Annotated in this window: 58 protein-coding genes, 1 rRNA gene and 3 pseudogenes; 44 read left to right on the forward strand and 18 right to left on the reverse strand. The window is 51.3% G+C overall.

All coding sequences use genetic code 11. The features are described 5' to 3' along the window. The 4 genes and pseudogenes from tuf (B9P82_RS28595) to bfr form a co-directional block, all read left to right on the forward strand. A pseudogene (gene tuf / locus B9P82_RS28595) lies at positions 1 to 1173 on the forward strand (elongation factor Tu); the annotation flags it as partial. A 24-nt stretch (positions 1174 to 1197) separates the two neighbouring features. Continuing rightward, positions 1198 to 1425 (forward strand): annotated as a pseudogene (tuf, locus tag B9P82_RS29545) (elongation factor Tu); the annotation flags it as partial. Between the two features lie 185 nt (positions 1426 to 1610). Next, positions 1611 to 1805, forward strand: a complete 195-nt coding sequence (bfd, locus tag B9P82_RS25790; RefSeq protein ID WP_003031111.1) for a bacterioferritin-associated ferredoxin — start codon at positions 1611 to 1613, stop codon at positions 1803 to 1805. A 71-nt stretch (positions 1806 to 1876) separates the two neighbouring features. Then, entirely contained in the window at positions 1877 to 2350 is a 474-nt protein-coding gene (bfr, locus tag B9P82_RS25795) for a bacterioferritin (RefSeq protein ID WP_016154761.1), read from the forward strand. Between the two features lie 37 nt (positions 2351 to 2387). Here bfr and B9P82_RS25800 read toward each other — a convergent pair whose 3' ends face one another. The 12 genes from B9P82_RS25800 to gspC are packed head-to-tail and all read right to left on the reverse strand — an operon-like array spanning position 2388 to position 13155. Further along, on the reverse strand, positions 2388 to 3167 hold the full coding sequence (locus B9P82_RS25800; RefSeq protein ID WP_101701247.1) for a prepilin peptidase: 780 nt from the start codon (positions 3165 to 3167) through the stop codon (positions 2388 to 2390). Then, complete coding sequence (gene gspM, locus B9P82_RS25805) at positions 3164 to 3631, reverse strand: type II secretion system protein GspM (protein WP_046274617.1); 468 nt, start codon at positions 3629 to 3631, stop codon at positions 3164 to 3166. The genes B9P82_RS25800 and gspM overlap by 4 nt, the downstream gene beginning before the upstream one ends. Continuing rightward, the gene (gspL, locus tag B9P82_RS25810) at positions 3628 to 4773 is read right to left on the reverse strand and encodes a type II secretion system protein GspL (protein ID WP_101701248.1); all 1146 of its coding nucleotides are present in this window, start codon (positions 4771 to 4773) and stop codon (positions 3628 to 3630) included. The genes gspM and gspL overlap by 4 nt, the downstream gene beginning before the upstream one ends. 10 nt (positions 4774 to 4783) lie before the next feature. Then, positions 4784 to 5770, reverse strand: a complete 987-nt coding sequence (gspK, locus tag B9P82_RS25815) for a type II secretion system minor pseudopilin GspK (protein ID WP_101701249.1) — start codon at positions 5768 to 5770, stop codon at positions 4784 to 4786. Next, positions 5767 to 6339: a type II secretion system protein GspJ gene (locus B9P82_RS25820; protein ID WP_101701250.1), complete on the reverse strand. Its 573-nt coding sequence runs from the start codon at positions 6337 to 6339 to the stop codon at positions 5767 to 5769. The genes gspK and B9P82_RS25820 overlap by 4 nt, the downstream gene beginning before the upstream one ends. Next, a complete protein-coding gene (gspI, locus tag B9P82_RS25825; protein ID WP_101701251.1) occupies positions 6323 to 6709 on the reverse strand; it encodes a type II secretion system minor pseudopilin GspI in 387 nt (128 codons plus the stop codon). Before gspI ends, B9P82_RS25820 begins: the two co-directional genes overlap by 17 nt. Next, a complete protein-coding gene (gene gspH / locus B9P82_RS25830) occupies positions 6706 to 7197 on the reverse strand; it encodes a type II secretion system minor pseudopilin GspH (RefSeq protein ID WP_101701252.1) in 492 nt (163 codons plus the stop codon). Before gspH ends, gspI begins: the two co-directional genes overlap by 4 nt. A gap of 5 nt (positions 7198 to 7202) precedes the next feature. Next, complete coding sequence (gene gspG, locus B9P82_RS25835) at positions 7203 to 7640, reverse strand: type II secretion system major pseudopilin GspG (RefSeq protein WP_019078173.1); 438 nt, start codon at positions 7638 to 7640, stop codon at positions 7203 to 7205. A 9-nt stretch (positions 7641 to 7649) separates the two neighbouring features. After that, positions 7650 to 8861 carry a type II secretion system inner membrane protein GspF gene (gene gspF, locus B9P82_RS25840; RefSeq protein ID WP_101701253.1) on the reverse strand — a complete coding sequence of 404 codons (1212 nt, stop codon included), beginning with the start codon at positions 8859 to 8861 and terminating at the stop codon, positions 7650 to 7652. Further along, positions 8858 to 10348, reverse strand: coding sequence for a type II secretion system ATPase GspE (gspE, locus tag B9P82_RS25845; RefSeq protein ID WP_101701254.1), 1491 nt, complete (start codon positions 10346 to 10348; stop codon positions 8858 to 8860). The genes gspF and gspE overlap by 4 nt, the downstream gene beginning before the upstream one ends. Before the next feature lie 6 nt (positions 10349 to 10354). Next, complete coding sequence (gene gspD, locus B9P82_RS25850; RefSeq protein WP_101701255.1) at positions 10355 to 12340, reverse strand: type II secretion system secretin GspD; 1986 nt, start codon at positions 12338 to 12340, stop codon at positions 10355 to 10357. 17 nt (positions 12341 to 12357) lie between these two features. Next, a complete protein-coding gene (gene gspC, locus B9P82_RS25855) occupies positions 12358 to 13155 on the reverse strand; it encodes a type II secretion system protein GspC (protein WP_101701256.1) in 798 nt (265 codons plus the stop codon). A 166-nt stretch (positions 13156 to 13321) separates the two neighbouring features. On the opposite strand from gspC, the gene B9P82_RS25860 reads away from it, so the two are divergent. From B9P82_RS25860 to arfA, 33 genes are all read left to right on the forward strand, one after another. Beyond that, entirely contained in the window at positions 13322 to 14836 is a 1515-nt protein-coding gene (locus tag B9P82_RS25860; RefSeq protein WP_101701257.1) for a peptidoglycan-binding protein, read from the forward strand. Further along, entirely contained in the window at positions 14836 to 15219 is a 384-nt protein-coding gene (locus B9P82_RS25865) for a hypothetical protein (protein WP_053388935.1), read from the forward strand. Before B9P82_RS25860 ends, B9P82_RS25865 begins: the two co-directional genes overlap by 1 nt. Positions 15220 to 15425: 206 nt before the next feature. Continuing rightward, entirely contained in the window at positions 15426 to 15737 is a 312-nt protein-coding gene (gene rpsJ / locus B9P82_RS25870; RefSeq protein ID WP_001181005.1) for a 30S ribosomal protein S10, read from the forward strand. Between the two features lie 32 nt (positions 15738 to 15769). Beyond that, the gene (gene rplC, locus B9P82_RS25875; protein WP_003031117.1) at positions 15770 to 16399 is read left to right on the forward strand and encodes a 50S ribosomal protein L3; all 630 of its coding nucleotides are present in this window, start codon (positions 15770 to 15772) and stop codon (positions 16397 to 16399) included. Positions 16400 to 16409: 10 nt separating this feature from the next. Then, entirely contained in the window at positions 16410 to 17015 is a 606-nt protein-coding gene (rplD, locus tag B9P82_RS25880) for a 50S ribosomal protein L4 (RefSeq protein ID WP_003031119.1), read from the forward strand. Further along, positions 17012 to 17314 (forward strand): 50S ribosomal protein L23, encoded by a 303-nt coding sequence (rplW, locus tag B9P82_RS25885; RefSeq protein ID WP_000617546.1) that lies wholly within the window; start codon positions 17012 to 17014, stop codon positions 17312 to 17314. The genes rplD and rplW overlap by 4 nt, the downstream gene beginning before the upstream one ends. Positions 17315 to 17331: 17 nt before the next feature. Then, on the forward strand, positions 17332 to 18153 hold the full coding sequence (gene rplB / locus B9P82_RS25890) for a 50S ribosomal protein L2 (RefSeq protein ID WP_016154746.1): 822 nt from the start codon (positions 17332 to 17334) through the stop codon (positions 18151 to 18153). Between the two features lie 16 nt (positions 18154 to 18169). Then, positions 18170 to 18448: a 30S ribosomal protein S19 gene (rpsS, locus tag B9P82_RS25895; RefSeq protein ID WP_001138115.1), complete on the forward strand. Its 279-nt coding sequence runs from the start codon at positions 18170 to 18172 to the stop codon at positions 18446 to 18448. A gap of 14 nt (positions 18449 to 18462) precedes the next feature. Then, positions 18463 to 18795, forward strand: a complete 333-nt coding sequence (gene rplV / locus B9P82_RS25900; protein ID WP_000448832.1) for a 50S ribosomal protein L22 — start codon at positions 18463 to 18465, stop codon at positions 18793 to 18795. Between the two features lie 17 nt (positions 18796 to 18812). Further along, positions 18813 to 19514 carry a 30S ribosomal protein S3 gene (gene rpsC / locus B9P82_RS25905; RefSeq protein WP_000529945.1) on the forward strand — a complete coding sequence of 234 codons (702 nt, stop codon included), beginning with the start codon at positions 18813 to 18815 and terminating at the stop codon, positions 19512 to 19514. A 12-nt stretch (positions 19515 to 19526) separates the two neighbouring features. Further along, the gene (gene rplP, locus B9P82_RS25910; protein ID WP_000941212.1) at positions 19527 to 19937 is read left to right on the forward strand and encodes a 50S ribosomal protein L16; all 411 of its coding nucleotides are present in this window, start codon (positions 19527 to 19529) and stop codon (positions 19935 to 19937) included. Further along, a complete protein-coding gene (rpmC, locus tag B9P82_RS25915) occupies positions 19937 to 20128 on the forward strand; it encodes a 50S ribosomal protein L29 (protein ID WP_000644742.1) in 192 nt (63 codons plus the stop codon). The genes rplP and rpmC overlap by 1 nt, the downstream gene beginning before the upstream one ends. Beyond that, positions 20128 to 20382 carry a 30S ribosomal protein S17 gene (gene rpsQ / locus B9P82_RS25920; protein ID WP_003031120.1) on the forward strand — a complete coding sequence of 85 codons (255 nt, stop codon included), beginning with the start codon at positions 20128 to 20130 and terminating at the stop codon, positions 20380 to 20382. The genes rpmC and rpsQ overlap by 1 nt, the downstream gene beginning before the upstream one ends. Positions 20383 to 20545: 163 nt before the next feature. Next, a complete protein-coding gene (gene rplN, locus B9P82_RS25925) occupies positions 20546 to 20917 on the forward strand; it encodes a 50S ribosomal protein L14 (RefSeq protein WP_000613954.1) in 372 nt (123 codons plus the stop codon). Between the two features lie 10 nt (positions 20918 to 20927). Beyond that, entirely contained in the window at positions 20928 to 21242 is a 315-nt protein-coding gene (gene rplX / locus B9P82_RS25930) for a 50S ribosomal protein L24 (protein WP_003031122.1), read from the forward strand. A gap of 14 nt (positions 21243 to 21256) precedes the next feature. Beyond that, positions 21257 to 21796 (forward strand): 50S ribosomal protein L5, encoded by a 540-nt coding sequence (gene rplE, locus B9P82_RS25935; RefSeq protein WP_003031123.1) that lies wholly within the window; start codon positions 21257 to 21259, stop codon positions 21794 to 21796. 14 nt (positions 21797 to 21810) lie between these two features. Then, a complete protein-coding gene (gene rpsN, locus B9P82_RS25940) occupies positions 21811 to 22116 on the forward strand; it encodes a 30S ribosomal protein S14 (protein ID WP_003031125.1) in 306 nt (101 codons plus the stop codon). 30 nt (positions 22117 to 22146) lie between these two features. Beyond that, positions 22147 to 22539, forward strand: a complete 393-nt coding sequence (gene rpsH, locus B9P82_RS25945; RefSeq protein ID WP_003031127.1) for a 30S ribosomal protein S8 — start codon at positions 22147 to 22149, stop codon at positions 22537 to 22539. 12 nt (positions 22540 to 22551) lie between these two features. Continuing rightward, a complete protein-coding gene (rplF, locus tag B9P82_RS25950) occupies positions 22552 to 23085 on the forward strand; it encodes a 50S ribosomal protein L6 (RefSeq protein ID WP_003031129.1) in 534 nt (177 codons plus the stop codon). A gap of 9 nt (positions 23086 to 23094) precedes the next feature. Then, on the forward strand, positions 23095 to 23448 hold the full coding sequence (rplR, locus tag B9P82_RS25955; RefSeq protein ID WP_000358960.1) for a 50S ribosomal protein L18: 354 nt from the start codon (positions 23095 to 23097) through the stop codon (positions 23446 to 23448). A 14-nt stretch (positions 23449 to 23462) separates the two neighbouring features. After that, positions 23463 to 23966, forward strand: coding sequence for a 30S ribosomal protein S5 (rpsE, locus tag B9P82_RS25960; RefSeq protein WP_003031131.1), 504 nt, complete (start codon positions 23463 to 23465; stop codon positions 23964 to 23966). A 3-nt stretch (positions 23967 to 23969) separates the two neighbouring features. Further along, positions 23970 to 24149 carry a 50S ribosomal protein L30 gene (rpmD, locus tag B9P82_RS25965; RefSeq protein WP_001140434.1) on the forward strand — a complete coding sequence of 60 codons (180 nt, stop codon included), beginning with the start codon at positions 23970 to 23972 and terminating at the stop codon, positions 24147 to 24149. A gap of 3 nt (positions 24150 to 24152) precedes the next feature. Further along, entirely contained in the window at positions 24153 to 24587 is a 435-nt protein-coding gene (gene rplO / locus B9P82_RS25970) for a 50S ribosomal protein L15 (protein WP_003031132.1), read from the forward strand. A gap of 7 nt (positions 24588 to 24594) precedes the next feature. Then, positions 24595 to 25926: a preprotein translocase subunit SecY gene (secY, locus tag B9P82_RS25975; protein WP_001118864.1), complete on the forward strand. Its 1332-nt coding sequence runs from the start codon at positions 24595 to 24597 to the stop codon at positions 25924 to 25926. Between the two features lie 30 nt (positions 25927 to 25956). Next, positions 25957 to 26073 (forward strand): 50S ribosomal protein L36, encoded by a 117-nt coding sequence (gene rpmJ / locus B9P82_RS25980; protein ID WP_000868187.1) that lies wholly within the window; start codon positions 25957 to 25959, stop codon positions 26071 to 26073. Positions 26074 to 26219: 146 nt separating this feature from the next. Further along, entirely contained in the window at positions 26220 to 26576 is a 357-nt protein-coding gene (gene rpsM / locus B9P82_RS25985) for a 30S ribosomal protein S13 (protein WP_003031135.1), read from the forward strand. A 16-nt stretch (positions 26577 to 26592) separates the two neighbouring features. Next, positions 26593 to 26982 carry a 30S ribosomal protein S11 gene (rpsK, locus tag B9P82_RS25990; protein ID WP_003031137.1) on the forward strand — a complete coding sequence of 130 codons (390 nt, stop codon included), beginning with the start codon at positions 26593 to 26595 and terminating at the stop codon, positions 26980 to 26982. 33 nt (positions 26983 to 27015) lie between these two features. Continuing rightward, positions 27016 to 27636 (forward strand): 30S ribosomal protein S4, encoded by a 621-nt coding sequence (gene rpsD, locus B9P82_RS25995; protein WP_003031138.1) that lies wholly within the window; start codon positions 27016 to 27018, stop codon positions 27634 to 27636. Positions 27637 to 27661: 25 nt separating this feature from the next. Then, entirely contained in the window at positions 27662 to 28651 is a 990-nt protein-coding gene (rpoA, locus tag B9P82_RS26000) for a DNA-directed RNA polymerase subunit alpha (RefSeq protein ID WP_003031139.1), read from the forward strand. Positions 28652 to 28691: 40 nt separating this feature from the next. Then, positions 28692 to 29075, forward strand: a complete 384-nt coding sequence (gene rplQ, locus B9P82_RS26005) for a 50S ribosomal protein L17 (protein ID WP_001216370.1) — start codon at positions 28692 to 28694, stop codon at positions 29073 to 29075. Positions 29076 to 29181: 106 nt separating this feature from the next. Further along, on the forward strand, positions 29182 to 29550 hold the full coding sequence (locus B9P82_RS26010; protein ID WP_047358917.1) for a DnaJ family domain-containing protein: 369 nt from the start codon (positions 29182 to 29184) through the stop codon (positions 29548 to 29550). A 10-nt stretch (positions 29551 to 29560) separates the two neighbouring features. Next, a complete protein-coding gene (gene zntR, locus B9P82_RS26015) occupies positions 29561 to 29986 on the forward strand; it encodes a Zn(2+)-responsive transcriptional regulator (protein ID WP_016154744.1) in 426 nt (141 codons plus the stop codon). A gap of 56 nt (positions 29987 to 30042) precedes the next feature. Further along, positions 30043 to 30261 carry an alternative ribosome-rescue factor ArfA gene (gene arfA, locus B9P82_RS26020; RefSeq protein WP_016157605.1) on the forward strand — a complete coding sequence of 73 codons (219 nt, stop codon included), beginning with the start codon at positions 30043 to 30045 and terminating at the stop codon, positions 30259 to 30261. Here the strand turns inward: arfA and mscL are convergent. The 5 genes and pseudogenes from mscL to def form a co-directional block, all read right to left on the reverse strand. Then, positions 30258 to 30671, reverse strand: a complete 414-nt coding sequence (mscL, locus tag B9P82_RS26025) for a large-conductance mechanosensitive channel protein MscL (RefSeq protein ID WP_016154742.1) — start codon at positions 30669 to 30671, stop codon at positions 30258 to 30260. The genes arfA and mscL overlap by 4 nt on opposite strands. A 141-nt stretch (positions 30672 to 30812) precedes the next feature. Next, a complete protein-coding gene (trkA, locus tag B9P82_RS26030; protein WP_003031153.1) occupies positions 30813 to 32189 on the reverse strand; it encodes a Trk system potassium transporter TrkA in 1377 nt (458 codons plus the stop codon). 21 nt (positions 32190 to 32210) lie between these two features. Beyond that, a pseudogene (gene rsmB / locus B9P82_RS26035) lies at positions 32211 to 33499 on the reverse strand (16S rRNA (cytosine(967)-C(5))-methyltransferase RsmB). A 51-nt stretch (positions 33500 to 33550) separates the two neighbouring features. After that, positions 33551 to 34498, reverse strand: a complete 948-nt coding sequence (fmt, locus tag B9P82_RS26040) for a methionyl-tRNA formyltransferase (RefSeq protein WP_047501513.1) — start codon at positions 34496 to 34498, stop codon at positions 33551 to 33553. Between the two features lie 14 nt (positions 34499 to 34512). After that, positions 34513 to 35022 (reverse strand): peptide deformylase, encoded by a 510-nt coding sequence (def, locus tag B9P82_RS26045; RefSeq protein WP_003031159.1) that lies wholly within the window; start codon positions 35020 to 35022, stop codon positions 34513 to 34515. A 129-nt stretch (positions 35023 to 35151) separates the two neighbouring features. Here def and dprA point away from each other — a divergent pair, with 129 nt between their 5' ends. The 6 genes from dprA to B9P82_RS26075 are packed head-to-tail and all read left to right on the forward strand — an operon-like array spanning position 35152 to position 38944. Continuing rightward, positions 35152 to 36276, forward strand: coding sequence for a DNA-protecting protein DprA (gene dprA, locus B9P82_RS26050; protein ID WP_019078182.1), 1125 nt, complete (start codon positions 35152 to 35154; stop codon positions 36274 to 36276). After that, positions 36248 to 36721 (forward strand): DUF494 family protein Smg, encoded by a 474-nt coding sequence (gene smg / locus B9P82_RS26055; RefSeq protein WP_003031162.1) that lies wholly within the window; start codon positions 36248 to 36250, stop codon positions 36719 to 36721. The genes dprA and smg overlap by 29 nt, the downstream gene beginning before the upstream one ends. A gap of 26 nt (positions 36722 to 36747) precedes the next feature. Then, positions 36748 to 37290: a DNA topoisomerase family protein gene (locus tag B9P82_RS26060; RefSeq protein WP_101701258.1), complete on the forward strand. Its 543-nt coding sequence runs from the start codon at positions 36748 to 36750 to the stop codon at positions 37288 to 37290. Between the two features lie 4 nt (positions 37291 to 37294). Beyond that, positions 37295 to 37867, forward strand: a complete 573-nt coding sequence (tsaC, locus tag B9P82_RS26065) for an L-threonylcarbamoyladenylate synthase type 1 TsaC (protein WP_016154736.1) — start codon at positions 37295 to 37297, stop codon at positions 37865 to 37867. Position 37868: 1 nt separating this feature from the next. Continuing rightward, positions 37869 to 38690, forward strand: coding sequence for a shikimate dehydrogenase (gene aroE, locus B9P82_RS26070; protein ID WP_016154735.1), 822 nt, complete (start codon positions 37869 to 37871; stop codon positions 38688 to 38690). Beyond that, positions 38687 to 38944, forward strand: coding sequence for a DUF1488 family protein (locus B9P82_RS26075; protein WP_101701259.1), 258 nt, complete (start codon positions 38687 to 38689; stop codon positions 38942 to 38944). The genes aroE and B9P82_RS26075 overlap by 4 nt, the downstream gene beginning before the upstream one ends. On the opposite strand, the gene B9P82_RS26080 is transcribed toward B9P82_RS26075, so the two are convergent. Next, positions 38920 to 39474, reverse strand: coding sequence for a gamma carbonic anhydrase family protein (locus tag B9P82_RS26080; protein ID WP_101701260.1), 555 nt, complete (start codon positions 39472 to 39474; stop codon positions 38920 to 38922). The two genes, B9P82_RS26075 and B9P82_RS26080, sit on opposite strands and share 25 nt — an antisense overlap. 469 nt (positions 39475 to 39943) lie before the next feature. Between B9P82_RS26080 and B9P82_RS26090 the strand changes: the two genes are divergently transcribed. Beyond that, a 16S ribosomal RNA gene (locus B9P82_RS26090) occupies positions 39944 to 40764 on the forward strand; the annotation flags it as partial.

A 40764-nucleotide genomic window follows, 5' to 3' on the forward strand; every position in this document is an offset into this window, starting at 1 on the left:
ACCGTACTGGCTAAAACCTACGGCGGTGCTGCTCGTGCATTCGACCAGATCGATAACGCGCCGGAAGAAAAAGCTCGTGGTATCACCATCAACACCTCTCACGTTGAATATGACACCCCGACTCGCCACTACGCACACGTAGACTGCCCGGGCCACGCCGACTATGTTAAAAACATGATCACCGGTGCTGCGCAGATGGACGGCGCGATCCTGGTTGTTGCTGCGACTGACGGCCCGATGCCGCAGACTCGTGAGCACATCCTGCTGGGTCGTCAGGTAGGCGTTCCGTACATCATCGTGTTCCTGAACAAATGCGACATGGTTGATGACGAAGAGCTGCTGGAACTGGTAGAAATGGAAGTTCGTGAACTTCTGTCTCAGTACGATTTCCCGGGCGACGACACTCCGATCGTTCGTGGTTCTGCTCTGAAAGCGCTGGAAGGCGAAGCAGAGTGGGAAGCGAAAATCATCGAACTGGCTGGCTTCCTGGATTCTTACATCCCAGAACCAGAGCGTGCGATTGACAAGCCGTTCCTGCTGCCTATCGAAGACGTATTCTCCATCTCCGGTCGTGGTACCGTTGTTACCGGTCGTGTAGAGCGCGGTATCATCAAAGTTGGTGAAGAAGTTGAAATCGTTGGTATCAAAGAGACTGCTAAGTCTACCTGTACTGGCGTTGAAATGTTCCGCAAACTGCTGGACGAAGGCCGTGCTGGTGAGAACGTTGGTGTTCTGCTGCGTGGTATCAAACGTGAAGAAATCGAACGTGGTCAGGTACTGGCTAAGCCGGGCTCTATCAAGCCGCACACCAAGTTCGAATCTGAAGTGTACATTCTGTCCAAAGANGAAATGTTCCGCAAACTGCTGGACGAAGGCCGTGCTGGTGAGAACGTTGGTGTTCTGCTGCGTGGTATCAAACGTGAAGAAATCGAACGTGGTCAGGTACTGGCTAAGCCGGGCTCTATCAAGCCGCACACCAAGTTCGAATCTGAAGTGTACATTCTGTCCAAAGATGAAGGCGGCCGTCATACTCCGTTCTTCAAAGGCTACCGTCCGCAGTTCTACTTCCGTACTACTGACGTGACTGGTACCATCGAACTGCCGGAAGGCGTTGAGATGGTAATGCCGGGCGACAACATCAAAATGGTTGTTACCCTGATCCACCCAATCGCGATGGACGACGGNGAAGGCGGCCGTCATACTCCGTTCTTCAAAGGCTACCGTCCGCAGTTCTACTTCCGTACTACTGACGTGACTGGTACCATCGAACTGCCGGAAGGCGTTGAGATGGTAATGCCGGGCGACAACATCAAAATGGTTGTTACCCTGATCCACCCAATCGCGATGGACGACGGTCTGCGTTTCGCAATCCGTGAAGGCGGCCGTACTGTTGGTGCGGGCGTTGTTGCTAAAGTAATGAGCTAATTATTGATTAATTAGCTTTGAGCTTAAAAAGGGCGCTTCGGCGCCCTTTTTGCTGTCCGCTATTTAGCAGTTGTCATATTTATTCGCATTTTTCATTCATTCTCCCGCTGCGTAAATAGCGTTGTGCTATTGTAATCATAACTATTCTCATTTACACTTTGCGCAGAAATTGAACGGGAGCGATCATGTACGTTTGTTTGTGTAATGCGATAAGTGATAAAAAAATACGTCAGGCTGTTCGCCAGTTTCATCCTCAGTCCTTTCAGCAATTGCGTAAATTTATTCCTGTTGGAAATCAATGCGGTAAGTGCATTCGTGCTGCCCGCGAAGTCATGCAGGATGAATTAACGCAAATGCCAGAATTTAAAGAGATCGCCTAAGTCACACTCTTTTTTTTGACATCCCTGTAGCCCCATCTACGCTCTAAGAGTGGAAGCGGAGGGACTATAAAATGAAAGGTGATGTTAAAATCATAAATTATCTCAATAAACTATTGGGAAATGAGCTTGTCGCAATCAACCAGTATTTTCTCCATGCTCGTATGTTCAAAAACTGGGGACTGACTCGCCTCAATGATGTTGAGTACCATGAATCTATCGATGAGATGAAACACGCTGATAAATATATCGAGCGTATTTTATTCTTAGAAGGGCTCCCAAACTTACAGGATCTTGGTAAGTTGGGTATAGGCGAAGATGTTGAAGAGATGCTGCAATCCGATCTTCGACTCGAACTCGATGGGGCTAAAGATTTACGTGAAGCCATTGCCTATGCCGACAGCGTCCATGACTACGTTAGCCGGGATATGATGATCGAAATCCTTGCTGATGAAGAAGGTCACATTGACTGGCTGGAAACGGAGCTGGATCTGCTCCAGAAGATGGGACTTCAGAACTATCTTCAGGCACAGATTCGCGAAGCGTAGACGCAAACTTTGCAGAGCGGCAGGCCTGCCGCTCCTTTCAGTACCCGATAACACCTGAGCTTTGCGCGCTGAAAATCAACCAGCCTGCCAGTCCAAGCCACGGACCGAACGCAATAAGCGGTATCGACGTCCTTCGGGTAAGGCGTAGGATCAGCCACCAGACAATGCCCAGCAATGATGCAGCGAGTAAAATGGGCGGTAGCGCTGGCCATCCACACCAGGCACCCATCGCCGCCAGTAGCTTAGCGTCACCCAGGCCGATGCCCTCTTTTCCCGCGAGAATTTTGCATCCCCACCAGACCAGCCATAGCGTCAGATAGCCAGCGACAGCGCCGTACAGCGCGTCGGGTAACATCTCTCTGTCGTAAACGCTGTGATATAGCAGACCGAGCCAGAGCAGCGGCTGCGTCAGCACATCCGGCAGCAGGTACGTCCGGAGATCAATTTGCGCCAGGGCGAAAATAAACCAGAACAGCGTCATGATGGCAATCGCATCTGATATTGAAGAGACAAACGCGGCGCTAAGCGCAAAAACACAAGAACACGCCAGTTCAGTCAGTAGGTAACGCCATGAAATGGGCTGCGCGCAGTCCTGGCAACGCCCCCGCTGCCACAGCCAACTGAATAGTGGAATAGTGTTACGCACCGATAGCCTGTGCTGGCAGTGCGGACAGTGCGACGGAGGCCAGGCGATATTCCATGTTTCGCTGTGCCGATGCTCAATCATGATCGGCAGTCGATAAACCACTACATTCATAAAGCTGCCGACTATCAGCCCGACAAGCGCCATTGCTGCAATATTAATGAGTTCCGTCATTTCCCCACCGGATAGAGTTCAAGGGCTTCCACCGCAATCTCCCCGGCGACCGGGCGGGCGCTAAACGTGAGTTGCGAAACCTGTATTCCCTCATTTTGTAGGGTATTAAGCCACGCAAATAATGGTTCGGTTTTGACAACGGGAAGCGAGATCGCAAAATGATCGGGAGTGGATGTCACAACGCTGATATTCAGACCTGCCTGCTGCGCGCTATGTTGTATCAGTGCCGGATCGGTCTTTGTGCCCGGTCTACTGGCAACTAATCCGCGACGCTGAATCGCCTCATTTACCCACAGGATCTCACTCCTGAGACGATCATTTTCCTGCCTCTGCTGTGCAATAGCGTTATCCAGGGGCTGAACCACGCCGTACCAGAATCCCGCCAGCAGACAGAAAACGGCGAGGAATATCAGACTGCGTTGCTCTCTGCCGTTTTTTTCGCTCCACCAGCTATTCATATTCATTTGCGCTCCTTCAGGGTCAGCCGGACGCTATCTGTCGTCCCTTCTGGCGGTTGAGTCAGGATAAATTCGTCGTTTGTCTGCACCATAAAGCGGCGAAGATGTTCCGGATCGCGAACGTTGAGCGTCAGGGTAAAAAGGCGTTGTTCGAGCCGGTAGTTGACCTCGCGGATGGTAAGCCCCGGCAATGTGCTTAATCGGGTCTGAAGCTGAGTCAGTAACGTCAGCACATCCGGATAGCGATCCCTCGCGGACGATTCGAAGAAATATTTAAAATTGCTGTTGCGGTTATCACCTGGGAAATAGCGGTTCCACAGGGTGGCACCTTCCGCTGAGAGTGCCTGTTTCTGTTGATGAAGCTGCCAGAGCATCACCCCTTTCAGCCCTGAGAAGAGCGCTATTGCCAGGGCAAATGTTGCTATGGCGGCATATTTCAGCAGACGCGGGGTCGGTTGTGTCGGAGGCAAAGGGCGGAAGCTGCCGTGTAATACGTTAATGTCCTGAATATTATCGCTATTGCAGGCACACGCCAGCGGTGGCTGCCAGTCAAGGTATTCGACATGAGCGTGAGGCACAGGAAGCGGGCTGGCGCTGATGATTTTTTGCTCTGTATGGCTGGCGAGTAAATGCGTGAGCAGTGTTTCACTCAGCACGCCTGTTTTCCACGCGTCGTAACGGATTAACCATCGCTCATCTTGTTTTAGCAGACTCCAGCTATCCGTGACATACGGCAGCCAGAAACCATCCGGAACGATATACGTCAACGTCACGCCAGCTGTGCGGAAAGTCGTCAATAGCTCGTTCAGCGTGGTCCTGGCGATCCCGGCGAGATGGAGCGTGTTTTCCTCTCTGGCGAGAACCGTCCAGTGCAGGCTGTCCGTATCACCGACAACGGCGTCCTCCACCAGCCAGCCCAGCGTTTGTTCACTGATTTTGTAGTTTTCCGTCGGTAATTCGACGCGGCGAAAACAGAAATAATCAGGTGACAGGAACAGGCAGGCGTTACCGGCATCCGGCAGGTCGGCCAGCGCGTTCGGCTGGAGGTAATCCGCCTGTTCAACAATAACCGGAGGCTGTGTCCCTATGGGGGCGCACCATTCCAGTTTTCCCGGCAGCGGACGTAGCAGTAATGTGTCTGGCGTCATTTAGTTCCCTTTAATGGTCGCGCGCCACGCTTTTGCGGGCTGTAATAAACAGAGCCTTTCTTTTGGGATCGTATTCCAGCTGGCTGATGGTGCTCCCGGCGCTATCGCCCTGTTCGATAGTCGTTTCAAGGCGGAAGTAACGACTGGTCGCCACCGCAATGCTTTTGAATGTGGTCTGCGACAGCTTATTAGCCGGATTATCCTTATCGAATGTCTTTAACAACGTCTCAATGCTGATTTTGCGTCCTTTGCGCGGGGTATCAAAAAAGCGCTCAATCTCGCGTGGCGGGACAGCATTACTGAGCATCGCCGCAATCAACGGTGCATCCCGGCGCGTCAGGGTGTTGATGTTGATTTTTAGCTCATCATCAGGCAGCGCGCAGAGTAGCGGGGAGATTTGCTGGTAAAGAGAAAGCGTCATCCCTTTGATTTGTTTGAGCTCACTGATTGACCAGATACGTCGTCCGCCAATGGTGTGGGGGTCGTTACTTGTCTGGTAATACTCATTTTCGGCACCGGAGGCGCGTGGAATATCGTCGTTATCGACGTAGTCGGCGATAGCATCAACCAGCGCCTCAGCCTGGGCATGGGTGACGCCAACGTTGTCCAGCAGCGCAAGAAAGACGCTCACGCTGGCGGGCGGCTCTTTCATTCGATCGATCGGGGCGTTAATCAGCGCATTAATGTTGTAACAGGCCTGCTCGTCAGATAGCTGCCAGCTAACAACATCGCCGCTGGCGAGCTGAATACGCTGCGGCTGCGCCCAGAGCTGCTCGTGAGTGAGGTATTTCTCATTATCCCGCAGGTCCTGTTCAAGAATACGCATGGCCTGGCTTTCAGCCAGCTCTGCCAGCCAGTTTTGCTGTAGCCGCATCCGGGTGTAGCTGGTGCGTTTGAGGTTGATCTGGTAGCGCACGGTCATTTCGCTGGCCAGCGCCGCCATAATTGCCAGGATCATCAGCACTACCAGCAGCGCCACGCCCTTTTGCCGGGTCATTGCTGTTCTCCTGGCTGGCGGTTCTCTGGCAAGAGCGTCAGACGAGTTATCGTGCCGGAATCAGCAAGTTTAAGAGTGACTTCCATCGCGCCAGGAGATGGGGTTGTCGTCGTGTCCGTCCATGCTTTCTCTTTACTGCTGTAATAACGCAACGTGAAGGCGTTCACACCATTGAGCATCGGCTGAGTGATGGCTGCGGTTGCATCTTCCGGGTAGCGCCAGAGCGTGCGGTATAAAGTATGATCCTGCAGATACCACTGAACTCGCTGGATATCGGGCGCGCAGCAGGCGCCAGGATAACTGTTACTGCTGGCTGTCGTCAGCATCAGCGTCTCTTTTTTGCCCTGCCATTGGGTTACCGGCACCCGCTGTCGGATATCTTTATCCAGCAAATTGACGGTACGCACGATAGCGGAAAAACGTTGCTGATGCTTTTTGGTCTGCTCGTTACTGTCAATTGTTGTCGTCAGCATCTGCGCCGTCAGCAGGCTGAGCATGGCGAACAGGGCAATAGCCAGTAAAACTTCCAGCAGGGTAAAGCCGTGCTGTTTCTCAGGGCCGGGAGACATTTTGCGCTCCTCCTTGCGGCGAGGGAATAAAGCGCTGCAGGCGGATCTTCTGCTTGTCCTCAAGGGCGACGTCAACTGTCCAGGTGCTGAGGCCAGAAGCATCGGCGGGTGAGACTGTTAACAACCAGTCCCAGCGGCGTTTACCCATTATGCTGCTGCCCGTGGCGGTTTTAGCGGGGCTCTGCCCGGCCAGTTGATAGGTTTTGAGCACATTATCCGCTACCCAACCGGCAAGTACCTGTTCTTCCATTTTTGCGGTGGCGCTAACCTGACCGTGCAGGCTGTTGAGTAGCGCGAGAGAGCAGGTGGCGAAAATGAATATCGCCAGCAGCACTTCCAGAAGCGTCATTCCTGATTGCCTTTGGCTCATCGGCTTTCGCCTCGGGTGAGCACCAGCGGCAGCCCGCCGGTGCTGGCGAGCGTGAACAGCAGCCTATTATTTTTACGGCTGCGGATGTGTAGCGTAAACGGCGTAATTTCACCGTCCGGGTGAATCAGAATTTGCGGCGTGCCGACGGATTGCCTGGCGAGCGACGCCGGGAACAGTGCCACCTGCCAGTCATTTTCCCACTTGCCTGCGGTCGCCAGGCGATAGAACTGTGTTGGCGTCTGCCAGCGATTGCCAATCGGTGTGACGATGCGCCAGCCTTGTTCGCGGATCTCAATACCGGTACTGCGGTCTTCCATGGTTGACCAGTCAGCGGCATATTCAGTCAGCGCCGCCAGCTGTTCGGCTGCGGTAATAGCTTTCGCGGTATCATTTTGTCGCCCGTAGGTCATCATCACCAGCGAGGCGCCAAGCGCGATAATCGTCAGCACCAGAATGACTTCCAGTAGCGTGAATCCCTTCTGCCTCATTCCGATTATTTCGCTTTGCCCAGTTCCCAGTTAGTAATGTCGTCAGCGGTGCCGGGTTCACCGTCCTGACCTGCGGAGAGAATATCGTAATCGCCGTGTTCACCAGGGCTAACCAGCAGATACTCATTACCCCAGGGATCCTGTGGCAGACGTTTGATATAGCCCTTCGCGTTGTAATTTTCCGGGATTGGGCTGGCGGTCGGTTTTTCGACCAGCGCCTTTAGCCCCTGCGCCGTCAGCGGATAGCGATAGTTATCCAGTTTGTACATATCCAGCGCATTCTCCAGCGCCACGATGTCGCTGACGGCTTTCTGGTGATCGGCTTTGTCTTTATTGCCCATTAAACTGGGGACGACCAGGCTTGCGAGGATGCCCAAAATAACCAGCACCACCATCATCTCCAGCAGCGTAAATCCTCGCTGCTTATGTGTATCACTATTCACGTTTTATCCTTAACTTACCAATGAGTTGAGTTGCAAAATGGGTTGCAGAACCGAGACGATGATGAACAGCACAATCATCGCCATCGTAATAATCAGCGCGGGTTCAAACAGCGCCAGCGTCAGCGCAATGCGGTTTTGTAGCAGTGTTTCCTGCTGGTCGGCGGCGCGCGCCATTAGCTCGCTGAGCTGGCCGCTTTTTTCCCCGGAGGCAATCATGTAGAGCATCATCGGCGGGAAGAGATCGCATTTTTCCAGGGCGAGATGAAAGCCTGAACCCTGGCGCACGCGCTCCGCAGCCTGACCCAGCCGCTGACTAATTTCTCGGTTACCGATGCCTTCGGTTGCCAGCGTCATCCCTTCCAGCAGCGGAACGCCGCTGATATTAAGAATGCTCAGGGTGCGCAAATAACGGGCGCAGTGGATAGCGCGCAGCAGGGCGCGACTGAGTTTGAAATCAAGAAGCCAGCGGTCAAGCAGATGCCGTTTGCCGGGACGGGTGAGCCAGTGGCGAAACAGGAAAAAGGCAATCAGCAGCAATGCGATTACCCACAGTCCGTAGTGGCGCATGGCATCGCTGATTGCCAGCAACACGCGCGTGGACATCGGCAGCGCTTCTTTCATATGCAGAAACTGCTCCACGATTTTGGGCACTACTGTGGTGAGCAGGATAGCGACGACGGCGATCGCCACGCTGGTCAGCAGGGAAGGATAAATCAGTGACTGGATGAGTTTACTGCGTGTTGCCTGTCGTAACTCATTGTAGTCAGCCAGCTGTTCCAGCACACAGCCGAGCTGTCCGCTTTTTTCGCCGGCTTTCACCAGCGTGCGGTAAACGGAATCGAAGATCCGCGGCCAGGCGGCCAGCGATTCGGAAAGCGTATGTCCGGCGAGGATCCGTTCGCGCAGGTCGTGTAGCACCAGCCCCAGTTTATTATTTTTGTTCTGCCGGCCAATAACGAACAGCGCCTCTTCAAGCGGTAGCGAAGCGTTGGCCAGTGTGGCGAGCTGGCGGGTGAACAGCGCCAGTTCACTGCCGCTAAGCCGTAAACGAGGCGTTTTTTTTACCGTCCGGAACAGCGAAATGACCTTTTTCTCATTTAACACCAGCGGGTGCAGACCCTGGGCGCGCAGCGCCTCGCGCGCCTCTTTGCTGCTGGCGGCATCCAGCGTTCCACGGTGAGTCGTGCCGCTGTCATCCATTGCCTGCCACTGATATTTCATCGTGTATCCTCTTGCGCAGAGGTGACGCGCATGACTTCCTCAAGCGTGGTCTCGCCTGCCAGCACGCGCAGCAGGCCGTTCTCCCGCAGGCTCCGGCTTTGCTGGCGCAGGCACTGCTCCAGGGCGTGTTCATCGGCGTCGCGATGGATGATGCTGCGCATAGTTTTATCCACCAGCATAATTTCATGAATCGCCAGTCGCCCCTGATAGCCTGTTCCCCGACATTCGCCGCATCCGCAAGCCTGCCAGATTGTCTGAGCGGTGGGATCGAGCGCGTGCAGGAGGGATTTCTGAGAGTCAGGAATGGGAGCATGCACGCGGCAGGCCGGACAGAGGCGACGCACCAGGCGTTGGGCGATAACGCCGCTTAGCGATGATGAGAGCAGGAAAGGTTCAACGCCCATATCTCGTAATCGGGTGATCGCACCGCAGGCGCTGTTAGTGTGCAGGGTGGAAAGCACCAGATGTCCGGTGAGCGATGCCTGAACCGCTATCTGCGCGGTTTCGGCGTCACGAATTTCGCCGACCATGACGATGTCCGGATCCTGGCGCAGGATGGCGCGCAGTCCCCTGGCGAAAGACATATCCACCCGGCTGTTTACCTGGGTTTGTCCGACGCCTTCCAGCTCGTACTCGATGGGATCTTCGACGGTCAGGATATTACGCTGGGGGGAATTCAGCTCGGCGAGAATCGCATACAGCGTGGTGCTTTTTCCCGAACCTGTCGGGCCGGTGACGAGAATGATGCCGTGTGGCTGCTGTACTAAACCCTTCAGCCGCAGGCTATCCACCGCCGATAGCCCCATATTCTCCAGCGTCAGGCGCAGACTGTTTTTATCCAGCAGACGCAATACAGCTCTTTCGCCGTACTGCGAGGGCAACGTCGAAACGCGGACGTCAATATTTTTGCGTCCAAGGCGCAGGGAAATACGCCCATCCTGCGGCAGTCGTTTTTCGGCAATATCCAGCCGCGCCATTACTTTGATACGTGAAATCAGCAGCGGCGCCAGTTTTTTAGCGGGCTGAAGGACTGGCTTGAGGACACCATCGATACGAAAACGAACCACCAGCGATTTTTCGAAGGTTTCGATATGCACATCCGACGCGCCTTCCTTCACGGCTTCATGAAGAACCGCGTTGATCAGGCGGATAACCGGTGCGTTGTTTTCATCACTGAGCAGATCGGCGTTGTCGGGTAACTCTTCGCTCAGCGCCGTCAGGTCGATCTCCTGATCGATATCCTGGGCAATCTGCCGGGACTCTCCGGTGCCGTGCTGGAAAAGTTGATCCAGGTGGTCGTCAAATTGTGCTGGCGTCAGGCGGCTGAAGCGCTTGCAGGCAACGCTGGCCTCCAGTACGTTTTCCAGCGGCGTGTCGGTGCGGTAGAACAATTCATCCGCCGCGACCGCGATACCAAATTTTTGCCCCTGCGCGTAATTAAGCAGCAGAGGATGCTGGGGAGGAATGCGCGTCCATAAGTCAGTCATGCTGGATCATTCCCGGAAGGGATTGCGCGATGGCTGGCCGTTGGGCGCGTCGGTCGGCACATCGAAATTCAGCTCTTTAAGCATCGGGCGTTCTTCGTCCTTCACGCCGACCAATCCACTGGATTGCTTATCAATACGCTGCTGCTGTAACTCACGAAATCGTGTGTACTTATCCTTTGAGAGCGAACGATAAACCTCGTCGTCGCGAATAATGGTCGGCCTGATAAAGACCATCAAATTACGCTTCGCATTTTCCGTTGAGGTGTAGCGGAATAGCTGTCCGAGAACAGGGATATCGCCCAGCAGCGGTACTTTGGAAACCTGCTCTTTGCTTGAATCATCCAGCAGGCCACCCAGCACCACGGTTTCGCCGCTTTTGACCAGCACGGCATTCTGGATAGTGCGGGTGTTGAACGTTGGACCGAGATCGCTGGCATTACCAGAAGCGTTATCGACGCTCGACACCTCCTGCTCGATCTCCATCAGCACCGCGTCACCTTCGTTGATTTGCGGTGTGACCTTCAGCTTGGTGCCGACGGTTTTACGTTCGACCGTATTAAAGACGTTGTCGCCGGAGGTCGTTTGCGAGCCGGAAAGCACCGGCACATCCTGGCCGACATTAAACGACGCTTCTTTGTTATCCAGCGTCACAATGCTGGGGGTGGCGAGGATATCGTTTTTGTTGTCGGAGGAGATCGCGGTGAGCAGGACGCTCCAGTCCCCCTCAAAGAAGCCCGTCGCCAGGCCGTTAAAACTGCTTAACGCGCTGGCGATAGGGTTGTCGCTGGTCATCGAACCATTTTTATCAAACTGGCGCGCGCCTCTTGAGGCGTCGAAAATCGGCAGCCCCGTTTTGGTAAACTGCTGACCGCCGACGTTGCTGTTGGCCCACTGCACGCCAAGATTCAGTCCGTTGCCATCCTGGACTTCCACAATGATGGCTTCAACCAGTACCTGTGCGCGGCGAATATCCAGACGAGCGATGACTTTTTCCAGCTCCTGCATGGTGCTCTGGTCTGCGGTAATGACCACTGAGTTGGTTTGTTCATCGGCGTTAATCGAGACATCCCGGGAAGGGGTAGCCACGCTCTGCGAAGACGACTGCTTGTCTTCCGTCAGTTTGGTTGACACGCCGGTCAGCACTTCAACGATTTTAGTGGCTTTGGCGTATTTCAAATAGAACACGCGAGTATTGCCCTGCGTGGTCTGTTCGATATCCAGTTTAGCGATTAAAGATTTCATCCGCTGGCGCACATTGTCCGGCCCGCTGATAAGAAGGGCGTTGGTGCGCTTGTCGGCGACAATTTTAGGCAGCAGGATCTGCGTTGGGTTTTCCTTTGACTCTTCGCGAATCAGGCTGTTAATTACGTCAGATAAATCAACTGCCGAGGCGTAGCGCAGTTTGATAAGCTCACGTTCCTGAGTACCAATAACATCGACCTTTTTCACAACCTCAAGGATGCGATTGACTATATTGGCTTTACCGGTGATCAACAGCGCATTAGAAGGATCATAGTGTACGACGTTGCCAATGCCGCCGCTGTCCATCATCTGGCGTAATAGCGGAGCCAGATCGCGTACCGGGACATTTTTCAGCGCCACGACGCGGGTGATAAATTCATCGCCGACCGCCGGTTGCGACTGTGCCAATACTTTTCCCGGCGCGGTCTTAAGCGTTGCGGAGCGAACAACCTTCAGCAGGCCGTTATCCAGGGTGATAACCGAGTAGCCGTAGATGTCGAGAACGCTGAGAAAAAACTGGTAGTATTCCTCCTCGTTGAAACTATCAAAGCTGCGAACGGAGATTTTTCCCTGGACGGACGGATCGATCAGAATGGTTTTGCCCATTTGCTTACTGACCGAGGTAATAAACTCCCGGAGATCCGCATCCTGGAAGTTTGCCGAATATTGCGCTGACATGGTTTGAAATGGAAAGGCGCAAAACTGTAGCGCCAGTATCCATGCAGCCGTTTTTTTAATTCCTTTGCGCAATTTTGTCGTCCTTAAGGTTAATCATTCTCAGTAACGGATACATTCACCAACGCTTCCTGACCGTTTCGTATCACGGTAAACTGGGCAGAGTTTAAGGTTACAAATTCCTGTAGTGCCGCTTTTGCTGACGTTTCCTGAGTTAGCGGATGGTTGTTCATTTTGATCGCAATATCGCCTGGCCTGAGTCCGGTTGCTATAAAACGTTCAATCGGACCACGGGCGTTTAATCTGACGCCCTGTAGCGCTTCCTGCTGATAGATAAAGTTAGTAATAATGATGTCGCTGAGGGAATTTGGCGCGCTGTCATGTGGCAGCGATGGTGCCGGTGCCCTGGAGGATATATCAGGCTCATCAATAAAAGCGATGCGTTGCCGGGAGCCATTGTTATCAATCGTCACGCTATTATTATCAATATCCGTAATTTTTACGTCAGGGAGATCGTCAAGCTTATCTCCGGTACTGTAAAATTTTGCTTTCTTATTAATGGTGATAATAGCCTGTGAACGTGTTTTTAGCGTGCTCGCAATAATGCCATTTAGCTGGAGGTCGAGCATCGAATTTTTAATTGAAATATCTTCTTTATTATCAGTCGCGTTTTCCCTACTGTTTTTCGGTAAATTCATTGGCAGCCTGAGGACAACGGACGTTATTGAGTGACTGGTTTTGTTTTTCGTATTGGTCGAATCAATAAAAAATCTATAGGCATATAACGAATGAATAATAACAATGGCACCGACAAAAAACATAACGCAGTACAGCACATCGTTACGCTTTTTCTTAAATATAAAGGTAAATTGCTTCGCGATAACATCCATTGTTAATAGCACGCCTGTTCTTTTCGGGAGAAGCATGATATAGGCTTACTTTCAGGTTTTCAATTTAATCGTCGGAACATGCCGTTTAATTCAAATATAAAAAATTGATAATATTTACCTGGCATATAATAAGTTAAATACCCGCATCAATTACTGGAACTTATCGATGACTGAACGCGAATTATCGTATGCAATTTACTCTTTTTCGCAACATACCCTTATCAAGAATATCTTTATTCATGAGCTGGGCGCTGGCGATGTGGGCGTATTATGCGGCAAACCGGGGTGTGGTAAATCGACGCTTATTTATCAGTTAGGTAAGGATTTTCCCGGCAGGGTAGTGGTGTTTACCGCCACCGGTTTATCTGGTTTCTGTCAATTGACACACACGGCGTGTACGCACGGAAAACTCCAGCCAGACTGGCGAGATGTGAGAATTAGCCGTTTCTGGTCAACGCTGATGCCTGCCCTTAGTCCGGCAGCGCAACCAATAATAATTGTCATTGATAATGCTGACGCACTCGCCAGACATCTTCCGGCATTTGTCGATAATTTCCGTCATCTGGCGGCTTCATTTGACGCTGGCGCCAGCTTGCTACTGGTGGGGGGCGAAGCGCTCAGGCGTAACCGACGACTTAAACGGCGTATTACGCTGTCGGCGATCATCGCTGCGCCGACGGACGATGAATATCTTGATTTTATGCATCAACAGCAACTGCGTGAGGCGGATGGCGAGCCTGTGCGCATGCGTCATGAATTTGTGCGCAAAGCGGTTCGGGCAGTGCAGGGAAACCTGGCGTTGCTGAGGCGCATCGCCCGGGCGGCGAGAAAAATGGCAACGGACAGGCAAGCGGATGTGTTAACCGCTCAACAGGAAAAATTGTTGCTGGAAACATTTACTCTACGCTCTTGCGTATTGCGCAAGGGAATATTGCCCGGACTTTACGCTGCGCTGGCTTTGACGTTCGGCTGGCTGGCGGTCGATGTTTTTCCCCTTCAACTTCCTGTGCCCGCCGGGTTAACGGTGGCGATGACGCAAAAAAAGGAAAACCTGCCGGATATTAGCGATGCACGGGGAGGATTACGCGACGCCATGCAGCAATTATTCAGCGTCTGGGGATTCGACACAGCGTATGACGAGGCATGGTGTGACCAGGCTGATCGCGCTGAGTTGGTGTGCGAAAGCGGCAAGGAACGTTTAGATAACCTCATCAGGCGCGGGTTGCCGTGGATCGCGCATTTGAATATCGATAAACAACCGGTCTACGGTGTTGTGATGCGTGTATCAGGAAACGAGCTGGATCTTATCATTGATAATAAAACCTGGATCGTCAGTCAGGAGTGGCTGGCGAAGCACTGGCAGGGAAATTATACCCTGATACTCAATTTAACGCCTGACAGGAAAATGCAGATCGGTGAAAAGAGTCCGGCGGAAACCATCATCTGGTTTGATACGATGCTGAGCCGCGCGCTGGGCGTTCCCGGCGATAAATCGGGCTCATGGACGCCATGGTTAATCGAAAAGGTCAAAGCATTCCAGCAGCGGGAGAATTTGCCTGTGGATGGTAAGCCGGGAAAAGAGACGCTGATAAGGCTACGTCAGAGTCTTGGAGACGCGCCGGTATTAATCAATGAGGCGGCACCTGTGCTCACACATGTGTCATCTAAGGAGCGTGTGTGATGATGCACATCTATCAACCCATTGATGCGAAAACAGTGTTGAGTTGCCGCTGGCGGCAGGCGCTGCGTTCCTGTTGCTGGCTGTTGTGGGTCAGCCTGATGCTAATGTGCGGCTACTACGGACATTATGTCTGGTTGGTGCGCCATCCGACAACCGCCACGCAGGGAGTGCCCGATTCTCAGGCGTATCGACTCTCGGATGTGCATTACATTTTTAAGCGGAAGCCTCTGCCGATACGCATCGATTTACCCACCCAGAACGAAGAGGGTGACAGTATGTTGGAAGAGATACCCTATGATGAAGCGTCCGAGCAGGAAGTGCCGGATGGCGAAGTATTGCGCTCACGTGTGCAACAAGCGCTGAGAGAAATCGATGGCAAATAGCCATAATCACTTGCATCCGTACTGGCTATACGTATAATACGCCAGCCTGTCAAATCTGACGGGTAGTTCGATATGAACTGTGGCGGTTTACCGTCAACAACGCTCCCAATCAGGGGGCTACGTAAGAACGGTTACACTCTCCCATCAATCGTAATGGGTTTGAGGAGTAACTATTTCGTCTATAAAATAATTGGAGCTCTGGTCTCATGCAGAACCAAAGAATCCGTATCCGTTTGAAAGCGTTTGATCATCGTCTGATCGATCAATCAACCGCGGAAATCGTCGAGACTGCCAAGCGCACTGGTGCGCAGGTTCGTGGTCCGATCCCGCTGCCGACCCGCAAAGAGCGTTTCACCGTTCTGATCTCCCCGCACGTCAACAAAGACGCGCGTGATCAGTACGAGATCCGTACTCACAAGCGTCTGGTTGACATCGTTGAGCCAACTGAAAAAACCGTTGATGCTCTGATGCGTCTGGACCTGGCTGCCGGTGTAGACGTGCAGATCAGCCTGGGTTAATCAGGTCATCGAGCGATTGAGAGGTTGATACAATGATTGGTTTAGTCGGTAAAAAAGTGGGTATGACCCGCATCTTCACTGAAGATGGCGTATCTATCCCAGTAACCGTTATCGAAGTTGAAGCAAACCGCGTTACTCAGGTTAAAGATCTGGCTAACGATGGCTATCGCGCTGTTCAGGTTACCACCGGTGCTAAAAAAGCTAACCGCGTAACTAAGCCGGAAGCTGGTCACTTTGCTAAAGCTGGCGTAGAAGCTGGCCGCGGCCTGTGGGAGTTCCGCCTGGCAGATGGTGAAGAATACACCGTTGGTCAGAACATTAGCGTTGAACTGTTTGCTGACGTTAAAAAAGTTGACGTAACCGGTACCTCTAAAGGTAAAGGTTTCGCTGGTACCGTTAAGCGCTGGAACTTCCGTACCCAGGACGCTACTCACGGTAACTCCTTGTCCCACCGCGTTCCGGGTTCTATCGGTCAGAACCAGACTCCGGGCAAAGTGTTCAAAGGCAAGAAAATGGCAGGTCAGCTGGGCAACGAACGTGTAACCGTTCAGAGCCTGGACGTAGTACGTGTTGACGCTGAGCGCAACCTGCTGCTGGTTAAAGGTGGTGTTCCGGGTGCGACCGGTTGCGACCTGATCGTTAAACCAGCTGTGAAGGCGTAAGGGGATAGCAATGGAATTAGTATTGAAAGACGCGCAGAGCGCGCTGACTGTTTCCGAAACTACCTTCGGTCGTGATTTCAACGAAGCGCTGGTTCACCAGGTTGTTGTTGCTTATGCAGCTGGTGCTCGTCAGGGTACTCGTGCTCAGAAGACTCGTGCTGAAGTAACTGGTTCAGGCAAAAAGCCGTGGCGCCAGAAAGGTACCGGCCGTGCGCGTTCAGGTTCTATCAAGAGCCCGATCTGGCGTTCAGGTGGCGTGACCTTCGCTGCTCGTCCACAGGACCACAGTCAAAAAGTTAACAAAAAGATGTACCGCGGCGCGCTGAAAAGCATTCTGTCCGAACTGGTACGTCAGGATCGTCTGATCGTTGTCGAATCATTCTCTGTAGAAGCGCCTAAAACTAAGCTGCTGGCACAGAAACTGAAAGACATGGCTCTGGAAGATGTGCTGATCATCACCGGTGAGCTGGACGAAAACCTGTTCCTGGCTGCGCGCAACCTGCACAAGGTTGACGTACGCGATGCAACTGGTATCGACCCGGTTAGCCTGATCGCCTTCGACAAAGTCGTAATGACTGCTGATGCTGTTAAGCAAGTTGAGGAGATGCTGGCATGATTCGTGAAGAACGTCTGCTGAAAGTGCTGCGCGCACCGCACGTTTCTGAAAAAGCGTCTACTGCGATGGAAAAAACTAACACCATCGTTCTCAAAGTTGCTAAAGACGCGACCAAAGCAGAAATCAAAGCTGCTGTGCAGAAACTGTTTGAAGTCGAAGTCGAAGTCGTTAACACCCTGGTAGTTAAAGGGAAAGTTAAACGTCACGGACAGCGTATCGGTCGTCGTAGCGACTGGAAAAAAGCTTACGTCACCCTGAAGGAAGGCCAGAATCTGGACTTCGTCGGCGGCGCTGAGTAAGTCGGAGGAGTAATACAATGGCAGTTGTTAAATGTAAACCGACATCTCCGGGTCGTCGCCACGTTGTTAAAGTGGTCAACCCAGAGCTGCACAAGGGCAAACCTTTTGCTCCGCTGGTTGAAAAAAACAGCAAATCCGGTGGTCGTAACAACAATGGCCGCATCACCACTCGTCACATCGGTGGTGGTCACAAGCAGGCTTATCGTATTGTTGACTTCAAACGCAACAAAGACGGTATCCCGGCAGTTGTTGAACGTCTTGAGTACGATCCGAACCGCTCCGCGAACATCGCGCTGGTTCTGTACAAAGACGGTGAACGCCGTTACATCCTGGCCCCTAAAGGCCTGAAAGCTGGCGACCAGGTTCAATCTGGCGTTGATGCTGCAATCAAAGCAGGTAACACCCTGCCGATGCGCAATATCCCGGTTGGTTCTACCGTTCATAACGTAGAAATGAAACCAGGTAAAGGCGGTCAGCTGGCACGTTCCGCTGGTACTTACGTTCAGATCGTTGCTCGCGATGGTGCTTATGTCACTCTGCGTCTGCGTTCTGGTGAAATGCGTAAAGTCGAAGCAGACTGCCGTGCAACTCTGGGCGAAGTTGGCAATGCTGAGCATATGCTGCGCGTTCTGGGTAAAGCAGGTGCTGCACGCTGGCGTGGTGTTCGTCCTACCGTTCGCGGTACTGCGATGAACCCAGTCGACCACCCACATGGTGGTGGTGAAGGTCGTAACTTTGGTAAGCACCCGGTAACTCCGTGGGGCGTTCAGACCAAAGGTAAGAAGACCCGCAGCAACAAGCGTACTGATAAATTCATCGTACGTCGCCGTAGCAAATAATTTTAGAGGATAAGCCATGCCACGTTCTCTCAAGAAAGGTCCTTTTATTGACCTGCACTTGCTGAAGAAGGTAGAGAAAGCGGTGGAAAGCGGAGACAAGAAGCCCCTGCGCACTTGGTCCCGTCGTTCAACGATCTTTCCTAACATGATCGGTTTGACCATCGCTGTCCATAATGGTCGTCAGCACGTTCCGGTATTTGTTTCCGACGAAATGGTCGGTCACAAACTGGGTGAATTCGCACCGACTCGTACTTATCGCGGCCATGCTGCTGATAAAAAAGCGAAGAAGAAATAAGGTAGGAGGAAGAGATGGAAACTTTAGCTCAACATCGCCATGCTCGTTCTTCTGCTCAGAAGGTTCGCCTTGTTGCAGACCTGATTCGCGGTAAGAAAGTGTCGCAGGCTCTGGATATTCTGACCTACACCAATAAGAAAGCGGCTGTACTGGTCAAGAAAGTCCTGGAATCTGCCATTGCTAACGCTGAACACAACGATGGCGCTGACATTGACGATCTGAAAGTTACGAAAATTTTCGTAGACGAAGGCCCGAGCATGAAGCGCATTATGCCGCGTGCAAAAGGTCGTGCAGATCGCATCCTGAAGCGCACCAGCCACATTACTGTGGTTGTGTCCGATCGCTGAGACTCTGGAGACTAGCAATGGGTCAGAAAGTACATCCTAATGGTATTCGCCTGGGTATTGTAAAACCATGGAACTCAACCTGGTTTGCGAACACCAAAGAATTCGCTGACAACCTGGACAGCGATTTTAAAGTACGTCAGTACCTGACTAAGGAACTGGCTAAAGCGTCTGTATCTCGTATCGTTATCGAGCGTCCGGCTAAGAGCATCCGTGTGACCATTCACACCGCTCGCCCGGGTATCGTTATCGGTAAGAAAGGTGAAGACGTAGAAAAACTGCGCAAAGTCGTAGCGGATATTGCTGGCGTTCCTGCTCAGATCAATATCGCCGAAGTGCGTAAACCTGAACTGGATGCAAAATTGGTTGCTGACAGCATCACTTCTCAGCTGGAACGTCGTGTTATGTTCCGTCGTGCTATGAAGCGTGCTGTACAGAACGCAATGCGTCTGGGCGCTAAAGGTATTAAAGTTGAAGTTAGCGGCCGTCTGGGCGGCGCGGAAATCGCACGTACCGAATGGTACCGCGAAGGTCGCGTACCTCTGCACACACTGCGTGCTGACATCGACTACAACACCTCTGAAGCGCACACCACTTACGGTGTAATCGGCGTTAAAGTGTGGATCTTCAAAGGCGAGATCCTGGGTGGTATGGCTGCTGTTGAACAACCGGAAAAACCGGCTGCGCAACCTAAAAAGCAGCAGCGTAAAGGCCGTAAATAAGGAGCGTCGCTGATGTTACAACCAAAGCGTACAAAATTCCGTAAAATGCACAAAGGCCGTAACCGCGGTCTGGCGCAGGGTACGGATGTTAGCTTCGGCAGCTTCGGTCTGAAAGCTGTTGGCCGTGGTCGTCTGACTGCCCGTCAGATCGAAGCAGCACGTCGTGCTATGACCCGTGCAGTTAAGCGTCAAGGTAAGATCTGGATCCGTGTATTCCCGGACAAACCGATCACTGAAAAGCCGCTGGCAGTGCGTATGGGTAAAGGTAAAGGTAACGTGGAGTATTGGGTTGCCTTGATTCAGCCGGGTAAAGTCCTGTATGAAATGGACGGCGTACCGGAAGAGCTGGCCCGTGAAGCATTCAAGCTGGCAGCAGCGAAACTGCCGATTAAAACCACCTTTGTAACTAAGACGGTGATGTAATGAAAGCAAAAGAGCTGCGTGAGAAGAGTGTTGAAGAGCTGAACACCGAGCTGCTGAATCTGCTGCGTGAGCAGTTCAACCTGCGTATGCAGGCTGCAAGTGGCCAGCTGCAACAGTCTCACCTGTTGAAGCAAGTGCGTCGTGATGTCGCACGCGTTAAGACTTTACTGACTGAGAAGGCGGGTGCGTAATGACCGATAAAATCCGTACTCTGCAAGGTCGCGTTGTTAGCGATAAAATGGAGAAATCCATCGTTGTTGCTATCGAACGTTTTGTGAAACACCCGATCTACGGTAAATTCATTAAGCGTACGACCAAACTGCACGTACATGACGAGAACAACGAATGCGGTACTGGTGACGTGGTTGAAATCCGCGAATGCCGTCCGCTGTCCAAGACTAAGTCTTGGACGCTGGTTCGCGTTGTAGAGAAAGCCGTTCTGTAATACAGTAGGCATTCTCAACGAATAAACGGCTCAGCGATGAGCCGTTTATTTTTTCTACCCATATCGTTGAAGCGGTGTTATAATGCCGCGCCCCCGATATGGGGCTTTTTTAACGACCTGATTTTCGGGTCTCAGTAGTAGTTGACATTAGCGGAGCACTAAAATGATCCAAGAACAGACTATGCTGAACGTCGCCGACAACTCCGGTGCACGTCGCGTAATGTGTATCAAGGTTCTGGGTGGCTCGCACCGTCGCTACGCAGGCGTCGGCGATATCATCAAGATCACCATCAAGGAAGCAATTCCGCGTGGTAAGGTCAAAAAAGGTGATGTGCTGAAGGCGGTAGTGGTGCGCACCAAGAAGGGTGTTCGTCGCCCGGACGGTTCTGTCATTCGCTTCGATGGTAATGCATGCGTTATTTTAAACAATAATAGCGAGCAACCTATCGGTACGCGTATTTTTGGGCCGGTAACTCGTGAACTTCGTAACGAGAAGTTCATGAAAATTATCTCTCTGGCACCAGAAGTACTCTAAGGAGCGAATCATGGCAGCGAAGATCCGTCGTGATGACGAAGTTATCGTGTTAACCGGTAAAGATAAAGGTAAACGCGGTAAAGTTAAGAATGTCCTGTCTTCCGGCAAGGTCATTGTTGAAGGTATCAACCTGGTTAAGAAACATCAGAAGCCGGTTCCGGCCCTGAACCAACCAGGCGGCATTGTAGAGAAAGAAGCAGCTATTCAGATCTCTAACCTTGCTATCTTCAACGCGGCAACCGGCAAGGCTGACCGTGTAGGCTTTAGATTCGAAGACGGCAAAAAAGTCCGTTTCTTTAAATCTAACAGCGAAACTATCAAGTAATTTGGAGTAGTACGATGGCGAAACTGCATGATTACTACAAAGACGAAGTAGTCGCTAAACTCATGACTGAGTTTAACTACAATTCTGTCATGCAAGTCCCTCGGGTCGAGAAGATCACCCTGAACATGGGTGTTGGTGAAGCGATCGCTGACAAGAAACTGCTGGATAACGCAGCAGCTGACCTGACAGCAATCTCCGGTCAAAAACCGCTGATCACCAAAGCACGCAAATCAGTTGCAGGCTTCAAAATCCGTCAGGGCTATCCGATCGGCTGTAAAGTAACTCTGCGTGGCGAACGCATGTGGGAGTTCTTTGAGCGCCTGATCACTATTGCTGTTCCACGTATCCGTGACTTCCGTGGCTTGTCCGCTAAGTCTTTCGACGGTCGTGGTAACTACAGCATGGGTGTCCGTGAGCAGATCATCTTCCCAGAAATCGACTACGATAAAGTCGACCGCGTGCGTGGTTTGGATATTACCATTACCACTACTGCGAAATCTGATGAAGAAGGCCGTGCTCTGCTGGCTGCCTTTGACTTCCCGTTCCGCAAGTAAGGTAGGGTTACTGAATGGCTAAGCAATCAATGAAAGCACGCGAAGTAAAGCGCGTAGCTTTAGCTGATAAGTACTTCGCAAAACGCGCTGAACTGAAAGCTATTATCTCTGATGTGAACGCGACCGACGAAGATCGTTGGAACGCAGTTCTCAAGCTGCAGTCTCTGCCGCGTGATTCCAGCCCGTCCCGTCAGCGTAACCGCTGCCGTCAAACAGGTCGTCCGCATGGCTATGTGGGCAAGTTCGGGTTGAGCCGTATCAAACTGCGTGAAGCCGCTATGCGCGGTGAAGTACCAGGCTTGAAAAAGGCTAGCTGGTAATTACCAATTGAATCACGGGAGTAAAGACAGATGAGCATGCAAGATCCGATCGCGGATATGCTGACCCGTATCCGTAACGGTCAGGCCGCGAATAAAGCTGCGGTCACCATGCCTTCCTCCAAGCTGAAAGTGGCAATTGCCAACGTGCTGAAGGAAGAAGGTTTTATTGAAGATTTTAAAGTTGAAGGCGACACCAAGCCGGAACTGGAACTTACTCTTAAGTATTTCCAGGGTAAAGCTGTTGTAGAAAGCATTCAGCGTGTCAGTCGCCCAGGTCTGCGCATTTATAAGCGTAAAGACGAGCTGCCGAAAGTTATGGCTGGCATGGGTATCGCAGTTGTTTCTACCTCTAAAGGTGTTATGACTGATCGTGCAGCGCGCCAGGCTGGTCTTGGTGGCGAAATTATCTGCTACGTAGCCTAATCGGAGGAAAAAATGTCTCGTGTTGCTAAAGCACCGGTCGTTATTCCTGCCGGCGTTGATGTAAAAATCAACGGTCAGGTTATTACGATCAAAGGTAAAAACGGCGAGCTGACTCGTACTCTCAACGATGCTGTTGCAGTAAATCATGCAGATAATGCACTGACCTTCGGTCCGCGTGATGGTTACGCAGATGGATGGGCTCAGGCTGGTACCGCGCGTGCCCTGCTGAATGCAATGGTTGTCGGTGTTACCGAAGGCTTCACTAAGAAGCTACAGCTGGTTGGTGTAGGTTATCGTGCAGCGGTTAAAGGGAATGTAGTAAACCTGGCTTTAGGTTTCTCTCACCCTGTTGACCATCAGCTGCCTGCGGGTATTACTGCAGAATGTCCGTCTCAGACTGAAATCGTGCTGAAAGGCGCTGATAAACAGCTGATCGGTCAGGTTGCAGCAGATCTGCGCGCCTACCGTCGTCCTGAGCCTTATAAAGGCAAGGGTGTTCGTTACGCCGACGAAGTCGTGCGTACCAAAGAGGCTAAGAAGAAGTAAGGTAACACTATGGATAAGAAATCTGCTCGTATCCGTCGTGCGACCCGCGCACGCCGCAAGCTCCAGGAGCTGGGCGCAACTCGCCTGGTGGTACATCGTACCCCGCGTCATATTTACGCACAGGTAATTGCACCGAACGGTTCTGAAGTTCTGGTAGCTGCTTCTACTGTAGAAAAAGCTATCGCTGAACAATTGAAGTACACCGGTAACAAAGACGCTGCTGCAGCTGTAGGTAAAGCTGTTGCTGAACGCGCTCTGGAAAAAGGCATCAAAGATGTTTCTTTTGACCGTTCCGGGTTCCAATATCATGGTCGTGTCCAGGCACTGGCAGATGCTGCCCGTGAAGCTGGCCTTCAGTTCTAAGGTAGAGGTGTAAGATGGCTCACATCGAAAAACAAGCTGGCGAACTGCAGGAAAAGCTGATCGCGGTTAACCGCGTATCTAAAACCGTTAAAGGTGGTCGTATTTTCTCCTTCACAGCTCTGACTGTAGTTGGTGATGGTAACGGTCGCGTTGGTTTTGGTTACGGTAAAGCGCGTGAAGTTCCAGCAGCGATCCAGAAAGCGATGGAAAAAGCCCGTCGCAATATGATTAACGTCGCGCTGAACCACGGCACCCTGCAGCACCCGGTTAAGGGTACTCACACGGGTTCTCGTGTATTCATGCAGCCGGCTTCCGAAGGTACCGGTATCATCGCCGGTGGTGCAATGCGCGCCGTTCTGGAAGTCGCTGGAGTTCGTAACGTTCTGGCTAAAGCGTATGGTTCTACTAACCCGATTAACGTGGTTCGTGCAACTATCGATGGCCTGGAAAATATGAAATCTCCGGAAATGGTCGCTGCCAAGCGTGGTAAATCCGTTGAAGAAATTCTGGGGAAATAAACCATGGCAAAGACTATTAAAATTACTCAAACCCGCAGTGCAATCGGTCGTCTGCCGAAACATAAGGCAACGCTGCTTGGCCTGGGTCTGCGTCGTATTGGTCACACCGTAGAGCGCGAGGATACTCCTGCTGTTCGTGGTATGGTCAACGCGGTTTCCTTCATGGTTAAAGTTGAGGAGTAAGAGATGCGTTTAAATACTCTGTCTCCGGCCGAAGGCTCTAAAAAAGCGGCTCGCCGCCTGGGTCGTGGTATCGGTTCTGGCCTCGGTAAAACCGGTGGTCGTGGTCACAAAGGTCAGAAGTCTCGTTCTGGCGGTGGCGTACGTCGCGGTTTCGAGGGTGGTCAGATGCCTCTGTACCGTCGTCTGCCGAAATTCGGCTTCACTTCACGTAAAGCAGCGATTACAGCCGAAGTTCGTCTGTCTGATCTGGCTAAAGTTGAAGGCGGTGTTGTAGACCTGAACACGCTGAAAGCAGCTAACATTATCGGTATCCAGATCGAGTTCGCGAAAGTGATTCTGGCTGGTGAAGTCACTACTCCGGTAACTGTTCGTGGCCTGCGTGTTACTAAAGGCGCTCGTGCTGCTATCGAAGCTGCTGGCGGTAAAATCGAGGAATAAGTAGCAGATGGCTAAACAACCGGGATTAGATTTTCAAAGTGCCAAAGGTGGCTTAGGCGAGCTGAAACGCAGACTGCTGTTTGTAATCGGCGCGCTGATTGTGTTCCGTATTGGCTCTTTCATTCCGATCCCTGGTATTGATGCCGCTGTACTTGCCAAACTGCTTGAGCAACAGCGAGGCACCATCATTGAAATGTTTAACATGTTCTCTGGTGGTGCTCTCAGCCGTGCTTCTATCTTTGCTCTGGGGATCATGCCGTATATTTCGGCGTCGATTATTATCCAGCTGCTGACGGTGGTTCATCCAACGCTGGCAGAAATTAAGAAAGAAGGGGAGTCTGGTCGTCGTAAGATCAGCCAGTACACCCGCTACGGTACTCTGGTGCTGGCAATATTCCAGTCGATCGGTATTGCTACCGGTCTGCCGAATATGCCTGGTATGCAGGGCCTGGTAATGAATCCAGGCTTTGCATTCTATTTCACCGCTGTTGTAAGTCTGGTTACAGGGACGATGTTCCTGATGTGGTTGGGCGAACAGATTACTGAACGTGGTATCGGCAACGGTATCTCAATCATTATCTTCGCCGGTATTGTCGCGGGACTCCCGCCAGCCATTGCCCATACTATCGAGCAAGCGCGTCAAGGCGACCTGCACTTCCTCGTGTTGCTGTTGGTTGCAGTATTAGTATTTGCAGTGACGTTCTTTGTTGTATTTGTTGAGCGTGGTCAACGCCGCATTGTGGTAAACTACGCGAAACGTCAGCAAGGTCGTCGTGTCTATGCTGCACAGAGCACACATTTACCGCTGAAAGTGAATATGGCGGGGGTAATCCCGGCAATCTTCGCTTCCAGTATTATTCTGTTCCCAGCGACCATCGCGTCATGGTTCGGGGGCGGGACTGGTTGGAACTGGCTGACAACAATTTCGCTGTATTTGCAGCCTGGGCAACCGCTTTATGTGTTACTCTATGCGTCTGCAATCATATTCTTCTGTTTCTTCTACACGGCGTTGGTTTTCAACCCGCGTGAAACAGCAGATAACCTGAAGAAGTCCGGTGCATTTGTACCAGGAATTCGTCCGGGAGAGCAAACGGCGAAGTATATCGATAAAGTAATGACCCGCCTGACTCTGGTTGGTGCGCTCTACATTACCTTTATCTGCCTGATCCCGGAGTTCATGCGTGATGCAATGAAAGTACCGTTCTACTTCGGTGGGACCTCACTGCTTATCGTTGTTGTCGTGATTATGGACTTTATGGCTCAAGTGCAAACTCTGATGATGTCAAGTCAGTACGAGTCTGCATTGAAGAAGGCGAATCTGAAAGGCTACGGCCGTTAACAGTCGCCCGAGAAGTTACGGAGAGTAAAAATGAAAGTTCGTGCTTCCGTCAAGAAATTATGCCGTAACTGCAAAATCGTTAAGCGTGATGGTGTCATCCGTGTGATTTGCAGTGCCGAGCCGAAGCATAAACAGCGCCAAGGCTGATTTATTCGCATATTTTTCTTGCAAAGTTGGGTTGAGCTGGCTAGATTAGCCAGCCAATCTTTTGTATGTCTGTGCGTTTCCATTTGAGTATCCTGAAAACGGGCTTTTCAGCATGGTGCGTACATATTAAATAGTAGGAGTGCATAGTGGCCCGTATAGCAGGCATTAACATTCCTGATCAGAAACATGCTGTGATCGCATTAACTTCGATCTACGGCGTCGGCAAGACCCGTTCTAAAGCCATTCTGGCTGCCGCGGGTATCGCTGAAGATGTTAAGATCAGTGAGCTGTCTGAAGAACAAATCGACACGCTGCGTGACGAAGTTGCCAAATTTGTCGTTGAAGGTGATCTGCGCCGTGAAGTTAGCATGAGCATCAAGCGCCTTATGGACCTTGGTTGCTATCGCGGTTTGCGTCATCGTCGTGGTCTCCCGGTTCGCGGTCAGCGTACCAAGACCAACGCACGTACCCGTAAGGGTCCGCGCAAACCGATCAAGAAATAATCGGGGTGATTGAATAATGGCAAAGGCACCAATTCGTGCACGTAAACGTGTAAGAAAACAAGTCTCTGACGGCGTGGCTCATATCCATGCTTCTTTTAACAACACCATCGTTACCATTACTGATCGTCAGGGTAACGCACTGGGTTGGGCAACAGCCGGTGGTTCCGGTTTCCGTGGTTCTCGCAAATCCACTCCGTTTGCAGCTCAGGTTGCAGCAGAGCGTTGCGCTGAAGCCGTAAAAGAATACGGTATCAAGAATCTGGAAGTTATGGTCAAAGGACCGGGTCCAGGTCGCGAATCTACTGTTCGTGCTCTGAACGCCGCTGGTTTCCGCATCACTAATATTACTGATGTGACTCCGATCCCTCATAACGGTTGTCGTCCGCCGAAAAAACGTCGCGTATAACGCTGTCGTTTCTAGGATTGTTGGAGAAAGAAAATGGCAAGATATTTGGGTCCTAAGCTCAAGCTGAGCCGTCGTGAGGGCACTGACTTATTCCTTAAGTCTGGCGTTCGCGCGATCGATACCAAGTGTAAAATTGAACAAGCTCCTGGCCAGCACGGTGCGCGTAAACCGCGTCTGTCTGACTATGGTGTGCAGTTGCGTGAAAAGCAAAAAGTTCGCCGTATCTACGGTGTGCTGGAGCGTCAGTTCCGTAACTACTACAAAGAAGCAGCACGTCTGAAAGGCAACACCGGTGAAAACCTGTTGGGTCTGCTGGAAGGTCGTCTGGACAACGTTGTATACCGTATGGGCTTCGGTGCCACTCGTGCAGAAGCACGTCAGCTGGTCAGCCATAAAGCAATTATGGTAAACGGTCGTGTTGTTAACATCGCTTCTTATCAGGTTAGTCCGAATGACGTTGTTAGCATTCGTGAGAAAGCGAAGAAGCAGTCTCGCGTGAAAGCCGCTCTGGAGCTGGCTGAGCAGCGTGAAAAGCCAACCTGGCTGGAAGTTGATGCTGGCAAGATGGAAGGTACGTTCAAGCGTAAGCCGGAGCGTTCTGATCTGTCTGCGGACATTAACGAACACCTGATCGTCGAGCTTTACTCCAAGTAAAGCTTAGTACCAAAGAGAGGACACAATGCAGGGTTCTGTGACAGAGTTTCTAAAACCGCGCCTGGTAGATATCGAGCAAGTGAGTTCGACGCACGCCAAGGTGACCCTTGAGCCTTTAGAGCGTGGCTTTGGCCATACTTTGGGTAACGCACTGCGCCGTATTCTGCTCTCATCGATGCCGGGTTGCGCGGTGACCGAGGTTGAGATTGATGGTGTACTACATGAGTACAGCACCAAAGAAGGCGTTCAGGAAGATATCCTGGAAATCCTGCTCAACCTGAAAGGGCTGGCGGTGAGAGTTCAGGGTAAAGATGACGTTATTCTTACCTTGAATAAATCTGGCATTGGCCCTGTGACTGCAGCCGACATTACCCATGATGGTGATGTCGAAATCGTCAAGCCACAGCACGTGATCTGCCACCTGACCGATGAGAATGCATCTATTAGCATGCGTATCAAAGTTCAGCGCGGTCGTGGTTATGTGCCGGCTTCTACCCGAATTCATTCGGAAGAAGATGAGCGCCCAATCGGCCGTCTGCTGGTCGACGCATGCTACAGCCCTGTAGAGCGTATTGCCTACAATGTTGAAGCAGCGCGTGTAGAACAGCGTACCGACCTGGACAAGCTGGTCATCGAAATGGAAACCAACGGCACAATCGATCCTGAAGAGGCGATTCGTCGTGCGGCAACCATTCTGGCTGAACAACTTGAAGCTTTCGTTGACTTACGTGATGTACGTCAGCCGGAAGTTAAAGAAGAGAAACCAGAATTCGATCCGATCCTGCTGCGCCCTGTTGACGATCTGGAATTGACTGTCCGCTCTGCTAACTGCCTCAAAGCAGAAGCTATCCACTATATCGGTGATCTGGTACAGCGTACTGAGGTTGAGCTTCTTAAGACGCCTAACCTTGGTAAAAAATCTCTTACTGAGATTAAAGACGTGCTGGCTTCCCGTGGACTGTCTCTGGGCATGCGCCTGGAAAACTGGCCACCGGCAAGCATCGCTGACGAGTAACCGGATCACAGGTTAAGGTTTTACTGAGAAGGATAAGGTCATGCGCCATCGTAAGAGTGGTCGTCAACTGAACCGCAACAGCAGCCATCGCCAGGCTATGTTCCGCAATATGGCAGGTTCACTGGTTCGTCATGAAATCATCAAGACGACTCTGCCGAAAGCGAAAGAGCTGCGTCGCGTAGTTGAGCCGCTGATTACTCTTGCCAAGACTGATAGCGTAGCTAATCGTCGTCTGGCATTCGCCCGTACTCGTGATAACGAGATCGTGGCAAAACTGTTTAACGAACTGGGCCCGCGTTTCGCGAGCCGCGCCGGTGGTTACACTCGCATTCTGAAGTGTGGCTTCCGTGCAGGCGACAACGCGCCGATGGCATACATCGAGCTGGTTGATCGTTCAGAGAAAACAGAAGCTGCTGCAGAGTAATCTGTAGTAACGTAAAAAAACCCGCCTCGGCGGGTTTTTTTATATCCGTCATATCCCCACTTACCTACAATATCTGTACTCTTTTTGTTCATCACTGGAGTGTTGTATGTGGTTACTGGACCAGTGGGCAGAGCGCCATATTATTGATGCACAGTCTAAAGGTGAGTTTGATGGTTTGCCTGGTACAGGAGAACCGTTGGTTCTTGATGATGATTCCCACATTCCACCTGAACTTCGAGCCGGATTCCGTTTATTAAAAAATGCTGGATGTCTTCCTGCTGAGCTAGAGCAGCGCAGAGAGGCAATACAGCTGCTTGAAATACTTGCAGGGATCCGCAAAGATGATCCCCATTATCAGGAAGTGAGTCGAAGACTGTCACTACTGGAACTGAAACTTCGGCAAGCTGGACTCAGCACCGAGTTTTTACACGGTGAATACGCAGATAAGCTGCTACAGAAGATCAACGACGAATAGCGGAGATAGCATGTACCGTATTGGTGAATTAGCGAAACTGGCTGACGTGACGCCTGATACTATCCGCTACTATGAAAAGCAGCAGATGATGGAACATGAAATACGTACAGAAGGCGGGTTTCGTCTCTATACGGAAAGCGATCTTCAGCGTCTAAAGTTTATTCGCTATGCCCGTCAGCTTGGTTTCACTCTGGAATCGATCCGCGAACTGCTTTCGATCCGCATCGATCCCGAACACCATACCTGCCAGGAATCAAAAGGGATCGTCCAGGAAAGATTGCAGGAAGTGGAAGCGAGAATAGCTGAGCTTCAGGCGATGCAACGGTCGCTGCAGCGATTGAATGACGCGTGTTGTGGTAAGGCACACAGCAGCGTGTACTGCTCTATCCTTGAAGCACTTGAGCAAGGCGCCAGTGGATCACCATCAGGCTGTTGATTTATTGAACGGTCAGGTCTACACTCGCGGCGTAAATTACGACAACCGGAGGTATTATGAGTCGTTATCAGCACACTAAAGGGCAGATAAAAGATAACGCCATTGAGGCGCTTCTACATGACCCACTGTTCAGGCAGCGCGTTGAGAAAAATAAGAAAGGGAAAGGAAGTTATCTACGTAAAGGTAAACATGGTAACCGGGGTAACTGGGAGGCCAGTGGCAAGAAAGTCATTCACTTTTTTACCACTGGCCTTCTTGTTTCAGTGAGTGCTTAAGAGCGGTTATTCTGTTCTTTCAGCAGGTCACGAATTTCACTCAGCAATACTTCTTCTTTCGATGGCGCCGGCGGTGCTGCTGGCTCTTCCGCTTTTTTACGGTTCAGTTTGTTGATCAGCTTGATTGCCATAAAGATAGCAAACGCAACAATAACGAAATCAAAGATATTCTGAATAAATACACCGTAATGCATAACGACTGCAGGGATATCTCCCTGTGCATCACGTAGTGTTAAAGCAAACTGTTTAAAATCAATTCCACCAATTAACAACCCCAGCGGCGGCATGATGATATCGGCAACCAGTGATGAAACAATCTTCCCAAATGCCGCACCAATAATGACACCCACTGCCAAATCGACAACATTCCCGCGCATCGCGAATTCGCGAAATTCTTTAATAATGCTCATCTTATTCTCCCTATGCAGCTGACGTTTATAAGTTTAACAAATGTTTAGGCAATTTCCATTTATGTATTAACTAAATAGAAATTTATTAAACCATGAAAAATAAAGGGAAATAACTTAGGCGCAGTTTCAGCGCCCAAATTATTACAGGAAGAACGGACTTGGCTGGAATAGTCGCTCGACGTCGGTAATAAACTTTTTATCTGTCAGGAACATAATTACGTGATCGCCCTGTTCAATACGCAGGTTATCATTGGCAATCATCACATCGTTACCACGCACAACGGCGCCAATAATGGTTCCTGGTGGAAGTTTAATTTCATCAATTGAGCGACCCACAACCCGTGACGTCGTTTCATCACCGTGTGCAACGGCTTCAATGGCTTCCGCGACGCCACGGCGCAGTGAAGATACACCAACAATATCCGCTTTACGCACATGACTGAGCAGCGCAGAGATGGTTGCCTGCTGCGGTGAAATCGCAATATCGATCACGCTGCCTTGTACCAGATCGACGTATGCTCTGCGTTGGATCAACACCATCACTTTCTTGGCGCCCATCCGTTTGGCAAGCATCGCCGACATGATATTCGCTTCATCATCGTTGGTTACCGCAATGAACAGATCAACCTGATCGATATGTTCTTCCGCCAGCAGCTCTTGATCCGAGGCATCACCAAAAAAGACGATCGTATTTTGCAGTTTCTCTGCAAGCTCGGATGCGCGCTGTTGATTACGTTCAATCAGTTTGACGCTGTAATCTTTTTCTAGTCGCCGTGCCAGCCCGGCGCCAATATTACCACCGCCCACTAACATAATGCGTTTGTAAGGCTTTTCCAGACGCTGTAATTCGCTCATTACGGCGCGAATATGCTGCGAGGCCGCGATGAAGAAAACTTCATCACCCGCTTCAACAATGGTAGAACCTTGCGGACGGATCGGTCGGTCATGACGGAAAATTGCCGCAACGCGGGTATCGATGTGCGGCATATGCTCACGCATTGTCGACAGCGCATTACCAATCAGCGGCCCACCGTAATAGGCTTTCACCACGGCCAGGCTGACTTTTCCTTCGGCAAAATTCACTACCTGCAATGCGCCCGGATATTCAATCAGGCGATAAATGCTATCGATAACCAGTTGCTCAGGCGCAATCAGGTGATCGATAGGCACCGCATCAGATTGAAATAGCTTGTCCGCATCACGAACGTAATCCGGTGAACGAATACGAGCGATACGATTAGGCGTGTTAAACAGTGAATAAGCTACCTGGCAGGCAACCATATTTGTTTCATCTGAGCTGGTTACGGCAACCAGCATATCGGCATCGTCAGCACCGGCTTCACGTAGAACGCGGGGATGCGAACCATGCCCTTGCACGACACGGAGATCAAACTTGTCCTGCAGGCTACGCAGGCGCTCACCATTGGTATCGACTACCGTGATATCGTTGTTCTCTCCGACCAGGTTTTCAGCCAGCGTACCGCCAACTTGCCCTGCGCCCAGAATGATAATTTTCATCAGTCGCGACCCGTTATCTCATCACTTTTTGATTAGCTTAGCGTAAAAGAAGCCATCACCATCTTCCGCACTCGGTAAATTCTGACGTCCAGGTTTTTCCGGCGTACCAGTGACGCTTAATACCGCATCTGGCGTGCGTGCAAGGAAGGCGGCAATTTGCTGTTGGTTTTCTTCTGGCAGGATAGAGCAGGTTGCATAAACCAGCGTGCCGCCAGGTTTAAGATGTGGCCAGGTTGCATTCAGGATTTCAGCCTGCAACTGGGCAAGTTCAGCAATATCCCGGTCGCGACGCAGCCATTTGATATCCGGATGGCGACGGATCACTCCGGTGGCAGAACACGGAGCGTCCAGCAAAATACGGTCAAACTGTTGTTCACCGCACCACTGCTGTGGATAGCGGCCATCACCCTGTTTTACGGTTGCCTTCATACCCAGACGTTTTAGATTGTCGAAAACGCGCGATAAGCGTTTTTCATCAACATCGACAGCCATTACGTTAGCGTGCGGAGCAACTTCCAGAATGTGAGTGGTTTTGCCCCCCGGCGCACAGCATAGGTCGAGGATCTGTTCCCGTCCTCCGGCAACAGATAATTTATGCATCCTTGAGCGGAAGCATCCTGGACGGTTACCCAGCCTTCATCAAAACCTGGGAGGGCGTGCACAGGAGCTGGCGTTTCCAGACGCACTGCATCCGGGTAATCTGGATGCGGGAAACCGGTTAATCCCGATTCGGTCAGCAGGTCCAGCCAGGCATCGCGCGTATGATGGTTACGATTGACACGTAACCACATCGGCGGTCGCTGGTTATTGGCTTCAAGAATGGCTTCCCACTGCTGCGGATAAGCGGTCTTAATACGTTTAACCAGCCAGGAGGGGTGTAAGAAACGTAAATCGCTTTGAGAGAATTCAGCCAGTAGCTCTTCTTGACGGCGCTGAAACTGGCGCAGCACGCCGTTGATCAGCCCTTTAAGCTGCGGACGCTTAATAACGACCGCGCCTTCTACGGTCTCTGCCAAAGCAGCATGTGGTGGAATACGAGTATGCAGCAGTTGGTAGAAGCCCACCATGATCAGATAGTGAACAGTGCGCTGTTTGCCCGTCATTGGACGTTCCATCAACTGCTGGATCATCCACTCCAGTTGGGAGAGTGTACGCAACACGCCGAAGCAAAGCTCCTGCAACAGTGCTTTGTCTTTATCGGCAACTTTTTGCTGCATGGCGGGCAGCACGTTGCTTAATGATTGTCCCTTTTCGACAACCTGTTCGACGGCCTGGGCCGCCATACTGCGTAAATTAAGATGTTTTTTCATAAGCGCAAAAATAAAAATGCCCGGAGATACCGGGCTTAAAGAGATGAACCGTCATACCAGACGGTTACCGGGTACAAACCATTCCCGGCGCGAATTAAGCAGATCCTGCGCGCTCATGGCTTTTTTACCGGCGGGTTGCAAAGAGACGAGATTCAGGATGCCGTCGCCCGTTGCGACCTGGATACCCTGTTTTGTCGCCTCAAGAATAGTGCCTGGTGCGGCCTGTGTGTTCGCTGTAATAACCGTAGCTTGCCAGACTTTCACTGGCTGGCCGTCGATTTCAAGCCAGCTCATTGGCCACGGGTTAAAGGCGCGGATGCAGCGTTCCAACTGAGCGGCTGAAAGCGACCAGTCGATACGGGCCTCTTCTTTGCTGAGTTTTTCTGCATGCGTAACCAGTGATTCATCTTGTACAACGGGTTTTATGGTGCCAGCCGCCAGCTGTTTTAGCGTTTCAATCAGCCCCTGAGGCCCTAAATCTGCCAGCTTATCGTATAACGAACCGCTGGTATCTTCTGCAGTTATCGGGCAGGACAGCTTAAGCAGCATATCACCGGTGTCGAGGCCAACATCCATCTGCATGATGGTCACACCAGTTTCGGCGTCGCCTGCCCACAGTGAGCGCTGGATTGGGGCTGCGCCACGCCAGCGTGGAAGCAGGGAACCGTGAACGTTGATACAACCCAGACGCGGCATTTCCAGTACGGCTTTTGGCAGTATCAGGCCATATGCTACCACTACCATCACGTCTGCGCGTAAATCAGCAACCAGCTGCTGGTTTTCCTGAGGACGAAGAGAGACGGGTTGGAAAACCGGTATCCCTTTTTCTTCCGCCAGCACTTTTACCGGGCTGGGCATCAGCTTTTTACCGCGTCCCGCCGGACGGTCCGGTTGGGTAAACACGCCAACGACGTTATGTCCAGAAGACAACAGCGCGTCGAGATGACGCGCTGCAAAGTCAGGTGTACCCGCAAAAATAATACGTAGTGAGTCTGACACGTTGATTCTTGTCCTTAAGCTCGGGCGTTCAGGCGGTCGAGTTTTTCAACTTTCTGACGAATGCGTTGTTGCTTCAACGGAGACAGATAATCGATAAACAGTTTACCGACCAGGTGATCCATTTCATGTTGAATGCAGATAGCCAGCAGGCCATCGGCTTCCAGTTCAAAAGATTTGCCGTTGCGATCGAGCGCACGAATTTTTACTTTCTCTGCGCGCGGTACTAACGCACGCTGTTCGGGAATAGACAGGCAGCCTTCTTCAATACCTGTTTCGCCGTCTTTTTCCAGCAGCTCTGGGTTAATGAGTACCAACTGCTCGTCGCGATTTTCAGAGACATCAATAACAATGATGCGCTGATGAATATCGACCTGAGTTGCTGCCAGACCGATACCTTCTTCGGCGTACATCGTCTCGAACATATCATCAACGATACGCTGAATTTCTGCATTCACTTCTTCGACCGGTTTTGCGACTTTGCGAAGGCGCTCGTCCGGAATATGTAACACTTGCAAAACTGACATAGTTATCCAGAGTTGTGTTCAGGAGTTGAAAAGATTATTACCTCTATTCTAGACAAAACCCCCTCTGATTGACAGCATCAGTGACCAATCGCAAAGATTGCCAGGACTGCTTGTGGCAGGGGAACAGGGATGACCAAAATCGAAATTTGGCTACGTTTAGCACAAGTGAATGAACTGTATGGTGATGAGATGGTGCGCGTTGCCCACTGGCTAAATACTCAGCCATGTATTAACAACGTGGTACTTCATCATGCTGGGCTCTCCCCCCGCCAGGCCCGGCGCTTTTTAACCTTTCCAGATCAGACGCTGGAAAAAACGCTGCGCTGGCTTGAACAGCCCAACCATCATTTTGTGGTTGCCGACAGCGAGCATTATCCGGCACAGCTCCGTGCAATTGAGGATTATCCTGGGGTGCTTTTTGTGGCAGGAAATCCCATATGCCTTAGCTCGTTTCAGGTTGCCGTCGTCGGTAGCCGACAGCACTCCTGGTATGGCGAACGCTGGGGGCGGTTGTTTTGTGAAAAGCTTGCAGCATGCGGCGTGACGATCACCAGCGGCCTGGCCCGGGGGATTGATGGTGTGGCGCACAATGCTGCGATAAACCGAGAGGGCACGAGTATTGCGGTGCTGGGAAATGGGCTTGAGACCATTCATCCACGACAGCATGTCCGTCTGGCTAAACGACTGATTGAGGCTGGAGGCGCACTGGTGTCTGAGTTCCCATTAGATACGCTTCCTTTGCCGCGCAATTTTCCCCGACGAAATCGCATTATTAGTGGTCTAAGTAAAGGAGTCCTGGTTGTAGAAGCTGCTCAGCGTAGCGGGTCACTGGTCACTGCGCGTTGCGCACTGGAACAAGGGCGGGAGGTTTTTGCGTTGCCTGGACCGATTGGAAGTCCGGGAAGTGAAGGTCCACATTGGCTTATTCAGCAGGGAGCCACGCTTGTGACGGCCCCAGAAGAAATTCTGGAAAATTTGCAATATGGGCTGCAATGGTTGCCAGATGAACCTGAAAAATCAATTTATTCGCCAGATCACGAAGAGGTGGCATTGCCATTTCCGGAGCTCCTGGCTAACGTAGGAGATGAGGTAACACCTGTTGACGTCGTCGCTGAACGTGCCGGCCAACCTGTGCCAGAGGTAGTGGCTCAACTGCTCGAACTGGAGTTAGCAGGATGGATCGCAGCTGTACCCGGCGGCTATGTCCGATTGAGGAGGGCATGCCATGTTCGACGTACTAATGTATTTGTTTGAGACATATATCCATAACGAAGCTGAGCTGCGTGTGGATCAGGACAAACTGGAACGGGATCTTACCGACGCTGGTTTTGATCGTGAAGACATCTACAACGCGTTACTTTGGCTGGAAAAGCTTGCTGATTATCAGGATGGTCTTGCCGAACCTATGCAGCTGGCATCTGATCCTCTTTCTATACGTATTTATACCGCAGAAGAGTGTGATCGACTGGATGCAAGCTGTAGAGGGTTCCTGCTATTCCTGGAACAGATTCAGGTGCTAAACCTCGAAACACGAGAAATGGTCATTGAGCGCGTACTCGCGCTGGATACGGCAGAGTTCGATCTGGAAGACCTGAAGTGGGTGATCCTGATGGTGCTTTTCAATATTCCAGGTTGTGAAAATGCCTATCAGCAAATGGAAGAATTACTCTTTGAAGTGAATGAAGGTATGCTGCATTAATCAATCTTCATTCAGTATGAGTTGTTATGGCTAAATCAGCACTGTTTACGGTGCGTAAAAACGAGCCCTGCCCACAATGCGGGGCTGAACTGGTTATTCGTTCCGGGAAACACGGTCCGTTTCTCGGTTGTTCACACTATCCAGAATGCGATTACATCCGTCCGCTGAAATCTTCCGCGGACGGACATATTGTCAAAGTTCTGGAGGGTAAGCTATGTCCTGCATGTGGCGCCGAGCTGGTGCTGAGACAGGGAAGATTCGGGATGTTTATTGGATGCAGCGATTATCCAACGTGTGAACACACCGAACTTATCGACAAGCCAGATGAAACAGCAATAGTCTGTCCTCAATGCCAGACTGGCCACCTGGTCCAGCGGCGTTCCCGTTATGGCAAAACGTTTTACTCCTGCGATCGCTATCCGGAGTGCCAGTTTGTCATTAACTTCAAACCGTTAGCCGGAGAGTGTCCTGAGTGCCATTATCCGCTACTCATCGAAAAGAAAACCGTGCAGGGTGTGAAGCATTTCTGTGCCAGTAAACAATGTGGAAAGCCGTTCTCGGCGGAATAAAAAAGTGAATAATAACCTGCCCACAGGCCCTATCGCTGCTGCGATAGCGGTTCTGAAACAAGAAAAAGTCATCGCCTATCCAACAGAAGCTGTATTTGGTGTCGGCTGCGATCCCGACAGCGAAACGGCTGTTACCCGTCTGTTGGCGCTAAAACAACGCCCAGTCGATAAAGGCTTAATTTTGATTGCGGCAAATTTTGACCAGCTCAAACCCTATATTGACGATAGCACGCTTACAGATGCTCAACGTGAGGCTGTGTTCGCTCGCTGGCCTGGTCCTGTCACCTTCGTTTTCCCTGCGCCTGCGACTACGCCTCGTTGGCTGACCGGTCGTTTTGACTCGCTGGCCGTGCGAGTCACCGATCATCCGCTGGTGGTTGCATTGTGCCAGGCTTATGGCAAACCGTTAGTCTCCACCAGTGCTAATTTGAGTGGCTTACCGCCTTGCAGAACGGTAGAGGAAGTCCGCGCGCAGTTTGGTACAGACTTTCCCGTAGTTGAAGGGGAGACCGGAGGGCGTTTGAATCCTTCGGAGATCCGTGATGCTCTGACCGGTGAACAGTTTCGACAGGGGTAATATGAAAGAAGCCTATGCTGTTTTTGGTAATCCGATAGCGCACAGTAAATCGCCCTTTATTCATCAGCAATTTGCAGAGCAGTTGAAAATTGATCATTCCTATGGACGTGTACTGGCACCTATCAATGATTTTGTGAATACGCTGAATGCCTTTTTTGCTGAGGGTGGGAAGGGGGCAAATGTCACTGTGCCTTTTAAAGAAGAGGCGTTTGCGCGTGCCGATGAATTAACGGAGCGGGCATCGCTTGCTGGAGCGGTCAACACTCTTAAACGACTTGAGGATGGGCGTTTACTGGGAGATAACACGGATGGTATCGGCTTATTAAGCGATCTTGAACGTTTATCTTTCATTCGCCCCGGATCACGAGTTCTGTTGATTGGTGCCGGTGGCGCATCCCGTGGGGTTTTATTACCTCTTCTTTCTCTGGATTGTGCGGTAACCATCGTTAACCGTACTGCTTCGCGCGCAGAAGAACTGGCACAAATCTTCTCCCATACCGGCAGTGTGCAGGCGGTGGGAATGGACGAGCTTGATAATTACAGTTTTGATTTAATTATTAATGCGACATCCAGCGGAATTAGCGGTGAGGTACCAGCCATTCCGACATCGCTTATTCACTCCTCTGTCTATTGCTATGACATGTTTTATCAGCAAGGGAATACACCGTTCCTTTCCTGGTGTGCTGAACATGGGGCGAAACAGTATGCCGATGGTCTGGGGATGCTGGTGGGACAAGCAGCGCACGCCGTTTTACTCTGGCATGGTGTATTGCCACAGATTGAGCCCGTCATCAAAAGCATGCAACAGGAAATGTCGGCATGAATCAGGCGATCCAGTTTCCCGATCGAGAAGAATGGCGGACGGATATTAGCGCCGTTGTTTTCCCGGCGTTGGTCCATGGTATGCAGTTAACATGCGCTATATCAGGGGAGACGTTGGCGTCCCGCTTTGGCGGCTGCACGCCTGAACAATGGCTGGAAACCTTTCAACAGCATCGCTGGGACCTGGAAGAAGAGGCCGAAGCATTGATCCAGGACCAGCAGGAAAACTCTCAGGGTTGGGTTTGGTTACTCTGATTTAAATACTCATCTTTCCATTTAACGTAGTTGTTAGCAGAGTATTTTAAGCCTACTTTCTCTTCGTCACTTAATGGCCGGATCTGTTTAACCGGACTACCCAGGTACAGATATCCACTCTCCAGGCGTTTGTTTTGCGGCACCAGGCTTCCTGCCCCAATCATAACGTCGTCTTCTACCACTACGCCGTCCAGTAAAATTGATCCCATACCGACCAATACGCGGTTGCCAATGATGCAGCCGTGTAGCATGACTTTATGACCGACCGTCACATCCTCACCCACGATCAATGGATTACCTTGCGGATTAGATGTGGATTTATGTGTGACATGGAGAACGCTGCCGTCCTGAATGTTTGTACGGGCGCCGATTTGTACATAGTTGACGTCGCCACGAATCGCAACCAACGGCCAAATCCCGACGTCATCAGCCAAACGAGTATCACCAATGACGACGCTACTGGTGTCGATCATCACGCGTTTTCCGATCTGTGGGAAAAGATCCTTATAAGGACGTAATACATCAGACATGTTTACCTCAATGAAAATAGAGCAGTAATGAAGACTTTGGTTGGATTATTGAGACTGTGCAAGTGATTTAGCTATCAAAAATCAGCCAAATTGCGCAGGAATATAGCGAAAGGGGTGAAAAACAAGCACTCAGCAAAAAAGATCCAAAAAATACTTGTGCTAAAAAATGGGATCCCTATAATGCGCCTCCATCGACACGGCGGATGTGAATCACTTCACGCAAACAGCCGGTTCGGTTGAAGAGAAAAACCTGAAAATGAGGGTTGACTCTGAAAGAGGAAAGCGTAATATACGCCACCTCGCGACAGAGCGCTAAAGCGCGTCGCAACTGCTCTTTAACAATTTATCAGACAATCTGTGTGGGCACTCGAAGATACGGATTCTTAACGTCGCAAGACGAAAAATGAATACCAAGTCTCTGAGTGAACACGTAATTCATTACGAAGTTTAATTCACGAGCATCAAACTTAAATTGAAGAGTTTGATCATGGCTCAGATTGAACGCTGGCGGCAGGCCTAACACATGCAAGTCGAACGGTAGCACAGAGGAGCTTGCTCCTTGGGTGACGAGTGGCGGACGGGTGAGTAATGTCTGGGAAACTGCCCGATGGAGGGGGATAACTACTGGAAACGGTAGCTAATACCGCATAACGTCGTAAGACCAAAGAGGGGGACCTTCGGGCCTCTTGCCATCGGATGTGCCCAGATGGGATTAGCTAGTAGGTGGGGTAACGGCTCACCTAGGCGACGATCCCTAGCTGGTCTGAGAGGATGACCAGCCACACTGGAACTGAGACACGGTCCAGACTCCTACGGGAGGCAGCAGTGGGGAATATTGCACAATGGGCGCAAGCCTGATGCAGCCATGCCGCGTGTATGAAGAAGGCCTNGGGGTAACGGCTCACCTAGGCGACGATCCCTAGCTGGTCTGAGAGGATGACCAGCCACACTGGAACTGAGACACGGTCCAGACTCCTACGGGAGGCAGCAGTGGGGAATATTGCACAATGGGCGCAAGCCTGATGCAGCCATGCCGCGTGTATGAAGAAGGCCTTCGGGTTGTAAAGTACTTTCAGCGAGGAGGAAGGCATTGTGGTTAATAACCGCAGTGATTGACGTTACTCGCAGAAGAAGCACCGGCTAACTCCGTGCCAGCAGCCGCGGTAATACGGAGGGTGCAAGCGTTAATCGGAATTACTGGGCGTAAAGCGCACGCAGGCGGTCTGTCAAGTCGGATGTGAAATCCCCGGGCTCAACCTGGGAACTGCATCCGAAACTGGCAGGCTAGAG

The organism is Citrobacter sp. L55, assembly GCF_002850715.1.
Classification (GTDB): Bacteria; Pseudomonadota; Gammaproteobacteria; order Enterobacterales; family Enterobacteriaceae; genus Citrobacter; species Citrobacter braakii.

Bases quoted from the DNA above. Each gene is read 5' to 3' on its own strand.
- bfd (WP_003031111.1), top strand. From the start codon at position 1,611: ATGTACGTTTGTTTGTGTAATGCGATAAGTGATAAAAAAATACGTCAG.
- bfr (WP_016154761.1), top strand. From the start codon at position 1,877: ATGAAAGGTGATGTTAAAATCATAAATTATCTCAATAAACTATTGGGA.
- B9P82_RS25800 (WP_101701247.1), bottom strand. From the start codon at position 3,167: ATGACGGAACTCATTAATATTGCAGCAATGGCGCTTGTCGGGCTGATA.
- gspM (WP_046274617.1), bottom strand. From the start codon at position 3,631: ATGAATATGAATAGCTGGTGGAGCGAAAAAAACGGCAGAGAGCAACGC.
- gspL (WP_101701248.1), bottom strand. From the start codon at position 4,773: ATGACGCCAGACACATTACTGCTACGTCCGCTGCCGGGAAAACTGGAA.
- gspK (WP_101701249.1), bottom strand. From the start codon at position 5,770: ATGACCCGGCAAAAGGGCGTGGCGCTGCTGGTAGTGCTGATGATCCTG.
- B9P82_RS25820 (WP_101701250.1), bottom strand. From the start codon at position 6,339: ATGTCTCCCGGCCCTGAGAAACAGCACGGCTTTACCCTGCTGGAAGTT.
- gspI (WP_101701251.1), bottom strand. From the start codon at position 6,709: ATGAGCCAAAGGCAATCAGGAATGACGCTTCTGGAAGTGCTGCTGGCG.
- gspH (WP_101701252.1), bottom strand. From the start codon at position 7,197: ATGAGGCAGAAGGGATTCACGCTACTGGAAGTCATTCTGGTGCTGACG.
- gspF (WP_101701253.1), bottom strand. From the start codon at position 8,861: ATGAAATATCAGTGGCAGGCAATGGATGACAGCGGCACGACTCACCGT.
- gspE (WP_101701254.1), bottom strand. From the start codon at position 10,348: ATGACTGACTTATGGACGCGCATTCCTCCCCAGCATCCTCTGCTGCTT.
- gspC (WP_101701256.1), bottom strand. From the start codon at position 13,155: ATGGATGTTATCGCGAAGCAATTTACCTTTATATTTAAGAAAAAGCGT.
- B9P82_RS25860 (WP_101701257.1), top strand. From the start codon at position 13,322: ATGACTGAACGCGAATTATCGTATGCAATTTACTCTTTTTCGCAACAT.
- B9P82_RS25865 (WP_053388935.1), top strand. From the start codon at position 14,836: ATGATGCACATCTATCAACCCATTGATGCGAAAACAGTGTTGAGTTGC.
- rpsJ (WP_001181005.1), top strand. From the start codon at position 15,426: ATGCAGAACCAAAGAATCCGTATCCGTTTGAAAGCGTTTGATCATCGT.
- rplC (WP_003031117.1), top strand. From the start codon at position 15,770: ATGATTGGTTTAGTCGGTAAAAAAGTGGGTATGACCCGCATCTTCACT.
- rplD (WP_003031119.1), top strand. From the start codon at position 16,410: ATGGAATTAGTATTGAAAGACGCGCAGAGCGCGCTGACTGTTTCCGAA.
- rplW (WP_000617546.1), top strand. From the start codon at position 17,012: ATGATTCGTGAAGAACGTCTGCTGAAAGTGCTGCGCGCACCGCACGTT.
- rplB (WP_016154746.1), top strand. From the start codon at position 17,332: ATGGCAGTTGTTAAATGTAAACCGACATCTCCGGGTCGTCGCCACGTT.
- rpsS (WP_001138115.1), top strand. From the start codon at position 18,170: ATGCCACGTTCTCTCAAGAAAGGTCCTTTTATTGACCTGCACTTGCTG.
- rplV (WP_000448832.1), top strand. From the start codon at position 18,463: ATGGAAACTTTAGCTCAACATCGCCATGCTCGTTCTTCTGCTCAGAAG.
- rpsC (WP_000529945.1), top strand. From the start codon at position 18,813: ATGGGTCAGAAAGTACATCCTAATGGTATTCGCCTGGGTATTGTAAAA.
- rplP (WP_000941212.1), top strand. From the start codon at position 19,527: ATGTTACAACCAAAGCGTACAAAATTCCGTAAAATGCACAAAGGCCGT.
- rpmC (WP_000644742.1), top strand. From the start codon at position 19,937: ATGAAAGCAAAAGAGCTGCGTGAGAAGAGTGTTGAAGAGCTGAACACC.
- rpsQ (WP_003031120.1), top strand. From the start codon at position 20,128: ATGACCGATAAAATCCGTACTCTGCAAGGTCGCGTTGTTAGCGATAAA.
- rplN (WP_000613954.1), top strand. From the start codon at position 20,546: ATGATCCAAGAACAGACTATGCTGAACGTCGCCGACAACTCCGGTGCA.
- rplX (WP_003031122.1), top strand. From the start codon at position 20,928: ATGGCAGCGAAGATCCGTCGTGATGACGAAGTTATCGTGTTAACCGGT.
- rplE (WP_003031123.1), top strand. From the start codon at position 21,257: ATGGCGAAACTGCATGATTACTACAAAGACGAAGTAGTCGCTAAACTC.
- rpsN (WP_003031125.1), top strand. From the start codon at position 21,811: ATGGCTAAGCAATCAATGAAAGCACGCGAAGTAAAGCGCGTAGCTTTA.
- rpsH (WP_003031127.1), top strand. From the start codon at position 22,147: ATGAGCATGCAAGATCCGATCGCGGATATGCTGACCCGTATCCGTAAC.
- rplF (WP_003031129.1), top strand. From the start codon at position 22,552: ATGTCTCGTGTTGCTAAAGCACCGGTCGTTATTCCTGCCGGCGTTGAT.
- rplR (WP_000358960.1), top strand. From the start codon at position 23,095: ATGGATAAGAAATCTGCTCGTATCCGTCGTGCGACCCGCGCACGCCGC.
- rpsE (WP_003031131.1), top strand. From the start codon at position 23,463: ATGGCTCACATCGAAAAACAAGCTGGCGAACTGCAGGAAAAGCTGATC.
- rpmD (WP_001140434.1), top strand. From the start codon at position 23,970: ATGGCAAAGACTATTAAAATTACTCAAACCCGCAGTGCAATCGGTCGT.
- rplO (WP_003031132.1), top strand. From the start codon at position 24,153: ATGCGTTTAAATACTCTGTCTCCGGCCGAAGGCTCTAAAAAAGCGGCT.
- secY (WP_001118864.1), top strand. From the start codon at position 24,595: ATGGCTAAACAACCGGGATTAGATTTTCAAAGTGCCAAAGGTGGCTTA.
- rpmJ (WP_000868187.1), top strand. From the start codon at position 25,957: ATGAAAGTTCGTGCTTCCGTCAAGAAATTATGCCGTAACTGCAAAATC.
- rpsK (WP_003031137.1), top strand. From the start codon at position 26,593: ATGGCAAAGGCACCAATTCGTGCACGTAAACGTGTAAGAAAACAAGTC.
- rpsD (WP_003031138.1), top strand. From the start codon at position 27,016: ATGGCAAGATATTTGGGTCCTAAGCTCAAGCTGAGCCGTCGTGAGGGC.
- rpoA (WP_003031139.1), top strand. From the start codon at position 27,662: ATGCAGGGTTCTGTGACAGAGTTTCTAAAACCGCGCCTGGTAGATATC.
- rplQ (WP_001216370.1), top strand. From the start codon at position 28,692: ATGCGCCATCGTAAGAGTGGTCGTCAACTGAACCGCAACAGCAGCCAT.
- B9P82_RS26010 (WP_047358917.1), top strand. From the start codon at position 29,182: ATGTGGTTACTGGACCAGTGGGCAGAGCGCCATATTATTGATGCACAG.
- zntR (WP_016154744.1), top strand. From the start codon at position 29,561: ATGTACCGTATTGGTGAATTAGCGAAACTGGCTGACGTGACGCCTGAT.
- arfA (WP_016157605.1), top strand. From the start codon at position 30,043: ATGAGTCGTTATCAGCACACTAAAGGGCAGATAAAAGATAACGCCATT.
- mscL (WP_016154742.1), bottom strand. From the start codon at position 30,671: ATGAGCATTATTAAAGAATTTCGCGAATTCGCGATGCGCGGGAATGTT.
- trkA (WP_003031153.1), bottom strand. From the start codon at position 32,189: ATGAAAATTATCATTCTGGGCGCAGGGCAAGTTGGCGGTACGCTGGCT.
- def (WP_003031159.1), bottom strand. From the start codon at position 35,022: ATGTCAGTTTTGCAAGTGTTACATATTCCGGACGAGCGCCTTCGCAAA.
- dprA (WP_019078182.1), top strand. From the start codon at position 35,152: ATGACCAAAATCGAAATTTGGCTACGTTTAGCACAAGTGAATGAACTG.
- smg (WP_003031162.1), top strand. From the start codon at position 36,248: ATGTTCGACGTACTAATGTATTTGTTTGAGACATATATCCATAACGAA.
- B9P82_RS26060 (WP_101701258.1), top strand. From the start codon at position 36,748: ATGGCTAAATCAGCACTGTTTACGGTGCGTAAAAACGAGCCCTGCCCA.
- aroE (WP_016154735.1), top strand. From the start codon at position 37,869: ATGAAAGAAGCCTATGCTGTTTTTGGTAATCCGATAGCGCACAGTAAA.
- B9P82_RS26075 (WP_101701259.1), top strand. From the start codon at position 38,687: ATGAATCAGGCGATCCAGTTTCCCGATCGAGAAGAATGGCGGACGGAT.
- B9P82_RS26080 (WP_101701260.1), bottom strand. From the start codon at position 39,474: ATGTCTGATGTATTACGTCCTTATAAGGATCTTTTCCCACAGATCGGA.